This window comes from Anaeromyxobacter sp. SG17, from assembly GCF_022690695.1.
GTDB classification, from domain to species: Bacteria; Myxococcota; Myxococcia; order Myxococcales; family Anaeromyxobacteraceae; genus Anaeromyxobacter; species Anaeromyxobacter soli.
In genome coordinates, this window is record NZ_JALCYX010000039.1 from 1 (window position 1) to 41561 (window position 41561).

A 41561-nucleotide genomic window follows, 5' to 3' on the forward strand; every position below is an offset into this window, starting at 1 on the left:
GCCCCGGCCCGGGCGGCGCCGCGGGCCCGCCGGCGTCGGCGCCGGGCTCGACGTGCGCGGCGGCGGTGAGGCGCGCCCCGTCCGACTCGGCGTAGACCGTGGCGGCGAGATCCGCGCCGCCGCCCACCTGCGGCAGGAGCGCCCGCGCCTGGTCGCGGGCGACGTCGAGCCGGGTGATGGCGACACGCCCGGCGAGCGTGGCGACGTCCACGTCCCCCACGAGCGAGACCGCCGTACCGCCCAGGTTCGCCTGCAGGAGCCGCGTCCGGACGCGGTTCCCCCGCTTCTCCGCCACCACGTCGAGCGAGATCGGCGCGGCGATCGGCAGGTCCTGCACGCCGCGCAGGCGCAGCTCGAGGTCGGCGTCGGTGGGGCCCCACGTCCCGCGAGCGTCGAGGTCGAGGTCGCGACCCTCGAGGCGCGTCGCGCCGTCCGCGTCCACCCACCACACGTCGCCGCCGCGGATGGCGAGCGACGTCACGCGCACCGTCAGGCCGCCGCCGCCGGGCGCGGGCTCCTGCGGCGGCTGTGCCGGGCGCGGCGGGGACGGGTGGGCCGACGCGAACGCGCGCGCGAGCGAGAGGCCCCCGCCCTCCTCCTCCTCGAGGAGCACGGTGGGCCCTTCGAGCGCGACCGCGAGGCCCACGCTGCCGCGGCGGAGCTGGGTCACGTCGATGGCGACGCGCGCCCGGTCCACGGCGAGCACGAGGTGCCCGTCGGGATCGACGACGCGCAGGCCACGGATCTCGACCGCGCCGTCCGCCCGCACGACGAGGGCCGCGAGCTCGAACTTCCCGGCGAGCGCGTCGTCCACGAGCCCGATCACCAGCCGCGCGACGATGGGGCGGCCGAAGGAGGAGGTCGCGAACAGGGTGACCGCGGAGAGGAGCACCCCGACGAGCGCCGCGAGGCCGAGGAGGGCGATGCCCGCGAGGCGGAGCGCGGCGGCGAGCGCGCGCACTAGAACGCCTCGCCGATGGTGATGTGCACCGCGACGATGGGCTCCCGGTGCTCCCTCGGCGCGCTCGGGTTCGAGGGGACCGCCGGGAAGCGGTGGTTGAACGGCACGCCGGCGGAGAAGTCCGTCGGCAGCCGCATGCCCACGTCCACCCCGATCGGGCCGAGCTGCGTCCCGTAGCGCAGCCCGGCGCCCGCGGCGAGCTGCACGTCGCGCGGATCGAGGACGGTGCGCCACTCGGTGCGGCTCGCGCTCGGCGCCGCCACGTTCGCGCCGTCCACGAAGACCGTCCCGCCCCAGCTGCCCGAGATCGCGTAGCGCAGCTCGATCGAGCCGTCGACGAGCCCGTTCCCGCCGATCGGCACCCAGTCCTTGTTGTTGTCTTGCACCATGGGCGACATCCGGCGCGTGTAGTAGCCGCGCATGGAGATCGGCCCGCCCGCGTAGAAGCGCGCGACGATGGGCGGCGTGCCGGGCTCGGCGAGGGGGACGAGCGCGCCGACCCGCGCCCGCGCGCCGAGCACGAGCGACCGCGACAGCGGCCAGAACCCGCGCACCTCCGGGAGGAGGCGCAGGTAGCGATAGCCGATGTTCACGATCCGGAAGCCCTCCTGCACCGAGAGCCCGACGTAGTAGCCCCGCCGCGTGTTCACCGGGTCGTTCCGGCCGTCCCAGGCGAACCGCTGCTCCAGGTAGGAGAGCAGGCAGACGCTGCTCGGGCAGCCGACGAGGAGCGGCCGGGTCTCCACGTCCGGCAGCCCCGGCGTCGGCGTCACGACGGCCTGGCGCTCGCGGGAGAGCTGGTACACCTCCAGGTTGTAAGAGGGCACGAACGTCCAGCGCGGCGCGATGCGGACGGGAAGGCCGAGCTGGACGCGCTCCGACCAGAAGGCGTAGGCGGCCTCGAGCCCGCGCTCGAGCTCCACCCGGCTCGACACGTCGATGCGGCGCGCGATGGCGGCGGGCTGCTGGTACTCGAGCCCGAGCTGGCCGACGATCCCCTCGCGCTGCCGCGCCCACGGGGTCGGCAGCCAGGCGTAGCCGGCGCGCAGCTCGACCCCGACCTTGCGCAGGTCGCCGAGGAAGTTCCGGTGCTGCCACCCCGCGTTCGCGCGCGCCTCCCAGCGCGTCGCCTCGATGCCGAGCCCCGGCCCCGCGCGGATGGTGCGGAACGGCGCCTCGCGCACGGCGACCACCACCGGGATGATCCCCCGCTCCACGTTCGGCGTGCCGCGCGTCACCCGCACGCCGGCGAACACGCCGAGGTCGAACACGCGCGCCTGCGCCTTGGGCAGCTTCGAGTCGTCGAACCAGTCGCCCGCGGTCACGTCGATGGAGGCCTGCTCGCGGATGAGGTCACGCGAGACGGCGGCGGTGCCCGCGACGAAGATCGGCCCGAAGCGGAAGCGTCGCCCCGGCGTGACCTCGTAGGTGACCTGCGCGGTCCCCTCGAGCGGGAGCACCTGCGCGGACTGCTTCACCTCCGCGTTCGCCCAGCCGGTGGTGCGGAGCGCCGAGGTGATGGCCCCCTTCGTCCGGTCGTAGTCGGACACGCGGAAGACCTCGCCCACCTCGAGCGGCAGCTTCTCGAGCCGCTTGCGGGCGTCGGGCGCATCGTCGAGGCCGGTGACCCGCACCTCGGTGACGTGCACCGGCTTCCCCTCCGAGATCCGCAGCTCCACCCGCACCCGGCCCCGCCCATCGGGCAGGACCTTCACCTCCTCGACGCGCGCCTCGTAGTAGCCGCGCTCGCGGTAGTAGGCCTCGATCCGGCGCCGGTCGACCGCCAGCGCGTCGGGATCGAGGCGGAAGCCCTGGCGCGCGACGAGCCCGGTGACGCCCGGCGGCGCGGCCGGCTCCTGCGTCGCGAGCTTCGCCTTGATGTCCGCGGCGTCGAGCGCCTTCACGCCCGTGAGCTCGACCTTCGTGACGATGGGCTCGCTGGCGGTGCCGCGACCGCGAAGGCAGCCGGACGCGCCGAGCGCGAGGAGCGCAACGAGGACGACGAGCGCGGGGGCGGCGCGGCGCACCATGGGGCCCCGGGATTATGGCCCACCCCGGCGGGCACCGCCGGCATGTTTCGGGCGCCTGGCGGCGCGCCCGATGGGGGTTGCCGCTCGGTGACTGCGCGCCTACCCGGGCGCGGAGAGGAGCAACCCGAGGTTGCGCTCCTCCCACGCCTTCGCCCGCGTGAAGTCCGGGTACGCGCGCTCGCGCCGGCGGAACTCCGCGCCGTGGACGACGCGGCGCCCGTTCACCTCCCGCGCCGGCACCGCCTGGTGGAGCATCTCGTGGAACACCACCATCGCCACGTAGAACTCGGGCACCTCGGGGCGGTCCAGCGTCGGGTGGATGCGGATGATGCGCGCGTCCTGCACGTACACCCCGGTCTTCACGGTGCGGCGCCGTCGCCCGCCGCGGACCGGCCCCCATCCGATGCGCGCCTCGATGGCGCCGGCGAAGTGGGCCCCGTTGAGCCGCTCGTAAATCGCCTGGAGATCATGGGCGCGACCGCGCGGCTGCAGCCGATCGGCGCGCGGGACGGCGATGCGCGCGCGGTTGTGCCGGACGAAGGCGTCGATGCGGGAGCCGGCCTCGCGCCGGCGGGCCGCGGCGCCGCGCGCGGGGCCCGCGAACGCGGCGAGGGCCCGGACGACGTCCCCGGGGGCCTCGAGGAACATGTGGTGGACGCGGTAGTGCAGCCCCGCCGGGCCGCGCCGGAACGACACCATGGTCGAGCGGTTGTCGTGCACGGTGAGGCGCACGCGCTCGGCCAGGATGTCGGCGAGCGAGTCGGCGAGCCGGCTCGCGGCGGAGAGCTTCGCCTCGCGCGTCGCACGGCGCGCGTCGAAGAGCTCGAGCTGTCGGTTGGCCTGCGGGGGGCGGGGCACGGGCGGGCCCGATCCTACGGAGGGGGGCTCCCGCCATCAAGGGCCGCCCCCACGACCGGCGCGGCTCACGGGTGTCGTGCGGGCGGGCGGGCAGGGCCTCGGCCGGTGCTCGCGCCCTGAACCCTCGAAGACTCAGCCCTCCGTGCCCTCTTCCTCCGCGAGCAGCCGCTCGACGCGCTGCGGCTCGCTCCGGAGCAGGAGGACCTTCTCCTGGCTGTAGGTGACCGCGCCCGGGGCGGCGCCCTTCTGCTTGCGGACGAACTTCGCGCGCGTGTAGGCCACGTCGGCCTGCGGCTCGCCGCGGGCATCGGAGAAGTGCACGGCGAGGTTCGCGGCGTCGAGGAGCGTGTCCTGGTCCGGCCCGCGGCCCTTCTCGAGCCGCACCACGACGTGCGCGCCGGGGATCCCGCGCGCGTGCAGCCAGAGGTCGTTGCCGCGCGCGACGCGGAGGGTGAGCCTGTCGTTCTCGGCCGCGCCGCGGCCGACGAGGATCGCGGCGCCGCTCGCGGAGCGGAACGCGCGGTAGGGGACCGCCTCCTCGCGGGCGCGCGCGCGCTCCGCGGCGCTCCGGGAGCGCGCGGGCTGCTGCGGCCGCGGGCCCGCCCCCAGCCGGCGCGCCTCGCGCTCGAGGCGCGAAAGCTCCTCGAGCGGCGCCCCGTCGATCTCGCCGAGGAGCGCGCGGAGCGCCGCCTCGCGGCCGCGCACCTCGGCCGTGCGCGCCGCCACCCGCGCGGCGCTCTCCACGATCCGGCGGTAGCGGCGGTAGTACCGCTCCAGGTTGGCCTGCGGCGTGAGCGCCGGGTCGAGCGCCACCTGGACCTCGCGCGGCCCCTCCTCCGTCCACTCGGTGACGGTCACCTCCCGCGCGCCCCGCTTCACCGCGCGCAGGTTCGGCTTCAGGAGGTCCGCCATCCGCCGGTCCGCCTCCGCGGCGGGGACGCGCGCCGCCTCCTCCGCGAGCTTCGCGAGGGCGCGCCCTGCGCGGGCGACCCCGGCGCGGACCGGCTCGCGCAGCCGGCGGCGGGCCTCGGCGACGATCCGGTCCTGCTCGAGGGTGGCGTAGTGCGCCTCGATCGCCGCCGAGAGCGGGAAGGGAGAGGCGAGGTCGGGCGTGAAGCGCGGCCGCTCCGGGCGGGCGGGCGGGTTCGCGGGAGGCTCGTAAGGCTCGCCCGGGACGAGCTTGCGCCGCTGGGAGAGGTTTCGCCCCGCGCTCGCCTGGATGATCCCGTCGGCGCCGAGCAGGAAGAGGTTCCCGTGCCGCCCGGTCAGCTCGCCGACGAGGCGGAGCGCGCCGCGAGGCGTCTCGAAAGCGAGGGCCACCACGCGATCGCCCGGCAAGGACTCGAGGCCGACGAGGCGCGCGCCCTCGATCTCGCGGCGCAGGACGGCCTGGAAGGGGAACGGCGAGGGCGGCTGCGGCGGGCGTGCGCGCACGGCGTGGAGGCGCGTGACGTCCGGCTCGGCGGAGAGGAGGAGCAGCGCAGGGCCGGAGCGGCCGTACAGCTCGAGGGTCAGCGCCCGCTCGGCGTGCACCCGCACCGCGTCGACGCGCGCTCCGGCGAGCGGGGCGAGCTCGCGGACCACCGCGTCGATCTCTCCGGCGTGAAGCGACATGCCGCGGATCCTAACGACGAAGGCCCCAAAAAAGCAGCGGCCGCCCGGAGGCGGCCGCGGCGCTGCGCGATGAAGCGCGCCGTCGCTACTTCTTGGCGGTCTTCTTCGCCGCCTTCTTCTTCGTCGTCGTCTTCTTCGCGGCGGGCTTCTTCGTCGTCTTCTTCGCAGGCATCGTGTTCCCTCCTCGGAACGTCCATCCGATGTCGCTTGTCGCTGGACATTCAAGAATGGACAAGTTGCGCGGAGGTTAGCGCGCCGAGATCACACACGTCAAGCAAGCGTCTCGCGAATTTCACCCGCGCGACGCGCGGAGGCGCGGCGCGATCGTCCGAGAGATCGTCTCGCGGTCCGTGAAGCGGCGCGTATGGGTTCACGAAAGGTGATCGGAGCGCGCCGCGCCCGCGCGCCTGCGTGCCTTGACTTCGCGACGTGCGGATCGTTACGTCCCGCAGGTGTTTTAGAGAGGGGAAGCCATGCTCCAGACGAAGCTCCTCGCGTTCACGAACCTCGGCGCCGAGTGGGTGCTGTGGCTCCTCATCGGCCTCTCGATCGCTTCGGTCGGGATCATGATCGAGCGCCTCGCCTTCTTCCTCTCCCGCCGGGCGATCGACGTGGACGCGCTGCAGGCGCGCCTCCTCGATGGGGACCTCGCGGGCGCCGCCGCCGCCGTGGCGGGACGCCGCGGGATGGAGGCGGACGTGGTGCGCGCCGCGGTGACGCACGCCGCGAAGGGGCCCGAGGCCGTCCGCGAGGTCGTGTCGGGGACGATCGAGCGGGCCCGCATCGAGTACGAGCGGCGGCTCGCCTTCCTCGGCACCCTCGGCAACAACGCCCCCTTCATCGGCCTGTTCGGCACCGTGCTCGGCATCATCCGGGCGTTCGTCGATCTCTCGCGCAACCCGGGGGCGGCCGGCGCGGGCACCGTGATGGCAGGGATCAGCGAGGCGCTCGTCGCCACCGCGGTCGGGCTGTTCGTGGCGCTCCCCGCGGTGGTCGCCTACAACCTGTTCCAGCGCGGGCTCCGCCGCACGGCGCAGCGCGCGACGGCGCTCGGGCACGCGGCGGTCGCGCACCTCGAGGCGCGCCCCGTCAGGGAGGCGTGACCGATGGCCGGATTCTCCGGCGGCGAGGACGAGGACGACCTCATCAGCGGCATCAACGTCACGCCGCTCGTCGACGTCGTGCTCGTCCTGCTCATCATCTTCATGGTGACGGCGACGTACATCGTCCGCGCGGCGATCGAGGTCGAGCTGCCGCGGGCCGCCCACGGCGGCGAGACGACCGGCACCGTCCTGACCGTCGTGCTGACGCGCGACGGCAAGGTCTTCCTGGACGGGGTCGAGCGGAACGATCAGGAGGTCGTCGCGCGGACGCGCGAGGCGGTCCGCAAGGACGCGGGCACGCGCGCCATCATCTCGGCGGACAAGGGCGCGCTGCACGGCGCGGTGGTGCGCGCGATCGACCTCGTGCGCGACGGCGGCGTCACGCGGTTCGCCATCCACGTCGAGCGGGAGCGGTGACGGATGGGGCGCCTCGAGCCCCACCTCGCCTACGCCGTCTCCGCCGCGCTCCACCTCGCGGCGCTCGGTGCGCTCTCCCGGCTGCCGCCCCTGCCCGCGCCCGGCGAGGACCTCCGAGTGGAGGTGATCGACGCCGCGCCGCCTCCCGCGCCGGAGCCGCCCGCCCCCACCCCGGAGCCGGCGCCGCCGCGCGAGCCGGAGCCGGCGCCGCCGCGCGAGCCGGAGCCCGCGCCCATCCCTCGCCGCCCCGTCCCGCGACGGAGCGCCCCGGCGACTCCCGACGCGCCGCGCCTCGCGCGCCCCGATCCGGCGCCGCCCCCGCCCAACACCGAGCCCCCGCGCGACGCGCCGAGGCGCGCCCCGGTGCGGGTCGGCGTCTCGATGTCGGCGACCACCGAGGGCGGGAGCTTCGCGGCCCCGGCCGGCAACACGCTCCACGGCGAGGCGCCGCGCACCGCCCCCGAGCCGGAGGACGTCCAGGCCTACCGCTCCGAGCGATACGTCCCCCCGGCACAGGTGACGACCCTGCCCCGCCCGGTCGCCTGCGAGATCCCGCAGGCCGAGTACCCCGAGGCCGCCCGCCGCGCCGGGGTGGAGGGGCGCGTGGTGCTGACGCTCGTCGTGGACGAGGCGGGCCGCGTCGCCGAGGCGAAGGTGGTGGAGGAGCCCGGCCACGGCCTGGGGGAGGCGGCCGTCGCGGGCGTGAAGCGCCACTGCCGCTTCGAGCCCGCCCGCCGCGGCGAGGAGCGCGTGGCGACGCGGCTGCGCTACACGGTCCGCTACGAGCTGCCCTAGCAATCAGGGCAGTACTGCGGCTCCGATCACCCCGGCATCATCCCCCAGCCAGGCGTGCTCGATGCTGAGCTGCTTCACCGCGGACTTCGAGACCTTCTCGTCGAACGCGCTGCGCACGAGGTCGCCGAGCGCGGGGCTGCCGAGCAGGACGCCGCCGCCGAGGATGAGCCGGGCCGGGTTGAGGAGCGTGACGAGGTTCGCGATGGCGGTGCCGAGGAGCTCGCCGACCTCCCCCCAGAGCGCCCGCGCGTAGGCGTCGCCCTCGCGGTAGGCGTCGTCGACGAGGCTCGCGTTCACCCGGCCGAGATCGCCCGCCACGCGCTCGAAGATGGCGGTGCGGGCGCCCGCGGCGATCTCCTCCCGCACCCGCGCGGCGACGTTCACGCCGGAGGTGTAGGCCTCGAGGCAGCCCCAGTCGCCGCAGCCGCAGCGCCGCACCGACGTCTCCGGCCGGAGCGGGCAGACCTTCACGTGGCCGAACTCGCCCGCGACGCCCTGCGCGCCGTCGTAGAGGCGGCCGTCCAGGATGAGCCCGGAGCCCACGCCGGAGCCGACGAACACGAGCACGACGTCGTCGAGCCCCTTGGCCGCGCCGAAGCGCTTCTCGCCCCACGCGGCGACCGAGAGGTCGTTCGCCACCCGCACCGGCAGCCCGAGCGCGTCGCAGAGCAGCGCGCCGAAGGCGACGTCGCGCCAGCCCAGGTTCGGCGCGTTCAGGACGACGCCGGTGCGCCCGAGGCACTGGCCGGCGACGCCCACTCCCACCGCGCCCACCGCCCCTGTGGCGAGCCCCGCCGCGGCCGACGCCTCGGCGATGGCGTGCTGCACGACGGCGACGACGCGCGACGGCTCGCGCTCGCGGAGCGGCTCCTTGTGGGCGGCGACGATCTCGCCCGTGTCGGTGTCGACCACCGCAGCGCGGGCGTTCGTCCCGCCGAGGTCCACGCCGATCCCGAGCGGCATCGCTACGCCCCCAGCTCGCGCATGATCTCCTGCACCTTGCCGCGCACGAGCCGCTCGATCTCGTCGAGCCGCTCCCGCGTGCGCGCCTCGAAGCGCAGGACGAGCAGGGGCTGCGTGTTCGACGCGCGCACGAGGCCCCAGCCGTCGGGGAAGACGACGCGCACGCCGTCCACGGTCACCGCCTCGTAGCGCCCGGAGAAGAACTCCTGCGCCCGCCGCACCACCTCGAACTTCTTGTCCTCGGGGCAGTCGACCCGCAGCTCCGGCGTCGACTCGGTCCGCGGCACGTCGGCGAGGAGGGCGGAGAGCGGCGCGCTCGTCCGGGAGAGCAGCTCGACGAGCCGCCCCGACGAGTAGATCCCGTCGTCGAACCCGAACCAGCGGTGGGCGAAGAAGATGTGCCCGCTCATCTCGCCGGCGAGCAGCGCGTGCTCCTCCTTCATCTTCGCCTTGATGAGGCTGTGCCCGGCCTTCCACATGATCCCGCGGCCGCCGCGCTTCGCGATGTCGTCGTAGAGCGACATCGAGCACTTCACCTCGCCGACGATGGCGGCGCCGGGCTGCTCCGCGAGCAGCGCGCGGGAGAAGAGGATCATGATCTGGTCGCCCCAGAGCACGTTCCCCTTCTCGTCCACCGCGCCCACCCGGTCCGCGTCGCCGTCGTAGGCGATGCCGAGGTCCGCCTTCGTCTCCAGCACCTTCGCCTTCAGGTGCTCGAGGTTCTTCTCCACCGTGGGGTCCGGGTGGTGGTTCGGGAAGCGGCCGTCCATCTCTACGAAGAGCGGCACCACCTCGATCCCGAGCGCCTCGAAGATCGGCACCGCGATGACGCCGCCCGTCCCGTTCCCGGCGTCCACGACCACCTTGAGCTTGCGGCCGCCGAGGCGGAGGTTCTCCTGCACGTACTTCCGGTAGGGGGCGACGACGTCGTAGGGCGTCACCTTCCCCGCCCCGGTGGCGAACTTCCCGGACTCGGCGAGCCGGCGCAGCGCCTGGATCTCCTCGCCGTGGAAGGTCGCCGCGCCCAGGCCGACCTTGAGGCCGTTGTACTCCGGCGGGTTGTGCGAGCCGGTGATCATGCAGATCCCGTCCACGCCCGCGGTGTGGGCCGCGAAGTAGGTGAGCGGGGTCGGCACGACGCCGAGGTCGAGCACGTCCACCCCGGTGGAGGCGAGCGCCGACACCATCGCGTCGCGGAAGCGCTCACCCGAGAGGCGCGCGTCCCTCCCCACGGCCGCCTTGCGCCCGCCCGCCTCGCGGATGCGCGTGCCCAGCGCCTTCCCGACGAGGTGAACGGCCTCCTCCGTGAGGTCCTGATCGACGAGCCCGCGGATGTCGTACTCGCGGAAGATCGTCGGGGAGAGCGTCGCCATGGGGGTCCTCCGGTGCGAGTAATGTCGTGCCGCCCCCCGCGGCGCGCCACGACGGGGCGAACGGGCGCTGTCTAGCACGAAGGGGCGCGCGCGGCCCCCCCGAATCAGAGCACCTCGTCGCGGCCTCGGCGGGTGAGCTCCTCCACCGCCTTGCGCACGTCCTGCGCCCGGTCGCGGCGGCAGACGAGGATGGCGTCCCCGGCGTCCACCACCACCACCTCGTCGAGGCCGATGACCGCGACGGGGCGGCCCTCCGTGGCGATGACGACGTTGTTCCTTCCGTCGATGACGAGCGCGTCGCCCTCGGCGACGTTCCCGGTCGCGTCCGTGCTCCGCACGTCGGGGAGCGCCGCGAAGCTGCCCACGTCGCTCCAGCCGAAGTCCGCGGGCACCACCGCGATGCGATCGCTCTTCTCCATGACGCCATAGTCGATGGAGATGGACGGGCACTCGGGGAAGACGCGCTTCAGGGTGCGGGCGTACGCCGGGGTCCCCAGCGCCGCGGCGATCTGCGCGAGCTGCTCGCCCAGGACCGGCATCGCGCGCCGGATCTCCTCGAGGATGACGTCGGCGCGGAAGACGAAGATGCCGGAGTTCCAGAGGTAGGAGCCGTCGGCGAGGTAGCGCGCCGCGGTCTTCGCGTCCGGCTTCTCGACGAAGCGCTCCACCTTGAACGCGTGGAGCCGCGGGGCACCCTTGCCGCCGCGCGCCGCGAGGCGCGGCCCGAGCTTCAGGTAGCCGTAGCCGGTCTCCGGCCGCGACGGGCGGATGCCGATGGTGGCGATGGCGCCGCGCTCGGCGAGCTGCGCGCCCGCCGCGATCGCGTCGCGGAACGCGGCGGGCTTGGCGATGTGGTGGTCGGCGGGGAGCATCGCCATGATCCCCTGCGGATCGCGGGCCGCCACGTGGAGCGCGGCGAGGCCGACGCACGGCGCGGTGTTGCGCGCGCAGGGCTCGACGATGAAGTGATCCTTCGGCAGCTGGGGGAGCATCCGCCGCGCCGCGGCGGCGTGCTGCGGCCCGCACACGACCCAGGTGCGGTCGGCCCGGGCGAGCGGCGGGAGGCGCGCCACCGTCGCGGCGAGGAGCGGCGCGTCGCCGGCGAGGCGGAGGAACTGCTTCGGCCGGTCCTTGCGGGAGAGCGGCCAGAAGCGGGTGCCGGAGCCGCCGGCCATGATGACGGGGTGGATCTTCACAGGGTCCTCCAGATGGAGAGGAGCTCCGCCAGGATGCGGGCGGTCGCCCCCCAGATCGTGTCGCCGCCGACGCTGAAGAAGTGGACGTCCACGGGCAGCCCCCACGCCTCGGCGCGCTCGGTCCGGTGCGCGCCCGGCGCGAGCAGCGCCGCGAACGGCACGTGGAGGATCTCCTCCACCTCGTGGGCCGCCGCCGCGTAGGGGTAGGGATATGGCACGGTCGCCACCCAGGGCGTCAAGCAGAACGCGGAGGTGAGCACGAGCGTCTCGGAGAGCCGCCCCATCACCTCCGCCTGGGCGGGATCGAGGCCGATCTCCTCGCGCGCCTCGCGCAGCGCCGCGGCGAGGTGCTCCTCCTCCGGATCGACCCGGCCGCCGGGGAAGCTGATCTGGCCGGGGTGACGGCGGAGGTGCCGGGTGCGGCGGGTGAGGAGGACGTGCGGCGCGTCGTCCTTCGCGTGCAGCGGGACGAGCACCGCGGCGCGCAGGAAGCCGCCCGGCGGCATCGCCCCCGGGCGGATCTCGTCGAGCGGCGCGAGGCCCGGCGCGCGCGCCGCGAGCGCGGTCCGCAGCGCCGCGAGGCTCATCGGCGGAGCGCGGCGCCGAGCGGCGCCGGCGCGGCTCCTGCGTGGGCCGCGGCGGTCGCCGGCGCGGGCGGCGCCGGGTGCTCGCCGGCCGGGAGCACGCCCTGCCAGATGAGGATCGCGAGCGCGACGCCGGCGGCGATCCGCCAGACCACGAACACGTGGGTGGTGCGGGTGCGCAGCCAGCCGAGGAGCCAGTCGATGACGAGGTAGCCCGCGACCGCGGACACCGCCGTGCCGACGAGCGTGGCGAGGGCCCAGCCCGGCTCGCCGCGCAGCACCGGCACGGTCTTCCACAGCTTGTAGGCCCCCGCGCCGAGGATGATCGGCACCGAGAGGAGGAAGCTGAAGCGCGCCGCCGCCTCGCGCGTGAAGCCGAGCAGCATGCCGGTGGTGATGGTCGTGCCGGAGCGCGAGCTGCCCGGGACGAGCGCCAGCGCCTGGCCGACGCCGATGAGCACCGCGTCCACGGCGCGCACGTCCTCGACGTGGCGCAGGTGGCGCGCGTACCGCTCCGCGGCGAGGAGCACGAGCCCGAGCGCGACGAGCGAGCCGGCGATGACCCAGTTCCCGAGCGCCTCGATGCGCTTCTCGAACAGCTTGCCCAGCACGGCCGCGGGGATCGTGCCGAGCACGATGAACCAGGCGAGGCGCGACTGTGGCGTCTCGAGCGGCCGGCGCCGGGCGAGCGAGCGCAGGCCCGCCACCGCGAGCGCGTAGATCTCGGTGCGGAAGTACACGAGCACCGCGAGGGTGGTGCCCGTCTGGATGATGGTGGCGAACGCGCGGAAGCGCGGATCGGCGAGGTCGTGACCGAGCAGCTCGCCGAACACGAGCAGGTGGGCGGTGGACGAGACCGGGAGGAACTCGGTCGCGGCCTGGAGGATCCCGAGGAAGACGGCGGCGAGGAGGCTCATGCGCGGACCGAACCCTAGTCCACAGTCCCCGGATCATCAACGCGCGGACTTCCCGCCCGCGGGGCCCTTCCACCGGAGCCGCCCCGCTCGCGGCGTCGACCTGGCGGGGCTCGCGACCGTGGCGGCCGCGAGCCCCCGCGCTGGAGCTAGTAACGATAGTGATCGGGCTTGAACGGGCCGTTCGGCGGCACGCCGAGGTAGCTCGCCTGCTTCTTCGTGAGCCTGGTGAGCTTCGCGCCGATCTGCTCGAGGTGCAGCGCCGCGACCTTCTCGTCGAGGTGCTTCGGGAGCACGTAGACCTTCTTCTCGTAGGCCGCCCGGTTCGTGGCGAGCTCGAGCTGGGCGAGCGTCTGGTTCGTGAAGGAGTTCGACATCACGAACGAGGGGTGGCCGGTCGCGCAGCCGAGGTTGAGGAGCCGGCCCTCGGCGAGGACGAGCACGCGGTGGCCGTCGGGGAACACGAAGGCGTCGTACTGCGGCTTGATGTTCACCTTCTCCACGCCCGGCACCTTCTTCAGCCCCGCGATGTCGATCTCGTTGTCGAAGTGGCCGATGTTGCCGACGATCGCGCAGTCCTTCATCTGCTTCAGGTGCTCGACGGTGATGACGTCGAGGTTGCCGGTGGCGGTCACGAACACGTCCGCCTCCTTCACCACGTCCTCGACGCGCACGACCTGGTAGCCCTCCATCGACGCCTGCAGCGCGTTGATGGGATCGACCTCGGTCACCACCACCCGCGCGCCCTGGCCGCGGAGCGCCTGCGCGCAGCCCTTGCCCACGTCGCCGTAGCCGCACACCACGCAGAGCTTGCCGGCGAGCATCACGTCGGCCGCGCGGTTGAGCCCGTCCACGAGCGAGTGGCGGCAGCCGTAGAGGTTGTCGAACTTGGACTTCGTCACCGAGTCGTTCACGTTGATGGCGGGGAAGAGGAGCGTGCCCGCCTTCTGCATCTCGTAGAGCCGGTGCACGCCGGTGGTCGTCTCCTCCGTCACGCCCGCGCAGTCCTTCGCGACGCGGGTCCAGCGCTGCGGGTCCTTCTTCAGCTCGCGGGCGAGGAGCTTCAGGACGACGGCGTACTCCTCGGAGTCGCTGGCGGAGCCGCGCGGCACCTTGCCGGCCTGCTCGAACTCGAAGCCCTTGTGGATGAGGAGCGTCGCGTCGCCGCCGTCGTCCACGATCTGCGTCGGCCCCTTGCCGGCGCCGAAGTCGAGGGCCCGCTCGGTGCAGTCCCAGTACTCCTCGAGCGTCTCGCCCTTCCAGGCGAAGACCGGCACGCCGCGCGGCGCCTCCGGGCTGCCGCCGCGCCCGACCACCACCGCCGCGGCGGCGTGATCCTGGGTCGAGAAGATGTTGCAGCTCGCCCAGCGCACCTCGGCGCCGAGCTCCGCGAGCGTCTCGATGAGCACCGCGGTCTGGATGGTCATGTGCAGCGAGCCGGTGATGCGCTGGCCGGCGAGCGGCTTCTTGCGCGCGTACTCGCGCCGCACCGCCATGAGGCCGGGCATCTCCTTCTCGGCGAGCTCGATCTCCTTGCGGCCCCAGTCGGCGAGCGCGAGGTCCTTCACGCGGTGCTCGACGGGCGCGGCGGGCGGCTTCAGCTGCTTCTTCCGGGCGGCGGGGACGGCCATGGTGCTCTCCTTGCTCGTGGCTTCGTGTAGTGGGTCGTGAAGATCTTCGGTCAGCGGCGGCGCGCGGCGCGCTCGGCCGTCGCGACGACGAGGCCGGGCCCGCGGGCGCCGGGCTCGGGCGGGAGGGCGCGGACGCGCACGGCGGCGAGGCCGGCGGCGGCGAGGAGCGCCTCCAGCTCCTCCGGCGCGAAGCCGGGGCGGACCTGGCCCATCCGGCGGCGGAGCGCGGCGTCGGCGTGGCGGGCGGCGTCCACGACGACGAGCCGGCCGCCCGGGGCGAGCACGCGGGCCGCCTCGCGGAGCGCGGGCGCGGGGTCGTCGAGATAGGCGAGGACGAGCACGAGCAGCGCGGCGTCGCAGCGCCCGTCGGCGATGGGCAGGGCCTCGAGCCGCGCCTCGTGCAGCTCGACGTTGGGCAGCGCGGCGCAGCGACGGCGCGCGGCGCGGAGCATCGCGCCGGACTGGTCGACCGCGAGCACCTGGCGCACGCGCGGCGCGAGGTCGGCCGCGAGCGCGCCGGTGCCGCAGCCGAGATCGGCGACCGTCCAGGAGGCGGGCAGGAGCGCGAGGAGCGCCTCGCGCGCGACGCCCGGGCCGTACACCTCGGCGCGGAGCTTGTCCCACGCCGCCGCCGCGCCCGCGAAGAAGCGCTCGGCGCCGTCCCGGCGGGCCCGGACCGCCTGCAGCCGTCCGGCGTCCTGCCTCACCGCCGGCCAGCCCTCGCTCTCCGCGCGGGCGAGGAGCCAGAGCCGGCGGGCGCCCGGCGCGACGTCCTCTGCGAACCCGTAGAGGCTCTGGGTCCCCTGCCGTCGGCTCACGAGCCAGCCCTGGCCGGAGAGGACCTTGAGGTGGCGGGAGACGGTGGACTGGGGCAGCGCCAGCACCTCGCAGAGCTCGAGGACCGAGAGCTCCTTGCGCTCGAGGGCGTGCAGGAGCCTGAGCCGGGTGGGATCGGCGAGCCCCTCCATCCAGCCGAGGAGGGCGTCCGCGGGGGGACGGGCGGGGGCGGCAACGGTCATCGTTCCATCCGGATGGACGGATATATGGCGCGGACCCCGCGGCGGTCAAGGACGCCCCGTCGCCCCACGAAGGAAGAGGGCCCGCCCCGTTTCCGGGTGCGGGCCCTCGAGGAGGCGACGGCGCGGGCGGGCGTCGGCCGAATTCCGGCGAGCGCAGCGAGCCCGCCCGGGCGCTGCCGCGTTCGCGGCGCAGCCGCCACGCGGCGGCGCACGTACCCGGCGAGCAGGGGTGGGGCCCCGAGGACGGCGGCCAGCCGTCGTCGGGGCGGGGGCGCAGCCCCCGCAAGATCCGTTCAGGCGCCGGCGACCGCGCGGACCTTGCCGCCGGCGGCGTCGCGGAGCGCGTCCTTCTTGTCGGTGCGCTCCCAGCTGAACTCCTTCTCGGTCCGGCCGAAGTGGCCGTAGGCGGCGGTCTTCTCGTAGATCGGCCGCAGGAGGTCGAGGCCCTCGATGATCTGCTTGGGCGTGAGGCCGAACACCTCGCGGACGGCCTGGGCGATGCGCTCCTCCGGGACGAGGGCGGTGCCGAACGTCTCGACCATCACCGAGACGGGCTCGGCGACGCCGATGGCGTAGGCGACCTGCACCTCGCAGCGGCGCGCGAGCCCGGCCGCGACGACGTTCTTCGCGATGTGGCGGCCCATGTACGCGGCGGAGCGATCCACCTTCGACGGATCCTTGCCGCTGAAGGCGCCGCCGCCGTGGCGGCCCATGCCGCCGTAGGTGTCCACGATGATCTTGCGGCCGGTGACGCCCGTGTCGCCCATGGGCCCGCCGATCACGAAGCGGCCGGTGGGGTTGATGAAGATCTTGGTCTTCTTGTCGACGAGCTTCTTCGGCAGCGCCTTCGCGATGACCTCCTCGCGGATGGCGGCGTGGAGCTTGCGGTTCGAGACGCTCTCCGCGTGCTGCGTCGAGACCACCACCGTGTCGATGCGCGCGACCTTGCCGCTGCGGTACTCGACCGTCACCTGGCTCTTGCCGTCGGGGCGGAGGAAGTCGAGCCCGGCGCGGCGCGACTTGGCGAGCTGGCGCGTCACGGCGTGCGCGTACTGGATGGGCGCCGGCATGAGCTCCGCCGTCTCGTCGCAGGCGTAGCCGAACATCATGCCCTGGTCGCCCGCGCCGCCGACGTCGACGCCCTGGCCGATGTCGGGCGACTGCTGGTCCACCGCGACCAGCACGCCGCAGGTGTTGCCGTCGAAGCCCATCTCCCCGGAGACGTAGCCGATGCGCTTCACGACCTCGCGCGCGAGCTTCGGGTACTCGATGCGGGCGCTCGTCGTGATCTCGCCCGCGATCATCACGTAGCCGGTCTTGAGGAGCGTCTCGCAGGCGACGCGCCCCTTCTTGTCCTGCGCGAGCACCGCGTCGAGGACCGCGTCCGAGATCTGGTCCGCCATCTTGTCGGGATGGCCCTCGGTGACGGACTCGGAGGTGAAGAGGTAGTCGGTGTGCGGCATCGGACGGGTTCTCCGGTGGGCGTGGGGGTGGCGAAGGTACGCGGCGGGGGCGGACCCTGTCAATATGACGGACGGTCCTCCACCGCGCGCGTCTTGCGGCTCTGCGGACGCGCTTTGGGAGCGCGCGATCGTGCCGCCGGGCGGACGGGCGAGGGGTCCTTCCCCTACCCTGACACGGGGCCGAGCGCCGGCTCGGCCTCGAGCAGCTCCGGGAAGCGGCGGAGCATCTCGGTGCGCACCTCGCGCTCGATGTCGTCGGCGGTCGTGAACGAGAGGAGCCGCTCGACGAGGGCGCGACCGTCCTCGGCGCGCGCGGCGCGGATCACGCGCTTCACGAGCGGGATGGCGGAGCCGTTCATCGACAGCTCGGAGACGCCCAGGCCGATGAGCACGAGCGCGTTGGTCGGCTCGCCTGCCATCTCGCCGCACATCGAGACCGGGATCCCCACCGCCTGCGCCGCGTCGCAGATCTGCTTCAGCATCCGCAGCACCGCGAGGTGGAGCGGCTTGTACAGGTAGGCGACGTCCTTGTTCTGGCGGTCGATCCCGAGCGCGTACTGGATGAGGTCGTTCGTGCCGATGGAGAAGAAGTCGCACTCGTTGGCGAGCCGGTCGGCGATGAGCGCCGCGGAGGGCAGCTCGATCATGATCCCCACCGGCACGTCGTCGCGCACCGCCACGCCCTCGCGGCGCAGCTCCTCGCGCACCTCGCCGAGGAGCCGGCGCGCGGCGCGCAGCTCGGCGACCCCCGAGATCATGGGGAACATGATGCGGAGGTTCCCGTGCACCGACGCGCGCAGGAGGGCGCGCAGCTGGATGCGGAACATCTCCGGCTGGCGCAGGCAGTAGCGGATCGCCCGCAGGCCGAGCGCGGGGTTCTCCGCCGGCACGCGCATCCCCACCGGCAGCTTGTCGCCGCCGAGGTCGAAGGTGCGGATCGTCACCGGCTTCGGCGCGAGCGCCTCGAGGACGCGGCGGTAGCTCTGATACTGCTCGCCCTCGCCGGGGAGGTCGTGGCGGCCGAGGAACAGGAACTCGGTGCGGTAGAGCCCCACCGCCTCGCCGCCGTGCGCCACGAGGCTCGGGACCTCCTCCACGAACTCGATGTTGCCGGCGAGCCGCACGGTGACGTCGTCGAGCGTGCGGGCCGGGAGATCGCGCGTGCGGAGCAGCACCTGCTCCGCCTCGAGGAACCGCTCCCGCGCGACCTCGTACTCGACGCGGTCGCCGGGGGACGGGTTGATCACCACCACGCCGCGGCTGCCGTCGACGGCGATCCAGTCGCCGCGGCTGGCGAGCGTGGTGATGCGCCCCACGCCCACCACCGCCGGCACCTCGAGGGCGCGCGCGACGATGGCGGTGTGCGAGGTCTTCGCGCCGGTGTCGGTCACGAACGCGGCGACCTTGCGCTCGTGGAGCAGGAGCGCGGTGTCGGCCGGCGAGAGGTCGTGCGCGACGATGATCGCGCCCTCGGGCGGCGGCTCCTCCACGTCGGGCGCCTGGCCGAGGAGGTTCTTGATGACGCGCTCGCCGACGTAGTCCACGTCGGCGCGGCGCTCCTTGAAGTACTCGTCCGCCAGCTCGTGGAAGGCGCTCTTGATCTTGCGGACGGCCCGCTTCACCGCCCACTCCGCGTTGATGCGGTCCTCCCGGATGAGCCGCTGCGCCTCGAGGACGAGCATCTCGTCCTTCAGCATCATCCGGTGCATGTCGATGATGGCGGTGTGCTCGGCGCCGCCCTGCGCCCCCTGCGCCCGCTCCACCTTCTCGCGCACCTCCGCGAGCTGCAGATCCGAGATCTCGAGCGCGGTGCGCAGCCGGGCGAGCTCGCTCTCCACCTCCTCCGGGGCGAGCCGGCGCTTCGGCGCACGCACCCGCCGCCGGTCCACCGGCCAGCAGCGCCCGATCGCGATCCCGGGGGACGCGGCGATGCCGACGAGGATGGAGGCGGAGGCCGGCGTCATTTCTCTCCGAACCCGTTCTCGATCACCTTCGCGAGCGCGGTCATCGCCGAGTCGGCGTCCTCTCCCTCCACGAGCACGACGATGGAGGAGCCCTTCGCGGCCGCGAGCGTGAGCACGCCCATGATGCTCTTCCCGTTCACCTGCATCCCGTCCTTCTCGACGTGGATCTCGGAGCGGAAGCGGTTCGCCGTCTGGACGAGCTGCGCCGCGGCGCGGGCGTGGAGCCCCAGCGAGTTGACGATGACGAAGGTGCGCTCGTGCCTCGGCATGCGGCTAGCTGCTCCAGTGGAGGTGGCCCGCCACCGCCACCGCGATGCCCGCGAGGGCGGCGACGTAGGCGGTGGGGAGGAGGCGCGCGCCGCGGGCGAGCGCGGCGTAGCCGGTCCCGGCCACGAGCGCCGCGACGATCCCGGCCGCGGCCCCCGCCGCGCCCGCGCCGCGGAGGACGACGATGGCCGCCGCGACGCCGCACAGGGCGACGCCGGCGGCGCGCAGGCGGTCGGCCGCGAGGGGCAGCCCGAGCCGCGCGATCACCGGGACGACGGCGTCTCCGCCGCGGTAGGCGGCGCGGAACAGCCCGAGGCGCAGGGAGAGGTGGATGACGTTGTAGAGGAGGACGGCCGCCACGATGGCGGGGACGCCGACGACGAGCGCGCCGGCGGCGCCGAGCGCGCCGCAGAACGGGCGGAGCGCCGTCCAGAAGAAGCCGTCGCCGAGCGCCGCGAGCGGCCCCTGCAGCGTGGTCTTGTAGCGGATGGCGGCGCCGGGCGGCTCCTCGCCGGCGGCGACCCGCTCCTCGTGGTGGATCGCGCCGCCCACGATGGCGGCGGCCATGAACGGATGGCAGTTGAAGAACTGGAGGTGGCGCTCGAGCGCCTCGCGCCGCCGCCCGGGCTCCGGATAGAGGGCGGCGAGCGCCGGCTCGATCGCGTAGGCGAAGCCGAGGTTCTGCATGCCGCGCCGGTTCCAGGCGGCCTGCAGGAACAGGCAACGCCAGAACACGCGGGCGAGCGTCCTTGGGGGGACGCGGGCCGGGCTCACGACAGGACCCCCCCGATGAGCAGCCCCGCCGCGAGCGCGCCGCCGAGGGCGCCGTAGAAGAAGCGCGGCGCCTCGCGCGCGCGGAGCGCCTTCGCGCCCGAGGCGGCGGCGAGCGCCGCGAAGGCGAAGAAGCCGAGCCTGAGCGGTCCGGTCGCGCCGGGTACCGCGCGCAGGAACGCGGGGATCACCACCGCGGCGAGGGCGGCGCCGGCGGGCGCGAGGAGCGCGGCGACGGCGAACGGGGCCACGAGCCCGTGGAGGTTCCAGCGCACCGCGGCGCGTGCATCGCCCCCCGCGAGGGCGGCCTCGGCGCGCACCGCCAGCCGATCGTTCCAGAGCTCGACGAAGCGGTCCGCGACGCGCCCGAGGTGGGCGAGCGGCGCGCAGAGGAGCACGGCCAGGATCGCCACCTCCGGCGAGACGCCCACGCCGAGCGCGCGCCCGGCGAGGACCGCGCCGCCCGTGATGGCCACCGTGCCGAGCGCCTCGTGCACCGGCAACGCCGCGCCGAGGTTCACCGCGCCGAGCCAGAGCAGCTCGAGCGGTGGGGCCACGAGGAGACCGCCGTGCGGATCGCCGAGCGCCCAGCCGGTCATCGGCGCGAGCGCGATGGGCCGCGAGAGCATGGCCTGCAGAAAGCCTTTGCGCTCGATCGCGGCGAGGCCCGCGACGACCCCTAGGACGAGGTAGGACAAGCCCAAGCAGTGTAACCTAACGGGCCGCGGCGTACCGGCGTTCGATCTCGTCGATCCCCGCGGGGGCTTCGGTGGGCACCGAGCGGGCTTCCACCTCGAAGCCCGCCGCGGCCAGCTCGCGCAGCGTCCGGATCTCGTCCTCCGACAGGAAAACCGAGGGCGTGACGGCCCTGCGCCCCGGGCCGAAGTGCACGTTGCCCACGTTGAGGAGCCGCGCCCGCGCCGGCGTGAGGCCGGCGGCGCGGGCCTCGGCGAGCTGGGCGACGTCGCGCACGAGCACGAGCACGGGCCGGTCGGACTCCGCGAGCGCCCCGAAGTCGATCGCCCGCAGCGGCTCGATCCGCACCGGCAGCTCGGGCGGGACGCACAGGGTCATCGCCGCGCGGGCGAGCACGCTCGACGCGGCCTCGTCGTCCGCCACGACCACTTCCTTCACCCCCAGGCGAGGGAGCCAGGTCTCGAGCACCTGGCCGTGGAGGAGCCGGTTGTCGACGCGGACGAGGGAGATCACGGGGTAGAGACGGCTGCGCGGGCTGCGCGATTCACGACGAACGGCTCGTGCGTGCCCGGGTGCGCAGGAGCTCGGACGCGAGCGTGATGTTCTTCTGGCCGTAGCCGGTGAGGAGCTCGGCGGTGGCGTGGAGGCCGAGGCTCTCCGCCCGGGCAGTGGCGAGCTTCAGCACCATGGGGAGGTTCACGCCGGTGACCACCTCGAGCTTCTCGTCGAGGAAGGTGAGCGCGAGGTTCGCCGGGGTGCCGCCGAACATGTCGGTGAGGACGAGCACGCCCTCGCCTGCGTCCACGCGCTTCACGGCCTCGCCCAGGCGGGCGCGGCAGTCCTCCATGGACGAGCCCGCGCCGATGCTCACCGCCTCGGACTGCTCGAGGCGACCGACGATGCCCTCCGCGGTGCGGAGCAGCTCCTGCGCGAGATTGCCGTGCGTGGCGACGACGAGACCGACCATCAGGATGCTCCTCCCCCGGCGCGGGCGTACCATAGCCTCGCGCGCCCCCGGGGGCCAGCGGTGCCGGCGCCCTACTCCTTCTCCACGTCCCGGTGCCACAGCCGGACCGGCTGGCCGCCCGCCTCCAGCCGCTCCGAGAGCGCGCCGGCGAGCGCCACCGAGCGGTGCTTTCCGCCGGTGCAGCCGATCGCGATCGTGAGGTAGCTCTTCCCCTCGGCGCGGTAGCGCGGGAGCAGGAAGCCGAGCAGGTCGACGGTGCGCTCGAGGAAGGCCTTCGCGTCGGCCTGGCCGAGCACGAAGCTCGCCACGCGCGGGTCCGTGCCCGGGTGCGACTTCAGCTCGGGGATGAAGTAGGGGTTCGGGAGGAACCGCACGTCGAGCACGAGGTCGGCGTGGGTGGGCAGGCCGAAGCGGAACCCGAACGAAACCACCGTGACGCCGAGCCGGGCGCCCTCCGAGGACCCGAAGCGCCGGGTGACGAGCCGCTTCAGCTCGTGGACGTTCAGCGTCGTCGTGTCGATCACCTCGTCGGCGATCGCCTTCAGCGCGGCGAGGGCGCGGCGCTCGGCGGCGATGCCGTCGGGGACGGTGCCGGTCTCGCCGGCGAGCGGGTGGCGCCGCCGCGTCTCCGAGTAGCGGCGCACGAGGGACTCGTCGGAGGCGTCGAGGAACAGCACCTCGACGTCCGCCCCCTGCTGGCGGATCTCCTGGATGACGCGCGGGGCGTCGGCGAGGAAGCGCCCCTCGCGCGCGTCGACGACGAGCGCGAGGCGCGACACCTCGCCGGCGGTGTGGCCCGAGAGCTCGAGCAGCTTCTCGAGGAACAGGATGGGCAGGTTGTCGACGCAGTAGAAGCCGGCGTCCTCGAGCGCGCGGAGCGCGGTGGACTTCCCCGAGCCGGACACGCCGGTGAGGATCACGACCTCCGCCGCGCCGTGGTTCGCGTTCTCGATCATTCGACGTCCAGCTCCCCGACTCGCCCGCCGGGGGCGAGCGCGATCGCGCGGTTCAGCCGCTCCTGGAACTCCCGGGCCGAGTGGTGGCCCTGGAGCTTCAGGAGGTGGTTGCGCGCCGCGACCTCGACGATGGTGGTCATGTTGCGGCCCGGACGGACCGGGACGATGAGCATCGGGATCTCCACGTCGAGGATGCGGAACTTCTTCTCCTCGACGCCCAGGCGGTCGTACTCCACGCTGGGATCCCACTCCACGAGCTCGAGGACGATCTCGATCTTCTTCCGCTCGCGGATGGACGCGACGCCGAAGAGATCCTTGATGTTGATGATCCCGAGCCCGCGGATCTCCATGTGGTGCTTGATGATCTCGGAGCCGGCGCCGTAGACGGAGTCGGGCGTACGCCGCTTCACGTCGACGATGTCGTCCGCGACGAGGCGGTGGCCGCGCATGACGAGGTCGAGCGCGATCTCGCTCTTGCCGATGCCCGACTTGCCGAGGAGCAGGATGCCGACGCCGAAGACGTCGAGCAGCACCCCGTGCATCGAGGTCTGCGCGGTGAGGATGTCCTCGAGGTAGTTCTGGACGCCCTCGATGAAGGTCGAGCTGAGGTGCGTCGTGCGCAGGAGCGGCACCCCGGACTCGTCGGCCGCGGCCGCCATCTCGGGCGGCACCTCGAGCCCCTTCGTCACGACGAGGCAGGCGATGTCGGCGGAGAAGAAGCTCCGCAGGACGTCCACCGCGCGCTCGCGCGGCAGCGTCTGCAGGTAGCTCATCTCGGTGTTGCCGAACACCTGGACCCGCTCGCGGTGGAGGTTCTCGGTGAAGCCGGCCAGCACGAGCCCGGGCTTCTGGATCCGGGCGGAGCTGATGCGGCGCGAGAGCCCTTGCTTGCCCGCGACGAGGGTGAGCCGGAGGTCGAACTTCTTGTCGTCGAGGAGGGCCCCGACGCGGATCGCGTCCATCGCGGCGGAGTCTAACCCGCGGAAACGGCTGGCCGCTACCTCGTCGGCACGCCTCCCCGGGCCCGCCGCGCCCCGAGGTCCGCGCCGCAGGGCCGGGCGCGGAACGCCGGCGCGCCGCGCGGACCGGGACGGGCGGACGGAGCGAGCGGGCGGAGGGCCACGGCGAGCGCCGCGGCCCGGGTCGCGCGCGATCGGCGCTCGCCGGCCACCCCGCCGCGCCCCCGCTTCCTCCGCGCGGGCCGCGCGCCTTCGACCCGGTGGGGGCCCGCGCGAGGTCACGCGGCCCGACTCGCGCGTTGACGGTATGCTCGGCCGGTCACTAGATTGCCCCGCTCCGATGCAGCTCAAGGTCCTCTACCACGGCAACTGCTTCGACGGCTGCGCCTCCGCGGCGCTCTTCAGCCGCTTCTTCGAGGAGCGCGAGGGGACGCGGCTCTCCACGGTCCGACACGTGCCGCTGCAGCACGGCGCCGGCGATCCGTTCCCGCCCGGCGCCTTCGACGGCGACGTGAACGCCTGCGTCGACTTCCGCTTCTCCCCGTCGCCCGACCTTCACTGGTGGTTCGACCATCACGCGAGCGCCTTCCCCACCCCCCACGATCGCGCCCTGTTCGAGCGGGACGTGAGCGGCCAGAAGTTCTGGGACCCGGCCGCGCCGAGCTGCACCGGCTTCATGGCCCGCACGCTCGCGGAGCGCTTCGACTGGCGCGCCGAGGATCTCGCGGAGCTCGTCCGCTGGGCCGACGTCATCGACGCGGCCCGGTTCGACTCGCCCGCCACCGCGGTGCGGCTGGAGGCGCCGGCGCTGCGGATCATGACGCTGCTCGAGGCGACGAAGGACCCGGCGGTCCCCGCCCGGCTCATCGAGGCCCTGCAGCACCGGCCGCTCGCCGAGATCGCGGCCGAGCCCTGGGTGGCACAGCCGCTCGAGCCCATCCTCGCGCGCCACGCGGACGCCATCGAGGTGTACCGTCGCCTCGCCCGCGTCGAGCAGGGCGTCGTCATGATCGATCTCACCCGCACGCCCATCGAGTCGGCGAACAAGTTCATCGCGTACGAGCTCTTCCCCGAGGCCCGCTACACGGTGGTCGTGAGCCGCGACCCCAAGCGCGCCAAGGTGTCGGTCGGGTCGAACCCGTGGGCCCGGCCGCCGCGCGCGCACGACATCTCCAAGCTGTGCGAGCGGTACGGCGGCGGCGGCCACCCGGTCGTCGGCGCCGTGTCGCTCGCACCTGATCACGTCGAGGACGCGCGGCGCATCGCCGGCGAGATCGCCGCGGCGCTGCGCACGGAGCCGACCGCGCCATGACCCCCGGCCAGTACATCCTCGTCGTCGACGACGACGACGACTTCCGCGAGGCGCTCTCCGAGGTGCTCTCCGAGGCGGGCTACCCGGTGCAGAAGGCCGAGAACGGTGAGATCGCCCTGCAGCGGGTGGCCGACGAGGCGCCCGGCATCGTGCTGCTCGACCTCAAGATGCCGGTGCTCGACGGCTGGGGCGTGATGGAGCGCATGCGCGGCGACGCCAAGAGCTCCGCGGTGCCGATCCTGATCCTCTCTGCCTACGGGTTCGAGTGGGAGGCGGAGCTCCTCGGCGCGCAGGGCTACATCCCGAAGTCGGTCGGGATGGACGAGATCCTCGAGCGCGTCCGCAAGGCCGCCGGCCCGCCGCCGATGCGGCATTGAGGATCGCGGGGACGCAGTCCCCGTTTCAATGCGTCGTCACGACCAGCTCGGGACCCGGCGTCACCGGCGTGCAGCCGCCCTCCCACACGTCGAAGACGCGGAAGCGCTTGTCCCAGAGCTTCCGGAGCAGGGGCATCGCGACGTTGTAGACGGGGATGCCCTTGGGCGTACGGCCGTCCGTCTTGCCGTGGTGGGCGTGGCCGTGGAACACGGCGCACGCGCCGAACGCCTCGCACGGCGCGGAGAGGCGCGACGTCCCGAGGTACGGCCGGATCTCCGCCTCCTCGCCCTGGCAGGTCTCGGCGATGGGCGCGTAGTGCGTCATGACGATCTTCATCGGCGTGTCGAGCTGGCCGAGCGCGGCCTCGAGCTTCAGCGCCTCGTTGACCGCCTCCTGCACGAACGCCTTGATGATCGGCTCGCCGAAGGCCTGCAGCATGGCCCGCTCGAACCCCCCGGCGAACCCCTTCACGCCGGCGATGCCGACGCGCTTGTCGAACACGGCGTGGTCGCCGTCGAGCACCTCGATGCTCGATTCGCCGAGGATCCGGACGAGGTCCTTCACCACCCCGCCCTCGAAGTCGTGGTTGCCGAGCACGGCGGCGCACGGCACGCGCAAGAGCGCGAACGCCTCGGCGAGCGTCTTCGCCTCGTCGATGGTGCCGTGGTCGGTGAGGTCTCCCGCGAGCAGGAGCCCCTCCGCCTCGCCGTTCACGATCTTCACGAGCTCGCGGAAGCGGCCGTGCTGGTCCTGTCGGCAGTGGAGATCAGCGACCGCCGCCAGCCGGAAGGTCCCGTTCCCGTCCGCCATCGTTCTCCTTCCCCGTCACCCGCTCGGCTTCGTCCCACTTGCGACCGTCCTCGTAGCCGAGGTGATCGAGGTCGTGCCGGTACTGCACCCGCGAGATGAGCGTCCCGCGGCAGACCGGGCGCACGTGGTTACCCTCGGCGATGTCCGCGCGAGTACGCTCCATGAGCGCGTGGAGCACGCGGTCCGGCACCTTGCCCCGCTCCCCCGGGTAGGTGAACCGGTAGAGCATGAGGTGCGAGAAGAGCACCTCCCAGTAGCGCTCGAAGCGCATGAGGAGCCGGTCCCAGTCGAGCCACTCGCCGCACGCCCGGAGCAGGTGGTTCACGTCCGCGCCGTCGTACCGCTCGCGCTCGAGGACGAAGCCCTTCGACCAGATGATCTCCTCGGGGGGCGCGAGCAGCACGTCGACGCCCATCACGCGGCCGGGGCGCGCGTGCTCGAACCACAGGTCGTCGACCACGGCGACGCCGTTGCCCGAGGAGAAGATGAGGTCCACGAACCACTCGCCCCGGAAGCCCTTCCCGATCCAGGACGGGTCGGTCATCTCGGTGCGGAACCCGGCGCCCTCGAGGACGCGGAAGGCGTCCTCCACGTCCCGCTGGCGGAGGAAGATGTCGAGGTCCTTCGTGTCGCGGAAGATGCCGGTGTACTCGAAGAAGGCGTAGGCCCCCGCGACGAGGTGCGGCACGCCGGCCTCGGTGAGCGCGCGCAGCGCGTCCGCCCGCGCGTCGATCTCGCCCGCGTCGCGATCGCGAGTCACGAGATGTTCCCCCGGCCGTCCGGTCGTTTCGGTCGAGATCATGGGGAGAACTTGCGGCTGGCGGTCGCAGGGAGGAAGCCCGCTGGGCGGCGCCCGGGCCATGCCGGCGGAGCGCCGTTGCCCGGGGTCGGGCGCGAGCGCACGTTCGATCGAGGGTCCTTCCCTTCGACGGCGGTGCGACGTGCTTTTCGCAGGCAACAGCCCCTGGCTCGCCGCCCTGCTCGCGGCCGCGCTGGCCCTCGCCTGCAAGCGCGGCGAGCGCGCGGCGCGCGAGCAGGATCCCGTGGAGCCTCCGACCGTCGCGCAGCGGGACGGCCGCACGCCGGAGGAGCGGTCGGCCGGGCCGGAGGAGAGCCGTCGGGCGGACCGGCACAGGCGGGCGGCGGTCCGCGCGCGGGCCATCCGGAAGATCGAGGGAACGCTCGAGCGGTGCGCCGAGGGGCGCGTGGTCATCCGCGCCCCGGGGGAGGAGAGCGTGGTCCTCCGGGTCGGGGACGCCACCGCGATCACGCTCGACGGACGGATCGCGCCGCTCGCGTCGCTCCGCGAGGGGAGCCCGGTGCGGGCCTCGTACGAGAGCGGGCGCGGCGGGAGGCCGACTGCCCTCACGATCGACGCGCGCTCCGCGCCGCGGACCGACCGGCCGGCCCCCGAGGGACCGGCCCCCGACTCGCGCTGGGTGCCGAACAGCGGCCCCCCGGGGAGCGACGGCGGCGGGTAGCGCCCGCGGCGACGTAGTCGCGGGGCTCGAGCACGCTCGTCACCCGTCGTCCTCGCGCCCGTCCTCGTCGGCGAGATCCGCGCGAGTGACGGCGCGATCGCCGAAGCGGCGCGCCAGCACGTCGAGCGCGGCGTTGAGCGAGCGGCGCTTCTCCACCTCCGGCGGCGGCGCCGGGGCGGCCTGGAACAGATCGAGCTGCCCGCGCTCCGCCTCGCCCGCGAACCCGGAGACCGACACGCCGGTGAGCCGCACCGGGCGCTCCACCTCGACGCGCTCGAGCTGCGCGCGGACAGCCTCGAAGATCGCCCGGTCGTCGTCGGTCGCGTTCGGGAGGGTCGTGCGCCGCGTGACGAGGGTGAAGTCGGCGTACTTCACCTTGAGCGTCACGACGTGGCCGGCGAGCCCGGCGGCGCGCAGCCGCCGGCCGACGCGTCCGGCCTGCTCGAGGAGGGCACGCTCCAGCGCGGCGCGGCCGGAGAGATCCTCGCCGAAGGTCTCCTCCGCGCCGACCGACTTCGCCGCCTCGTCGGGCACGACGTCCCGCGGATCTTCGCCGAGCGCCAGCGCGCGGAGCCCCCGGGCGCTCGAGGTGCCCACCGCCGTGGCGAGGGCGGCGTCGGGCGTGCGGCCGAGGTCCCCGATGGTCGTCACGCCGAGCTTGCGGAGCGCCGCCTCGGTCACCGGGCCCACCCCCCACAGCCGGCCGACCGGGAGGGGCGCGAGGAACGCGGCGACGCCGCCCTCCGGCACCTCGACGAGCCCGTCGGGCTTGCCGAGGTCGGTCGCGATCTTGGCGGCGAGCTTCACCTCGGCGACGCCCGCGGACACGGCGAGCCCGCACTCCGCCCGCACGGCGCGCTTGATCGCGGCGGCGATGTCGCGCCCGCCGCCGTGCAGCGCGCGGCTGGCGGTGACGTCGAGGAACGCCTCGTCGAGCGAGAGCGGCTCGACGAGCGGCGTGTAGCGCCGGTAGATCGCGAACACCTGCTCGGAGAGCGCCGAGTAGCGGTCGAAGCGGGGCGGGAGGAAGACGCCGTCCGGGCAGAGCTTGCGCGCCTGCGCCGTCGGCATCGCCGACCGGACGCCGAACCGCCGCGCCTCGTAGCTCGCTGCGCACACCACCCCCCGGCGCGACGGCCCTCCCACGATCACCGGGCGCCCGCGCAGCGACGGCGCGTCGAGCTGCTCCACGGACGCGTAGAACGCGTCGAGATCGAGGTGGAGGATGGTGCGGGGGCGGCCGGTCATTCGCCTCCTTCTATAAGCCGGCTCGCCCACCCTCCGGACGGGGGCACGAGCGGACTTGACCCAGGTCAACGCGACCGGTATTCAGGCTTTCATGGACGGCTCGGTCGCCAACCGCAAGGCGGGCGCCCCGCGTGCGGGGATCGCGGAGCGGATCTGGGACGCGGCGCGCACCGAGTTCTCGAAGCGCGGCTACCACGGCGCGCGCGTCCAGGGCATCGCGCGCGGCGCGTCCTGCAACGTGGCGCTCATCTACCGCCACTGGGCCTCCAAGCGCGCCCTCTACCTCGACATCCTGCGAGCGGTCTGGCTGGGCTCGGCGAACGAGATCGCGCGGCTCGTCCAGCTCGGGCCGGGCGGCCCGGCCTCGGTCGTGGCCGCCTACCTCGACGCGATGATGAAGGATCCGATGGGCGCGCAGATCCTCATCCGCGAGTACCTGGACGGCGCCCCCTTCCTGTCGCAGCTCACCCAGACCGACCCCGCGCTCCTCGAGCCAGTCCGGCGCGCCGCCGACGCGCTCGCGCAGGGCGGCGCCGGGGACGGGCTCGATCCGATCCTCGCCGTCGTGACCGTGGGCGGGCTCGCCGCGCTCGTCGCGTCCTCGCGCGAGGCGGCGCGGCCCTTCGTGCACGAGCCGCTCGCGCCGGAGGCGTGGCGGCGCCACGTGTTCGAGCTGCTCGTGAACGGCCTCACGCCCGCGCGGCCGGCCGCGCCCAACGGCTCGGTCCCGCCGATCTGACGGGCGCTGCGCCCCGGCGTCGCGCGGGGACGTGGGCTCGCCTCGCTCGCCCGGGCGCGTCTTTTTCATGGAGCCCGCTCCGCGCGCGGAGCGCTTCCCCGCGGCGGGCGCGAGGGCGTAGTGTTGCGCGCCATGCGTACGGACGTGGTGGTGGTGGGCGCCGGCATCCAGGGCGCCTCGGTCGCGTTTCGGCTCGCGCTGTCGGGCCGCAAGGTGGTGGTGCTCGAGCGGTCGATCCCCGGCGCGGAGGCGTCGAGCGCGGCGGGCGGGATCCTGTCGCCGGGCGTGGAGGCGATCGAGCCCGGTCCCTTCTACGCCCTCTGCCGGGCCTCCCTCGCGCGCTACCCCGGGTTCGTCCGCGAGGTCGAGGCCCGCTCCGGCCTCGCCGTGTCCCTCCGCTCGCTCGGCACGCTGGAGGTGGCGTTCGACGACGACCACGCGCACCTCCTCGCCGGTCGCGCCGAGAAGCTCGAGCGGGCCGGCCTGCCGGTGCAGGTGCTCGACGAGGCGGCGGTGCGGACGCTCGAGCCCGGCCTCTCCCGCGAGGCGCGCGGCGCGCTCTTCTTCGCCGACGAGGCCTCGCTCGATCCGCGCCTGCTCGCGCGCGCGGTGTACGTCGCCGCCGCCCGCGCCGGCGCGACCTTCCTCACGGGCGACGTGCGCCGCATCCGGACCGAGGGCGGCCGCGCCGCCGGGGTGGAGCACGCCGCGGGCCGCATCGACGCGGACGCGGTGGTGCTCGCGGCGGGGAGCTGGAGCCTGCTCGTCGAGGGGAACGGCCTCCCCCCGGGCGCGGTCCGGCCGGTGCGCGGCCAGATCGCCGTCGTCGACACGCGGCCGCCGCTCCTCTCGCGCGTGGTCTTCTCGGGTCACGGCTACGTGGTGCCGCGCCCCGACGGACGGATCCTCTGCGGCTCGACCATGGAGGACGTCGGCTGGGAGAAGGCCGTCACCGCGGGCGGCCTCCGCCACGTCCTCGACGTGGCGATCGAGATCGCCCCCTCCCTGGCCCAGGCGCCGGTCGTCGAGACCTGGTCGAACTTCCGGCCGGCGAGCCCGGACGGCGAGCCGATCCTCGGCGAGGGCACGATCCCGGGCCTCTTCTACGCGACCGGCCACACGCGCAACGGCATCCTCCTCGCGCCGATCACCGCGGACGCCATCGCGGCGGCCGTCACCGGCGCGCCGCCCCCGGTGGACCTCGCGCCGTTCTCGCCGGCGCGGCTCGCCTCGCTCATCGGCCCGCGGTAGCCGCGACGCGGCGCCCGCGGCGCGAAGCACGCGCGGCCCTCGCGGCGCGTGAGTACCTTCGTCTCGATGGACGCGTCCACGGACGTCCGCGAGGTGAAGGACCGCCTGTTCGACCGGCTCGCCCGCGGGCAGCTCGTGCTGCTCGTCGGCGCGGGCGCCTCCCGCTGGGCGGGCCTCCCTTCCTGGCGCCAGACGGTCTGCGCCCTCGCCGAGGATCTCGTCCCCGCCCTGCGCGAGCAGGTTCCGGACGCCCCCCAGCGCTTCGCGCCGCCCGACCCGGACGCGCCCGTCTCGATGGACGCGCTCCTTCGCATCCCGGAGGCCTACCGGTTCCTGCGCGGCGAGGACCGGCTCGTGGAGCGCCTCCGGGCGCTGTTCGACACCTCCCGGATCGATCCCGCGGACCTGCCGCTGCAGCGCCTCCTCGTCCGGCTCGCGCCCTTCGTACCCGCGGTGTACACGACGAACTTCGACGACCTGCTCGAGCGCACGTTCGAGTGGGCCGGCCAGCCCTGCCAGGTCGTCGCCGAGGCGGAGGATCTCCACCGCTGGCGCTTCGTCGAGGTCGGCCGGCGCTTCGTGCCACGCTTCCCCATCTACAAGCTGCACGGCACGCTCGAGCGGCCCGCCTCGCTCGTCGTCTCCGAGTCCGACTTCCTGCGCCGCTCCGACCTCGCCGCGAACCCGATCGACCTGCGCTTCTCGTCCGACGTCATGGGGCGGGAGATCCTCCTCGTCGGCTACGGCTTCAACGATCCGAACCTGCGCTGGCTCTGGACGAAGCTCCGCGACCTGCGCGTGCCGCCGGTGGGCTGGTTCCTCGAGCTGGGTACCTCGACGGACCTCGAGCGCGCGACGGTCGCGATGGACCGGATCGGCCGGGTGGACCTGAACGCCGCCGACCCGCTCCACCCGAGGGAGCTGCTCGCGTTCCTGGAGGAGCTCGCCTCGCGCTGCGAGCGGGAGCTCGGGGCCTCGCCGCCGGGGCACGGGTGAGGCCGCCCGGCGCCTGCCCTCTAGCGTGTTGCGGCTCCGGGCAGGCGTTGGGACAGCCTCACGCTCGGCTGCTGACCCCCCGGATGGCGCCTCCCGCGGAACCGTGGCAAGCTGCCGCCAATGTACCGGCCGCTTCGCCGCGCGGTCTGCGTCGCCCTCCTCACGGCATGCACCCGCGCCTCGCCGCCCCTCGAGCCGGCGGTGTCACCGATCCCCGCGCCCTCGGCGCGCGCGAGCAGCGCCCCCGTTCCGCCGGCGCGACCGCACGAGGGGACCCTCGTCGCGCCGGAGCCCGTGCCGGCGCCGGCCGGCCCCTGCCTCCCGGCAGAGCCGAACGCCTCCCCGGGCGTCCTCGTCGAGGAGTCTGCCGACGCGCTCGATCGCGACGCGAAGGATCGGGCGCTCTCCTGCGCGGACGAGGCCCTCGCGCTCGCGCCGCGCCACGTGGGCGCCCTCACCGCGCGCGGCGACGCGCTCGCGGCGGCGAACCGCGTCGACGAGGCGCGCCTCGCCTTCGCGCGCGCGCTCGCCATCGATCCGGACGCCCCCGGCGCGCTGCTCGGCGCGGCCGAGCTCCACGTGCGGCGCCTGGGCGGGAAGCCCGAGGCGATCGAGGCCGGCCTCGAGTACGCCGTCCGCGGGGCGCGGGCGGCAGCGCTGCGCAAGGACCGCGAGCTCGTCGGGCGCCTCGAGCTCGTCGCGGGCATGGCCGAGAACGACCTCGGCCGCAGCAACCTCGCCCTTCCGCACCTCGATCGCGCCGTGCACGCGCGCCCCGAGGACGCCGACGCCGTGTACGAGCGCGGCGTCGCGCTCTACGAGCTCTGCCGCTTCGACGACGCGCAGCGCGCGTTCGAGCGCGCCCTGGCGCTCGCTCCGGACGATCCGTGGACGCTCCACCAGCTCGGGCTCCTCGCCGAGCGGCGAGGCGAGGAGCGACGCGCCTCGTCCCTGCTCGGGCGCGCCCGGTCGCTGGCGCCCACCGACTTCAAGCAGGAGCCGCCGGTCGACATGGCCGCGTTCCGGGCCGAGGTGGAGACGGCGGTCGCGGGGCTGCCCGCGGAGGAGCGCCGCGCGCTCCAGGCGGTGCCGATCGAGATCCAGGACCTCCCGGACGCGGCGGACCTCCTCGCGGTGCACCCGCCGCTCTCGCCCTCGATCCTGGGGCTCTTCCGCGGGCCGTCGGAGAACGAGGCGTGCACCGCGGCGGACGGGCCGCGCTGCCGCACGATCGTCTTCTACCGGAAGAACCTGCTGCGCTTCGCCGCCGACCGGGGAGAGCTCACCGAGCAGGTGCGGGTCACGCTCCTGCACGAGCTCGGGCACCTGCACGGCGAGAGCGACGACGACCTGCGCGCGCGCGGCCTCGAGTAGCCCCCCGGCGCGGCGCCGGAGGTGATCGCGGCCCGCGGACCGCCGGTCAGCGGCGCTCCTCCTCGTCCTCCTCGTCGGCGCTCTCGTGCACGTGCATCGCCTCGACCTCGGGCGCCTCGGGCGGCTCCGGCTCGGCGAGGTTCGCGAGATCGTCCTCGGGGCCGGGGAAGTTTCCGCCCGAGTCCAGGCCGAGCGTCGTCGGCGCCGCGCCGCCCACGTTCTCGAGCGGCACGACCTTCTCGTCGGCCTCGCTCGTCAGCTCGCGCACCATCCGCTCGCTCGGCTGCGCGGTGACCTCGGGATCGTCGTCGGGGGCATCGAATCGGCGGGCCATGCCTCAAGGTAGGGTCCGCCCGGTGGGCGGTGAAGGGCCGCCGCCCTCCTCCACCCGAACCGCCCGTGAGCGCGCTGCGCCGCCGACGATCAGGGATTGGCGAGCGAGCGGTAGAGCGACTCGTACGCCTGCGCGCTGCGGTCCCAGCTGAAGTCCTGCGCCATGCCCCGCAGGCGGAGCGCCCGGAAGGCGCGGCCGTCCCGGTAGGTCTCGAGCGCGCGGCGCACCGCGAGCAGCATCGCCTGCGGGTGGTAGTCGCGGAACTTGAAGCCCGTGCCGCGCTGGAAGCCGTCGTAGTCCTCGACGGTGTCGTCGAGGCCTCCCACCGCGCGGACGATGGGGACGGTCCCGTAGCGCAGGGAGTACATCTGGTTCAGCCCGCACGGCTCGAAGCGGCTCGGCATGAGGAACAGGTCGGCCCCCGCCTCCAGCCGGTGAGCGAGCCCCTCGTCGAAGCCGATGCGCGCCGCCATCCGCTCGGGCCGCTCGCGCGCGGCGCGCGCGAAGACCTCCTCCCAGTCGCGCCGCCCGCTGCCGAGCAGGGCGAGCTGCAGCTCGCGCCCGAGCAGCTCGCCGAGGGCGGCGACGACGAGGTCGAGGCCCTTCTGCTCGGCGAGGCGCCCGACCATCGCGACGAGCGGGATCTCCGGCCGCTCCGGCAGCCCGAGCTCGCGCTGGAGCGCCGCCTTGCAGCGCGCCTTCCCGGCGAGCTCGGCGGCGGAGTAGTGCGCCGGGAGGTGGCGGTCGGTCGCGGGATCCCACTCGGCGACGTCGATGCCGTTCAGGATGCCGTGCAGGTCCCTCGTGCGGTGGCGGAGGAGCGCGTCGAGGCCCACCCCGCCCTCGGGCGTCGTGATCTCCCGCGCGTAGGTGGGCGAGACGGTGGTGAGCGCGTCCGCGAACACGAGCCCCGCCTTCATGAAGTTGAGCTGGTCGTGGAACTCCATCGCCTCGTAGCGGAAGACGTCCCACGGGAGCCCGAGCGCGGGCACGACGTGCTTCGAGAAGACGCCCTGGTAGGCGAGGTTGTGGATGGTGAAGACGGTGCGCGCGCCCGCGAGGGCGGGATCGCGGGCGTGCTCGTGGCGGAGCAGGAACGGCACGAGCCCGGTCTGCCAGTCGTTCAGGTGCACGACGTGCGGCCGGAGCCCGAGCGCGCCGGGCAGGGCGAGCGCCGCGCGCGCGAGGTAGGCGAACCGCTCGGCGTTGTCGGCGTAGTCGTGCGCCTCGCCGTACAGGCCCCGCCGCGAGCCGAAGAAGTGCTCGTGCTCGACGAAGTAGACGGGCGCGCGCTCCCGGCTCACCCACAGCGTGGTCGGCTCGCCGCGCACGTCGAGCGCGCGGTGGAGGGGGTGGAGCCCGTGCGCGCGCGGATCGATCGAGCCGTAGCGCGGCGTCACCACCGAGACCGCGTGCCCGCGCGCGGCGAGCGCGCGGGGGAGCGCCGCGGCGACGTCGCCGAGGCCGCCGGTCTTCGACCAGGGCGCCACCTCCGACGCCACGAACAGGATCTCCATCGTGCCCTCGAGAGCTAGACGGCGGCGCGTGCTTCGCGCGCACCTCGGGGGTCGCGCTTCACGCCGCCGTTCAGCCTTCCACCCGGCGGAGGAACTCGGCAGCCTCCTCCGGGGGCACGGGGTTGATGTGGAAGCCGGAGCCCCACTCGAAGCCGGCGACCTGGGTGAGCGCGGGCATCACCTCGATGTGCCAGTGGTACGAGGGCGAGGCGGCGTCGCGCAGCGGGTTCGAGTGGACGATGAAGTTGAAGGCGGGGTCGCCCAGGGCGGCGGCGAGGCGGCGGAGCGTCGTCCCGAGGGCCTGCGCGCAGAGCCCGAGCCGCTCCTTCGGCTCCGCCTCGAAGTTCGACTCGTGGCGCTTCGGGACGATCCAGGTCTCGAAGGGGCTGCGCGGCGCCCAGGGGGCGAACACCACGAACTCGTCGTTCTCGTGCACGAGCCGGGCGCGCTCCTTCCGCTCCTGGCCGACGATGTCGCAGAAGATGCAGCGCTCCTTGTGCTCGTAGTGGCGCCTCGCCCCCTCGATCTCCTCGACCACCTGGCGCGGGACGACCGGGAGCGCGATGAGCTGGGAGTGCGCGTGATCGAGCGAGGCGCCCGCGAGCTGCCCCTGGTTCTTGAAGAGCAGGATGTAGCGGAAGCGCAGGTCGTTGCGGAGATCGAGGATGCGCGCCTTGAACGAGAACAGCACCTCGGTGAGCTCGGCCTCGGTGAGGTCCTTCATCTGGCGCTCGTGCCGGGGCGTCTCGACGATCACCTCGTGCGCGCCGATCCCGTTCATCCGGTCGTAGATCCCCTCCGCCTCGCGATCGAGGTCGCCCTCGATCTTGAGGGCGGGGAAGCGGTTCGGCACGACGCGCACGCCCCAGCCCGGCCCGTTCGCCGGCGCCGAGGGCGGGCGGCCCGACACGTACACCTCGCGCGGCGTCTTGTCCTCCTGGCCCGGGCAGAACGGGCACAGCCCCGGCCTCGCGGGCTCCTGCGGCCGCACCAGGTCGGAGGGCCGCCGCGCGCGCTCGGTCGCGATGATGACCCACCGCCCGACGATGGGATCCCTGCGCAGGTCAGGCATCGCCCGCCACCCTCTCCTCGCGCGCCGGCCGCACCGTCGCGCCGACCGCCGCCGCGAACGCCATGATGGCAGCGCCGCCGACGTAGGGGAACGCCATCGACCACTGCCCGAAGGTCCAGCTGCCGGCCTCCGGGCCGAGGATCCGCCCGAACGCGGCGGCGGACTCGCCGATGCCGAGGGTGCCGCCCTGGTCCTCCGCGCGCGCGAAGCGCGAGAGGAGCGAGGAGAGCGCCGGCTGCGCGAGGCCGCTGCCCACCGCGAGCGGCGCCGTCGCGGCGAGGAGCCCCGCGACGCTCCCGGCGAAGGGGAGCGAGAGGAGCGCCACGGCCTGGAGGACGAGGCCGGCGACGAGCAGCGGCTTCTCGCCGAAGCGGCGCGAGAGGCGTCCGACGAGCCCGCCCTGCACGATGACGAGCAGGACGCCGATGTACGCGAACACGTAGCCGACGTGCGACTCGGCGAGGCCGTAGCGCTCCTTCGCGAGGAACGCGTAGGTCGCCTCCATCATGCTGAAGGCGAGCACCGTGAGGAAGTAGATGCCGATGACGCGGCGGATGCCGGGGCGGCCGAGCTCCTCCCGCATGGCGGCGAAGCGGGGGCGGCGATCGGTGGAGCGGCGCGCCTCGGGCTCGGGGAGGATGAACCAGGCGGCGACGCCGTTGGCCGCGGCGAGCGCCGCGGCGGCGAAGCCGGGGAGCGCGAGCGAGTGGCGGGAGAGGATGCCGCCGATCGCGGGCCCGAGCACGAAGCCGAGCCCGAACGCGGCGCCGATGATCCCCATGCCCTTCGCGCGCTCCTCGGGCGCCGTCACGTCGGCGACGAAGGCGCGCGCGATGGAGATGTTCGCGGTCGCCGCGCCCGCGAAGAGGCGGGAGAGCAGCAGCATGGGGAAGCTGTTCGCGAGGGCGTACATGGTGAACGCCAGCGCGGTCATCACGATCGAGCCGAGCAGCATCGGGCGGCGCCCGACCCGGTCGGACAGCCGGCCCCAGATCGGCGCGAACACGAACTGCATGGCCGAGTACCCGGCGGAGAGGAGCCCGGTCCAGGTGGCGGAGGCCCCGAGCCGCTCGGCGTAGAGCGGCATGACCGGGATGACCATCCCGAAGCCGAGGAGATCGATGAAGACGATGACGAAGAGGATCGCGAGCGCGGACCGGTTCTTCACGGGTCCGGGAGGATAACCCGAGGCGGACGGGCGCGCAGGCGTTTCCCTCCGCCCCGCCCCTCACCGGGCGATACGATCGCGCCCCGCCCGCTTCGCCGCGTAGAGCCGCTCGTCGGCCCGGGCGAGGAGCGTCGCCCCGTCCTCTCCCCGCGAGAGCGCGGCGAGGCCCGCCGACACCGTCACGGCGATGGCCGCGCTGCCGGCGTCGATCGGCGCGGCGGAGATCCGGCCGCGGATGCGCTCCGCCACCTCCGCGGCCGCCGCGAGCGTGGCGCCGGGCAGGAGCGCCGCGAACTCCTCCCCGCCGATGCGGGCGAGGAGGTCGCCGGCGCGCAGCGCCTCCGCCGCGCGCGCCGCCACCGCCGCCAGCACCGCGTCGCCGGCTGCGTGGCCATGGGCGTCGTTCACCCGCTTGAAGTGGTCGACGTCGAGCGCGACGAGGGCGAGCGGCGCCTCGCCGCGGGCGGCGCGCGCCACCGCGCCCGCGAGCGCCTCCTCGAACGCCCTCCGGTTCGCGAGCCCGGTGAGCGGATCGCGCCGGCCGAGCGCGGCGAGCGCCTCGAGCTCCCGCGCGGCCTCGTCGCCCGCGGCGAGGTAGCGCGCCACGAAGGGCCCGACCCGGATCCGGTCGCCGCTCGCGAGCCGCCGCGCGGAGACCGCCGCGCCGTTCACGAACGTGCCGTTCGTGGAGCCGAGATCCTCGACCAGGTGGCCGGCCTCCGCGGGGGCGACGCGCGCGTGCCGGCGCGACACGTCCTCCGCCGGCAGCTGGAGCGCGCAGCCGGGATCGCGGCCGAGCACCACCTCGCCCTCCAGCGCGACCGTCACCCCGAGGAGCGCCGCGCCCTCGACGAACACGAGCCGCGCGCCGCCGCTGGCCGGGGCGCCCGGCGCGGGCGGCCGGACGCGGGTGGCGTCCGCGGTCACGGCTCCACCGGGGACGCTCCCCCGCCCCGGCGGCCTCGCTTCGTTCGCTGTCGGCCCACGCGCTCCTCCCTCACACGCTCCAGTTCAGGCGCTCGAAGTCCGCGTCGGGGACGGTGAGCGTCACGAAGCCGTGGCGCGGCAGCCGCTCGACCTCGACGTCCCCGCGCGCGGCGTGCACGCCGAGCGCGACCTCCGTGCCGGGCGCGAGCCCGAGCGCGGCGAACGGGAGGCGCACCTCCAGCACCTGCGCGAACGCCGCCTCGCCCAGCTCCGCGCCGCGCAGGCGTGCCGGGCGGGCCTGTCCGTCCCGCACGATCGCGAGCTCGACGGTCTCGTTCCGGTCGCCGGCGAGCAGCACGACGCGGACCTCCGACGCGAGCTCGACGGTGCGCTCCGGCGACTCGGCCGGGTCGAGCCGCAGGTAGAGCGCCTCGAGGTCGAACCCGTAGTGCAGCGCCTGGAAGACCTGCGCGCCGCCGAACATCGAGCCGCGGTGCTGGCCGGGGCGGTGGACGCCCGCCCCCGCCCACTCGAAGTAGGTCGTCTGGCGCCCGTCGATGCGCGGCGCGAGGAGCGCGGTGGGCTGGCGCGCGGCGCGCACCTCGGCGCCGGGGGCGGCGGCGCGCTTGATCGGCTCGACCGCCTCGCGCGGGGGCGTCACCCCCAGCAGCAGGCAGGCGCGGACGACGTGTCCGCGGAAGAGCCCGTCGAACTCGGCGCCCAGGTCGGTCGCGAAGTCGTCGCCGTACCACCAGAACCAGTCCGAGGCCTCGGCGGCGTGCAAATGCTGCCGCGCCTGCTCGAGCCGGTCCGCGTCGACCGCCCCGCTGCGCTCCGCCGCCGCGAGCGCCGCGCGAGCCCGGCCGAGCGCCGTCCAGGCTTGGCGGTCCTCCGCGTGCCCGATCCAGATTCGGTAGGACGCCTCGATCCACGAGCCGGAGTGGATGCGGGTCACGATCCCGCCCTCGGTGGCGGCGGTCGCCTCGGACAGGGTCACGGTCTCGATCGCGTCGCTCGCGGCGAGCGCGCCGTAGAGCCGGTCGAGGAACTCGTGGCCGCTGTGGGGGTAGTGCTCCCAGGCGTTCTCGCCGTCGAGGAACACGCCGACGGTCGCGCGGCCGGGGAGCCGCTCCGCCGCCCACGCCTGCGCGATCGAGGCGACGTTCGCGACGAAGTCGTCCGCCGCCTCGCGCGCGGGCACGCCGGAGTACGTGAAGCCGATCGCGTCCGACAGGGCGCGATCGCGGAAGAGCATCTTGAGCTCGCGCCCCTCGCCCGCGGCGATGCGCCAGGGCCGGTACACCGAGGCGAGCCGCGGGGCGCTCGGGGGGAGCGAGTGGAGCAGGACGCCCTCGTCGCTCGCCGCCCAGCGGACGCCCTCGCGCGCGAGCACCTCCACCGCCTCGGGCGACACCGCGCCCTCCGCCGGCCACATCCCGGCGGGCGGGCGGCCGAAGCGGCGGGCGTGGCTCGCGAGCGCCTCGCGCACGTGCCAGCGAGCGTCCTCCGGGTGCGCGAAGCGAGGCGGGAGCTGCACGTGGGGGAGCGCGCGGCGGGCGACGTCGGTGTCGCAGAGGAGCGGGAGGATCGGGTGTTGGTAGGGGGTGGCCGAGAGCTCGACCTGGCCGCGGTCGGCGAGGCGCGTCCAGCGCGGCACGATCCCGGCGAGGATGCGGCGCTGGGCCTCGAGCAGGAGGGAGACGTCGGCGCGGTCGAACCCGCGGCCCTTCTCGCGCAGGGCGCGGAGCCCTTCGTCGTCGGCGAGGGCGCCGAAGCCCATCCAGGCGAGGTTGAAGTGGACCTGCAGGTCGGTGATCTCGGCGTCGGAGAACGCCGCGGCGAGCCTCCTCACGTCGCGGCCGCGCAGGTCCCGCCCGCGCTTCTGGAGGAGCTCCCAGTAGCGTGGCACCGGCCGCACGTTGCGCGCCCAGTCCACCATGAAGAAGCCGCGCACGATCGCCGCGCGCTCGTCGGGCGCGAGCTCGTTCGCCGGCCGGGCGGTGAGCTCGAGGAAGCGGTCGCGCGCGCGGCCCGCCACGTAGTCCTCGAGCTGCTCGAGGAGGATGGGGGTGAAGTTGACGGTGCAGCGGATGCCCGGGTGCCGCTCCAGGATCCACGCCATGTCGTTGTAGGCCCGGGTGGCGTGGAGCCTCACCCAGGGCAGGAGGTACTCGCCCGTGTCCGCGTCGCGGTAGGGCGGCTGGTGCATGTGCCACAGGAGCGCGAGCCGTGCCTTCTGCATGGTGCAGAACCGTAACGGCCGGGGTCCCCGGTGCCTAGCCCAAGGCTCGCGAGCCGCGAGCTTCGGTCTCGCGAGCCGCGCGGTCGCCCGGCCCTGGTCCGGCGGGGGCCCCTCCCCGGCTCGCCGGGTCCTCTGGCGTGCTCGCTTCGCTCGTGGACGGCGGGATCATCGTCGGTCCGTCAGCGGCGGACGCGGGGAGCGCGCTCCTCCGTCGCGGCCGCGCCGAGCGCGGGCGGCGGGGGGGCGCCCGAGGCGGTGGAGAGCGGCCCGCCCTCGCTCCGGATCTTCCACTCCTCCCAGAGGTTCAGGACGAGCGAGACGTCCCGCAGCGGGACCTTCTCGTCGAGGTGCGGGAACTCCGCGATGAACGCGTCGTAGAAGCTCGTGTAGCGCGTCGGCGTGAAGTAGCGGAGCAGCGTCTCGCGGCCGTGCGCGTCGACGTCGAGGAACTCGATCCCCATGCCCGTCGGGAAGGTGCGGTCGCCGTGCGGGACGACGTGCGCGATCTGCGAGCGGATGGCGAGCGGCCCGTCCGGCAGGGCGAGCTCCACGTAGAGCTCGAGCCCGGAGCGGAGCAGGAAGTTCGAGGCCACGAACAGCCCGCCCAGCCCGAGGTTCTTCGAGGTGCAGAACGCCTCGAAGCGGAGCCCGCCCTCGCCCGGGATGAAGAGGCGGCACGGGAGCTCGATCTCGATGCGCTCGTAGCGGCGGGGCTCGCTCATGGGACGTGGACGATAGCATCGCCGGTGGCGTCCGAGCGAACGCCTGCCTGCTCGCCCTCGGGGCCGATGTGCGCTCGCAGGCGCCCCGCAGCGACCCCACCGCCCGCTTCACCCGAAGAGCTTGCCCGACCCCCTCGCCTTGAGCTCGCCCATCTCCTTCGCCAGCCGGCCGAGGCGGTCCGTCTTGTCGGCCACCTCGCGCTGGAGCCGCGCGATCTTCTGATCGCGCTCGGCGAGCCGGGCGCTGAGCGCCTCGCGCTCGGCGCTCGCCGCCCGGAGCGCCTCGTCCATGTCGTCGACGGCGGGGAAGTCCTTCACCTCGATGTCCAGGATCGCGGCCGCCGCCTCCTCCGCCACCGCGGGCGCGAGCGTCGCGCGCGCCGCCTCCGCGGCGGCCTCCGCGTCCGCCGCGCGCCGGAGCGCCTCGGCGAGCGCGTCGCGCAGCCGCGCCGCGTCGTCGCTGGCGCCGTCGGGCACGGCGCCTGCCGT

Annotated in this window: 40 protein-coding genes and 2 pseudogenes; 10 read left to right on the forward strand and 32 right to left on the reverse strand. The window is 74.4% G+C overall.

The window, feature by feature from the left end:
• The 5 genes and pseudogenes from MNY60_RS14630 to MNY60_RS14650 form a co-directional block, all read right to left on the reverse strand.
• Positions 1-961: pseudogene (locus MNY60_RS14630) on the reverse strand (translocation/assembly module TamB); the annotation flags it as partial.
• Positions 961-2991: an outer membrane protein assembly factor gene (locus tag MNY60_RS14635; protein ID WP_242341493.1), complete on the reverse strand. Its 2031-nt coding sequence runs from the start codon at positions 2989-2991 to the stop codon at positions 961-963. The gene MNY60_RS14635 and the pseudogene MNY60_RS14630, both read right to left, overlap by 1 nt.
• Before the next feature lie 99 nt (positions 2992-3090).
• Entirely contained in the window at positions 3091-3849 is a 759-nt protein-coding gene (locus MNY60_RS14640; protein WP_242341492.1) for a hypothetical protein, read from the reverse strand.
• A gap of 132 nt (positions 3850-3981) precedes the next feature.
• Positions 3982-5463, reverse strand: a complete 1482-nt coding sequence (locus MNY60_RS14645; protein ID WP_242360940.1) for an NFACT RNA binding domain-containing protein — start codon at positions 5461-5463, stop codon at positions 3982-3984.
• 85 nt (positions 5464-5548) lie between these two features.
• Entirely contained in the window at positions 5549-5698 is a 150-nt protein-coding gene (locus MNY60_RS14650) for a hypothetical protein (protein WP_242341563.1), read from the reverse strand.
• Positions 5699-5936: 238 nt separating this feature from the next.
• On the opposite strand from MNY60_RS14650, the gene MNY60_RS14655 reads away from it, so the two are divergent.
• The 3 genes from MNY60_RS14655 to MNY60_RS14665 are packed head-to-tail and all read left to right on the forward strand — an operon-like array spanning position 5937 to position 7778.
• Positions 5937-6566 (forward strand): MotA/TolQ/ExbB proton channel family protein, encoded by a 630-nt coding sequence (locus MNY60_RS14655; protein WP_242341564.1) that lies wholly within the window; start codon positions 5937-5939, stop codon positions 6564-6566.
• Positions 6567-6569: 3 nt separating this feature from the next.
• Positions 6570-6983 (forward strand): biopolymer transporter ExbD, encoded by a 414-nt coding sequence (locus tag MNY60_RS14660; protein WP_242341565.1) that lies wholly within the window; start codon positions 6570-6572, stop codon positions 6981-6983.
• A 3-nt stretch (positions 6984-6986) separates the two neighbouring features.
• Entirely contained in the window at positions 6987-7778 is a 792-nt protein-coding gene (locus tag MNY60_RS14665) for an energy transducer TonB (RefSeq protein ID WP_242360942.1), read from the forward strand.
• A 3-nt stretch (positions 7779-7781) separates the two neighbouring features.
• Here the strand turns inward: MNY60_RS14665 and MNY60_RS14670 are convergent, their stop codons facing one another.
• From MNY60_RS14670 to hprK, 16 genes are all read right to left on the reverse strand, one after another.
• Positions 7782-8741 (reverse strand): ROK family protein, encoded by a 960-nt coding sequence (locus MNY60_RS14670; RefSeq protein ID WP_242341472.1) that lies wholly within the window; start codon positions 8739-8741, stop codon positions 7782-7784.
• Between the two features lie 2 nt (positions 8742-8743).
• Positions 8744-10114, reverse strand: coding sequence for a phosphomannomutase/phosphoglucomutase (locus MNY60_RS14675; protein ID WP_242357013.1), 1371 nt, complete (start codon positions 10112-10114; stop codon positions 8744-8746).
• A 104-nt stretch (positions 10115-10218) separates the two neighbouring features.
• Positions 10219-11310, reverse strand: coding sequence for a mannose-1-phosphate guanylyltransferase (locus MNY60_RS14680; protein ID WP_242357011.1), 1092 nt, complete (start codon positions 11308-11310; stop codon positions 10219-10221).
• Positions 11307-11897 (reverse strand): CoA pyrophosphatase, encoded by a 591-nt coding sequence (locus MNY60_RS14685; protein ID WP_242360944.1) that lies wholly within the window; start codon positions 11895-11897, stop codon positions 11307-11309. Before MNY60_RS14685 ends, MNY60_RS14680 begins: the two co-directional genes overlap by 4 nt.
• Positions 11894-12811, reverse strand: coding sequence for an undecaprenyl-diphosphate phosphatase (locus tag MNY60_RS14690; protein ID WP_242341074.1), 918 nt, complete (start codon positions 12809-12811; stop codon positions 11894-11896). Before MNY60_RS14690 ends, MNY60_RS14685 begins: the two co-directional genes overlap by 4 nt.
• Positions 12812-12957: 146 nt before the next feature.
• Positions 12958-14439, reverse strand: coding sequence for an adenosylhomocysteinase (ahcY, locus tag MNY60_RS14695; RefSeq protein ID WP_242341075.1), 1482 nt, complete (start codon positions 14437-14439; stop codon positions 12958-12960).
• 50 nt (positions 14440-14489) lie between these two features.
• Complete coding sequence (locus tag MNY60_RS14700) at positions 14490-15458, reverse strand: metalloregulator ArsR/SmtB family transcription factor (RefSeq protein WP_242341076.1); 969 nt, start codon at positions 15456-15458, stop codon at positions 14490-14492.
• Positions 15459-15751: 293 nt separating this feature from the next.
• Entirely contained in the window at positions 15752-16921 is a 1170-nt protein-coding gene (gene metK / locus MNY60_RS14705; RefSeq protein WP_242341077.1) for a methionine adenosyltransferase, read from the reverse strand.
• Positions 16922-17085: 164 nt separating this feature from the next.
• Positions 17086-18885 carry a phosphoenolpyruvate--protein phosphotransferase gene (gene ptsP, locus MNY60_RS14710; protein WP_242341078.1) on the reverse strand — a complete coding sequence of 600 codons (1800 nt, stop codon included), beginning with the start codon at positions 18883-18885 and terminating at the stop codon, positions 17086-17088.
• Positions 18882-19154, reverse strand: a complete 273-nt coding sequence (locus MNY60_RS14715) for an HPr family phosphocarrier protein (protein WP_242341079.1) — start codon at positions 19152-19154, stop codon at positions 18882-18884. The genes ptsP and MNY60_RS14715 overlap by 4 nt, the downstream gene beginning before the upstream one ends.
• A 4-nt stretch (positions 19155-19158) precedes the next feature.
• Positions 19159-19926, reverse strand: coding sequence for a PTS system mannose/fructose/sorbose family transporter subunit IID (locus tag MNY60_RS14720; RefSeq protein ID WP_242341080.1), 768 nt, complete (start codon positions 19924-19926; stop codon positions 19159-19161).
• Entirely contained in the window at positions 19923-20627 is a 705-nt protein-coding gene (locus MNY60_RS14725; protein ID WP_242341081.1) for a PTS sugar transporter subunit IIC, read from the reverse strand. The genes MNY60_RS14720 and MNY60_RS14725 overlap by 4 nt, the downstream gene beginning before the upstream one ends.
• A gap of 10 nt (positions 20628-20637) precedes the next feature.
• Positions 20638-21132: a PTS sugar transporter subunit IIB gene (locus MNY60_RS14730; RefSeq protein ID WP_242341082.1), complete on the reverse strand. Its 495-nt coding sequence runs from the start codon at positions 21130-21132 to the stop codon at positions 20638-20640.
• A 31-nt stretch (positions 21133-21163) separates the two neighbouring features.
• Positions 21164-21586: a PTS sugar transporter subunit IIA gene (locus tag MNY60_RS14735; protein WP_242341083.1), complete on the reverse strand. Its 423-nt coding sequence runs from the start codon at positions 21584-21586 to the stop codon at positions 21164-21166.
• A 71-nt stretch (positions 21587-21657) separates the two neighbouring features.
• Complete coding sequence (rapZ, locus tag MNY60_RS14740; RefSeq protein ID WP_242341084.1) at positions 21658-22542, reverse strand: RNase adapter RapZ; 885 nt, start codon at positions 22540-22542, stop codon at positions 21658-21660.
• Positions 22539-23504 (reverse strand): HPr(Ser) kinase/phosphatase, encoded by a 966-nt coding sequence (gene hprK, locus MNY60_RS14745; RefSeq protein ID WP_242341085.1) that lies wholly within the window; start codon positions 23502-23504, stop codon positions 22539-22541. Before hprK ends, rapZ begins: the two co-directional genes overlap by 4 nt.
• A gap of 337 nt (positions 23505-23841) precedes the next feature.
• On the opposite strand from hprK, the gene MNY60_RS14750 reads away from it, so the two are divergent.
• Positions 23842-24813 (forward strand): phosphoesterase, encoded by a 972-nt coding sequence (locus MNY60_RS14750; RefSeq protein WP_242340582.1) that lies wholly within the window; start codon positions 23842-23844, stop codon positions 24811-24813.
• Positions 24810-25190 carry a response regulator gene (locus MNY60_RS14755; RefSeq protein WP_242340581.1) on the forward strand — a complete coding sequence of 127 codons (381 nt, stop codon included), beginning with the start codon at positions 24810-24812 and terminating at the stop codon, positions 25188-25190. The genes MNY60_RS14750 and MNY60_RS14755 overlap by 4 nt, the downstream gene beginning before the upstream one ends.
• Positions 25191-25215: 25 nt before the next feature.
• On the opposite strand, the gene MNY60_RS14760 is transcribed toward MNY60_RS14755, so the two are convergent.
• A complete protein-coding gene (locus MNY60_RS14760) occupies positions 25216-26001 on the reverse strand; it encodes a metallophosphoesterase (RefSeq protein ID WP_242340580.1) in 786 nt (261 codons plus the stop codon).
• A complete protein-coding gene (locus tag MNY60_RS14765; protein WP_242340579.1) occupies positions 25958-26761 on the reverse strand; it encodes a nucleotidyltransferase family protein in 804 nt (267 codons plus the stop codon). The genes MNY60_RS14760 and MNY60_RS14765 overlap by 44 nt, the downstream gene beginning before the upstream one ends.
• Positions 26762-26942: 181 nt before the next feature.
• Between MNY60_RS14765 and MNY60_RS14770 the strand changes: the two genes are divergently transcribed.
• A complete protein-coding gene (locus MNY60_RS14770) occupies positions 26943-27482 on the forward strand; it encodes a hypothetical protein (protein WP_242340578.1) in 540 nt (179 codons plus the stop codon).
• A gap of 39 nt (positions 27483-27521) precedes the next feature.
• Here MNY60_RS14770 and MNY60_RS14775 read toward each other — a convergent pair whose 3' ends face one another.
• On the reverse strand, positions 27522-28730 hold the full coding sequence (locus tag MNY60_RS14775; protein WP_242340577.1) for a DNA polymerase IV: 1209 nt from the start codon (positions 28728-28730) through the stop codon (positions 27522-27524).
• A gap of 91 nt (positions 28731-28821) precedes the next feature.
• Here MNY60_RS14775 and MNY60_RS14780 point away from each other — a divergent pair, with 91 nt between their 5' ends.
• The 4 genes from MNY60_RS14780 (at position 28822) to MNY60_RS14795 (ending at position 33090) form a co-directional block, all read left to right on the forward strand.
• Positions 28822-29469: a TetR/AcrR family transcriptional regulator gene (locus MNY60_RS14780; RefSeq protein WP_242340576.1), complete on the forward strand. Its 648-nt coding sequence runs from the start codon at positions 28822-28824 to the stop codon at positions 29467-29469.
• A 132-nt stretch (positions 29470-29601) separates the two neighbouring features.
• The gene (gene thiO, locus MNY60_RS14785) at positions 29602-30720 is read left to right on the forward strand and encodes a glycine oxidase ThiO (protein WP_242340583.1); all 1119 of its coding nucleotides are present in this window, start codon (positions 29602-29604) and stop codon (positions 30718-30720) included.
• A 66-nt stretch (positions 30721-30786) separates the two neighbouring features.
• The gene (locus MNY60_RS14790) at positions 30787-31716 is read left to right on the forward strand and encodes an SIR2 family protein (protein WP_242340575.1); all 930 of its coding nucleotides are present in this window, start codon (positions 30787-30789) and stop codon (positions 31714-31716) included.
• A 120-nt stretch (positions 31717-31836) separates the two neighbouring features.
• Positions 31837-33090 (forward strand): metallopeptidase family protein, encoded by a 1254-nt coding sequence (locus MNY60_RS14795; protein WP_242340574.1) that lies wholly within the window; start codon positions 31837-31839, stop codon positions 33088-33090.
• A 46-nt stretch (positions 33091-33136) separates the two neighbouring features.
• Here the strand turns inward: MNY60_RS14795 and MNY60_RS14800 are convergent, their stop codons facing one another.
• From MNY60_RS14800 to MNY60_RS14835, 8 genes and pseudogenes are all read right to left on the reverse strand, one after another.
• Complete coding sequence (locus MNY60_RS14800; RefSeq protein ID WP_242340573.1) at positions 33137-33424, reverse strand: hypothetical protein; 288 nt, start codon at positions 33422-33424, stop codon at positions 33137-33139.
• Positions 33425-33513: 89 nt separating this feature from the next.
• A complete protein-coding gene (gene glgA, locus MNY60_RS14805) occupies positions 33514-34941 on the reverse strand; it encodes a glycogen synthase GlgA (RefSeq protein ID WP_242340572.1) in 1428 nt (475 codons plus the stop codon).
• Positions 34942-35011: 70 nt separating this feature from the next.
• Positions 35012-36013, reverse strand: coding sequence for a DUF4931 domain-containing protein (locus MNY60_RS14810; RefSeq protein WP_242340571.1), 1002 nt, complete (start codon positions 36011-36013; stop codon positions 35012-35014).
• On the reverse strand, positions 36006-37181 hold the full coding sequence (locus MNY60_RS14815; protein WP_242340570.1) for an MFS transporter: 1176 nt from the start codon (positions 37179-37181) through the stop codon (positions 36006-36008). Before MNY60_RS14815 ends, MNY60_RS14810 begins: the two co-directional genes overlap by 8 nt.
• 60 nt (positions 37182-37241) lie before the next feature.
• Positions 37242-38108 (reverse strand): GGDEF domain-containing protein, encoded by an 867-nt coding sequence (locus tag MNY60_RS14820; protein ID WP_242356470.1) that lies wholly within the window; start codon positions 38106-38108, stop codon positions 37242-37244.
• A gap of 70 nt (positions 38109-38178) precedes the next feature.
• On the reverse strand, positions 38179-40350 hold the full coding sequence (locus MNY60_RS14825) for a glycoside hydrolase family 57 protein (RefSeq protein WP_242340568.1): 2172 nt from the start codon (positions 40348-40350) through the stop codon (positions 38179-38181).
• A 179-nt stretch (positions 40351-40529) separates the two neighbouring features.
• The gene (locus tag MNY60_RS14830; RefSeq protein WP_242340567.1) at positions 40530-41072 is read right to left on the reverse strand and encodes a PilZ domain-containing protein; all 543 of its coding nucleotides are present in this window, start codon (positions 41070-41072) and stop codon (positions 40530-40532) included.
• A 108-nt stretch (positions 41073-41180) separates the two neighbouring features.
• A pseudogene (locus tag MNY60_RS14835) lies at positions 41181-41561 on the reverse strand (hypothetical protein); the annotation flags it as partial.

Coding starts and splice junctions, on each gene's coding strand:
- MNY60_RS14635 (WP_242341493.1), bottom strand. CDS start 2,991: ATGGTGCGCCGCGCCGCCCCCGCGCTCGTCGTCCTCGTTGCGCTCCTC.
- MNY60_RS14645 (WP_242360940.1), bottom strand. CDS start 5,463: ATGTCGCTTCACGCCGGAGAGATCGACGCGGTGGTCCGCGAGCTCGCC.
- MNY60_RS14655 (WP_242341564.1), top strand. CDS start 5,937: ATGCTCCAGACGAAGCTCCTCGCGTTCACGAACCTCGGCGCCGAGTGG.
- MNY60_RS14660 (WP_242341565.1), top strand. CDS start 6,570: ATGGCCGGATTCTCCGGCGGCGAGGACGAGGACGACCTCATCAGCGGC.
- MNY60_RS14665 (WP_242360942.1), top strand. CDS start 6,987: ATGGGGCGCCTCGAGCCCCACCTCGCCTACGCCGTCTCCGCCGCGCTC.
- MNY60_RS14670 (WP_242341472.1), bottom strand. CDS start 8,741: ATGCCGCTCGGGATCGGCGTGGACCTCGGCGGGACGAACGCCCGCGCT.
- MNY60_RS14675 (WP_242357013.1), bottom strand. CDS start 10,114: ATGGCGACGCTCTCCCCGACGATCTTCCGCGAGTACGACATCCGCGGG.
- MNY60_RS14685 (WP_242360944.1), bottom strand. CDS start 11,897: ATGAGCCTCGCGGCGCTGCGGACCGCGCTCGCGGCGCGCGCGCCGGGC.
- MNY60_RS14690 (WP_242341074.1), bottom strand. CDS start 12,811: ATGAGCCTCCTCGCCGCCGTCTTCCTCGGGATCCTCCAGGCCGCGACC.
- ahcY (WP_242341075.1), bottom strand. CDS start 14,439: ATGGCCGTCCCCGCCGCCCGGAAGAAGCAGCTGAAGCCGCCCGCCGCG.
- MNY60_RS14700 (WP_242341076.1), bottom strand. CDS start 15,458: ATGACCGTTGCCGCCCCCGCCCGTCCCCCCGCGGACGCCCTCCTCGGC.
- metK (WP_242341077.1), bottom strand. CDS start 16,921: ATGCCGCACACCGACTACCTCTTCACCTCCGAGTCCGTCACCGAGGGC.
- ptsP (WP_242341078.1), bottom strand. CDS start 18,885: ATGACGCCGGCCTCCGCCTCCATCCTCGTCGGCATCGCCGCGTCCCCC.
- MNY60_RS14715 (WP_242341079.1), bottom strand. CDS start 19,154: ATGCCGAGGCACGAGCGCACCTTCGTCATCGTCAACTCGCTGGGGCTC.
- MNY60_RS14735 (WP_242341083.1), bottom strand. CDS start 21,586: ATGGTCGGTCTCGTCGTCGCCACGCACGGCAATCTCGCGCAGGAGCTG.
- rapZ (WP_242341084.1), bottom strand. CDS start 22,542: ATGATCGAGAACGCGAACCACGGCGCGGCGGAGGTCGTGATCCTCACC.
- hprK (WP_242341085.1), bottom strand. CDS start 23,504: ATGGACGCGATCCGCGTCGGGGCCCTCCTCGACGACAAGAAGTTCGAC.
- MNY60_RS14750 (WP_242340582.1), top strand. CDS start 23,842: ATGCAGCTCAAGGTCCTCTACCACGGCAACTGCTTCGACGGCTGCGCC.
- MNY60_RS14755 (WP_242340581.1), top strand. CDS start 24,810: ATGACCCCCGGCCAGTACATCCTCGTCGTCGACGACGACGACGACTTC.
- MNY60_RS14760 (WP_242340580.1), bottom strand. CDS start 26,001: ATGGCGGACGGGAACGGGACCTTCCGGCTGGCGGCGGTCGCTGATCTC.
- MNY60_RS14775 (WP_242340577.1), bottom strand. CDS start 28,730: ATGACCGGCCGCCCCCGCACCATCCTCCACCTCGATCTCGACGCGTTC.
- MNY60_RS14780 (WP_242340576.1), top strand. CDS start 28,822: ATGGACGGCTCGGTCGCCAACCGCAAGGCGGGCGCCCCGCGTGCGGGG.
- thiO (WP_242340583.1), top strand. CDS start 29,602: ATGCGTACGGACGTGGTGGTGGTGGGCGCCGGCATCCAGGGCGCCTCG.
- MNY60_RS14790 (WP_242340575.1), top strand. CDS start 30,787: ATGGACGCGTCCACGGACGTCCGCGAGGTGAAGGACCGCCTGTTCGAC.
- MNY60_RS14795 (WP_242340574.1), top strand. CDS start 31,837: ATGTACCGGCCGCTTCGCCGCGCGGTCTGCGTCGCCCTCCTCACGGCA.
- MNY60_RS14800 (WP_242340573.1), bottom strand. CDS start 33,424: ATGGCCCGCCGATTCGATGCCCCCGACGACGATCCCGAGGTCACCGCG.
- glgA (WP_242340572.1), bottom strand. CDS start 34,941: ATGGAGATCCTGTTCGTGGCGTCGGAGGTGGCGCCCTGGTCGAAGACC.
- MNY60_RS14810 (WP_242340571.1), bottom strand. CDS start 36,013: ATGCCTGACCTGCGCAGGGATCCCATCGTCGGGCGGTGGGTCATCATC.
- MNY60_RS14825 (WP_242340568.1), bottom strand. CDS start 40,350: ATGCAGAAGGCACGGCTCGCGCTCCTGTGGCACATGCACCAGCCGCCC.
- MNY60_RS14830 (WP_242340567.1), bottom strand. CDS start 41,072: ATGAGCGAGCCCCGCCGCTACGAGCGCATCGAGATCGAGCTCCCGTGC.